This is a genomic window from Aestuariibacter salexigens DSM 15300 (genome assembly GCF_000429145.1).
Lineage (GTDB): Bacteria > Pseudomonadota > Gammaproteobacteria > Enterobacterales > Alteromonadaceae > Aestuariibacter > Aestuariibacter salexigens.
On sequence record NZ_AUBH01000005.1, the window covers coordinates 173,014 to 230,684 of the forward strand.

Genomic DNA, 57,671 nt, shown 5'->3' on the forward strand with positions numbered 1-57,671 from the left:
AAAATTCTGACTGATTTTGGTGATAACCTAGTCGGGAAGCTATTGGTGTTCGACGGCAAACGGGGCGACTGGCAACGCTTTCTGTTACCCAAGCGGCCCGACTGCCAGACCTGCGGCAATAAACTCTGATTTCCCTGCTGGTAAACCTTAATTTACAGAAGCAATGATGGATTATGGCGTAAAACTCTCCGTCATTTATTGTCTTCCCCGTCGAGCCCATTAGACTCTGCGTCAAATTACTGACCTAACGCTCGATGAGGAGAGTCAGAGTGCGCACCCAGCAGCAAGTGATAGACAGTCTTCCCCAGCATCTTCGCCCTTTTGTTGCGAAGCAGGACTACGACAGCTACACCCCACGTGATCAGGCTATCTGGCGATTCCTGATGCATCAGTTGGTAGAAAATCTAACCAACACCGCTCATCCACTGTATTTGCAAGGTTTGAAAGGCACAGGGATCAGTGTCGAATATATCCCCAAAATCGAAGAAATGAACGCTAATTTGGAGAAAATCGGCTGGCGCGCAGCGGTGGTGGATGGGTTTATTCCTCCCGCTATTTTTATCGAATTTTTAGCACATAGAGTGCTTGTCGTTGCCGTAGATATCCGCTCTATCGACCATATGCTGTACACACCCGCACCGGATATCATTCATGAATCAGCGGGTCATGCACCGTTCATTATCGATGTCGATTACGCTGAATATCTGGAAAGAGTGGGTGATTTTGGTCGTCGCGTTATTTCGGATCGCGGTGACATCGAAACGTATGAAGCCATTCGTGCCTTGTCGATAGTCAAGGAGTCGCCAAAAGCAACCCAGGAAGACATCGATAAGGCGGAAAAAGTCCTCAGCGACTGCATCGAAAAATACAAAGATACCAAGCCCTCAGAATCGACCTTGCTATCACGTTTGCAGTGGTGGACGACTGAGTATGGATTAGTTGGCGAACCGAACGATTATAAAATATATGGTGCAGGCCTTCTATCGTCGCTCGGTGAGAGTGTGAACTGTCTTGATGACGATAAAGTGAAAAAGATACCGCTGACCATCGATGCTATTGCGACTACCTACGATATTACCCGCGAGCAACCGCAACTGTTTGTCGCTAAAAATTGTCGCCACCTGTCACAAATTGCCGAAGAGTTTGCCAAAAGCACCTGCTTTTATAAGGGTGGAACCGAATCCATCCAAACGGCTATCGACGCCCAAACGGTTAATACTGCGGTATACAATTCCGGGCTTGAGGTTAGCGGCCAGTTCACCGCCATGCGCACTGACGCGACCGGCACTGCTACCTATATCAACACCACTGGCCCTACACAGCTAAGCTACAAAGAAAAGCAAATGCGCGGCCATGGCACCGACAGACATCCACATGGATTCGGCAGCCCTGTGGGCAAGGTACAGGCCATGGACAAATGCCTGTCATCCTACAGCATTGATGATTTAAAGCTGTTTGATATTGAAGTCGGCAAGCGCGCGACGCTGGAATTTTTATCCGGTATCAGGGTTGAAGGTCTATTGATGAGCATCTACCGGCGGGACGGTAAAAACCTGTTATTTACTTTCGATGAATGCACAGTAACTGCACTTAATGGCGACGTTTTGTTTGATCCTGAGTGGGGCGAATACGATATGGCCGTTGGCCAGGAGATCGTGTCTGTTTATGGCGGCTCTGCAGATCAGTCAGCATTCCCGCTTTATAAGCAGCCTTCCAATACGGCTACCGTCTCAATTGATTACGATGAGCAAACCAAAACGCTGTTCAGCCTGTATAAGCGGGTGCGCGATCTCAGACAGTCCGAGCAGACTGATGTCAAAATGGTTGAACAGCTCTGTCAGGACATTCAGCAAAGCGGACACGATGAATGGTTGTTGCTGTTTGAACTGGCTGAACTGTGTCATCACACCGGCGTTGAACATCAATCGATCAAGCAACAGCTTATTGCAAAGCGTGAGACAGCCAGCGGCCAGACCGTACAGCTACTCGATTATGCCTTAAACAGAATGAATACATGGGAGCACTAACAAGAATGAATAACGTTACCATCGTCACCGGCAGTCATCGCCGGGACTCAGAGAGCGTAAAAATCGGCCGCATGATTGCAGAGAAATTGCAGCATCACGACAACTGTCAAAGCGCCGAACTGATTGACCTATCTGATTTTGCTCTGCCTTACTGGAAGGAAAGCTACAGTGAATCTGAGCAGGCGGAGATTGAGCGTGTTCGCAGTCAACTGCAACGCTCCGATGCGTTTGTATTTGTCATACCAGAATGGAACGGCATGGTACCCGCGGCAATGAAGAACTTGTTTTTATTGTACTCAACGGCGGAGTTTGGACATAAACCTGCGCTGATCGCATCCGTGTCTGCCAGTATCGGCGGCACGTATCCAATTAACGAAATGCGTGCCACGTATAAAAATTCGCGCATTTGTTACTTACCAGAGCACCTGATTTATCGCGACGTCGGGACGATTTTCAACGGTAAAAAAAATGACAATAAGGATGCTGAAGCGTACATGTCTGAGCGCACCGATTTTGCCCTCAACTATCTGATGCTATACAGCGATGCGCTGAAAAAGGTCAGAGACAACGCGCCAGAATATGGTGATTTTGGCAACGGCATGTAGTCTCAGACCACGAAATTTCACGCTTTACTTGCGGCTCTGTAGTGAGCCGTTGTTTGTCGAGGTATTGGTCAGATAAGTCCATGCGCCAGCATGAATGATTGTAGAACTTCCCTGTCTTGCACATTTAATGGTTTTAGCGGGGCGGGCAGGTTCTGCTCTTCGCTAATACCGAGAATCGATGCGGCGGTTGCCATCACCCGCAAACCACCTTTACTTTTTACAAATAAATCCCACATTGGCGAAAAGCGTTCGGATTCTGCCTCGGCAGTTTGCGCGTGGCCGTCACGAATCATGGTTATCCATGTTTTCACGGTATGTGGAAACAAACCACCGAGCACAGACAACCATAAATCGCATCCAGCAGCCAACCCCGCCACACCGAATTTATCTCCACTTACACCAATCGCCATATTTTGTGGAAGTAACGCTCTAAGCGTCTTTATGCGCTGATGTCCCTTTTCATCCGCAAAGGGAGAGCCGGGAATTTTTATTGCCGCAATGTTGGGTAACGCGCTCAGTGATTTGTACAATTCATCACTAAACTCAAAGCCTGTTACGCCGGGATTTTCATAAATGCAGAGCGGAACAGATAGTTGTCTACAGACTGTTTCATAGAGCGAATACACTTCTTCATCATGCAACCGGTGATATGACACCGGAGCCAGTAACAACGCATCGACACCTGCTTTTTGAGCCGTTTCAGCCTTGACCAGTACATCCCGTGTGGTCAATGCACCAATGCCCACCATTACCGGTGTGTCACCCGACAGCTCAACAGTTTTGCGAGTGATGTGGCGATATTCATGCTCGTTGAGGTACGGATACAAGCCGGTTGAACCAAGCGCACATATTGAATCAACACCGCTATCCAGTAAGCGAACAATAATTTTTTCAAACGCAACCAAGTCCAGAACGCCTTCGTTAAAAGGCGTGAATGGAAAAGCCGCGAGGCCTGAGAAGTTCAACACTGCAACCTTAAGTTAGTGAGCGCTTACTCTACTGTCACTGATTTGGCCAAATTACGAGGCTGGTCAACGTCGGTACCCTTGATCAGCGCCACGTAATAGCTAAGCAGCTGCAAAGGGACTGTGTAAATGATGGGCGCAATAGGCGCTTCACAGTGTGGCACGTTAATAACGCGCATGGTCTCATCACTCTGGAAGTTAGCCTGCTTATCGGCGAATACATACATGATGCCACCACGGGCACGGACTTCCTCAACGTTGGACTTAAGCTTCTCCAAAAGTTCATTGTTAGGTGCCACTACGATTACTGGCATCTCATCATCGATCAGCGCCAGCGGCCCGTGCTTCAGTTCGCCTGATGCATAAGCCTCAGCGTGAATGTATGAGATCTCCTTTAATTTCAACGCCCCTTCCATGGCAATCGGATACTGGTCACCACGTCCGAGGAACAGGCTGTGATGCTTGTCGGCGAATTCTTCAGCCAGATCTTCAATACCTTCGCTCAACAATAAGGTTTCTTCCAGCTTCGCCGGCAGACTTTGCAGAGCAGAGATAATGGACTTACCGTCTTCTTCACTAAGACCGTTGTGTTGACCCAGTGCTAGCGTCAGCATTAAGAATGCTGTCAGCTGAGTCGTAAAGGCTTTAGTCGATGCAACACCGATTTCAGCGCCGGCTTTGGTCATGAAGGCTAAGTCAGACTCGCGAACCAGTGACGAGCCAGGCACGTTACACACGGTTAGACTGCCCATATAGCCGAGTTCTTTTGCCAGACGCAGCGCCGCCAGGGTATCCGCGGTTTCACCTGATTGTGAGATGGTGACCAACAGGCTGTTGGGCTGAACAAACGATTTTCGGTAGCGGAATTCAGAGGCAATTTCCACGTTGCAGGACACGTTAGCGTACTGTTCAAGCCAGTAGCGCGCTGTCATACCTGCATGGTAGCTGGTACCACAGGCGATAATCTGTACATGTTGCACTTTTGCCAACAGCTCATCGGCGCCCTGTCCAAAAATGCCTTCAGCCAGCCCATTGTCCAGTAAACGTCCTTTTAATGCATTACGCACCACCGTAGGTTGCTCATGGATTTCCTTGAGCATGTAGTGGCGATAACCACCTTTGTCGCCGGCGTCATGTTCAACAACGGAGTCAACAATGTCGCGCTCTACAGGGTTACCATCAATATCGACAATTTTGACAGTGCGTCGGGTGATTTCCGCTACATCGCCTTCTTCCAGGAAAATAAAGCGGCGCGTCACTGGCAACAAAGCAAGCTGATCAGAGGCAATAAAGTTCTCACCCAGACCCAGTCCAATCACAAGCGGCGAGCCCGAGCGAGCAACGACAACCCGGCTCGGGTCTTCTCTATCCATCACCACCGTGCCATAGGCACCATGAAATTTCTTCACTGCTTTTTGCACAGCGCTGAGAAGATCATCGCTGCTTTTCAGTTCTTCATGTACCTGATGCGCAATCGTTTCAGTATCTGTATCGGAGGTGAAGGTATAGCCCGCATTATCAAGCTGCTTGCGTAATTCCAGATAGTTTTCAATGATGCCATTATGCACCACCGCAATACGGTCACTGGAAAAATGTGGGTGGGCATTGGCTTCCGTCACGCCACCGTGGGTGGCCCAGCGAGTATGTGCAATGCCGGTTGCGCCAAGTGCGCTCTCGTTAGCCACGGCGTCCGCCAGTTCCTGCACTTTACCGGTGCGACGTAAACGGGTCAGATTGCCATCACTATCAAGCAGCGCTACGCCAGCCGAGTCATAGCCGCGATATTCAAGACGTTTGAGTCCTTCAAGTAAAATTTCTACAACGTTACGCTCGGCAACGGCACCCACAATACCACACATGGTTTAGTCTCCATTTAACGTGGCACATAGCACGGTTACACCATGTGCCTCTATCATTTGTTTAGCTTCAACGCTAATTCGTTCATCAGTGACCAGTGTTGTCACGTCAGACCATGGCAATTCAACATTCGGAATACGATGCTGCAACTTAGTCGATTCGGCAAGCACAATAACCTGATCTGATACTTGTGCCATCGTTTGTGACAGGCTGGTCAATTCATTGTAAGTTTTCGTGCCCAACTGCAAATCCAGTCCGGCGGCACCAACAAACGCTTGATCAAAACTGTAGGCCTTTAACATCTGTTGCGCCAGATTGCCCTGCAACGAAGAGGATTGCGCGTCCCAGGTTCCCCCCGTCATCAATAACTTATGACCCGATTCCTGAGCGAGAAGTGTTTGCGCAACCTGAAGGGAGTTGGTCATCACCACAAGATTAGATTTATCAGCAAGATGCGGAATCAGGCTAGACGTCGTGCTACCACTGTCGATCACGATCCTGCTGCTGTCTTTGACCAATCCAGCAGCCAATCGGCTGAGCGCCAATTTAAAGGGGTTGTCTTGTGTATTTGTTTCATCAGGCTTGGCTGGAGAGGCTTTTACCGCGCCGCCAAAACGCCTGACCAACAGCGATTGAGATTCCAATTCGCTGAGATCTTTTCTTATCGTGACTGCAGAGGTGCCGAATTTTGCCACCAGCTCATCGACATCCACCTGCCCCTGTACTTCCAGGAGGTCAACTATGGCTTGTCGACGAGATTGGGTGTCACGTTTATACATTAAAAGTCAGGCTGTCTTTTCAAAAAGAAACGAGATAATACCCTTTATTATTCGAAACGCAACTTCTTAGTTTCACAACGAAATTAAAGTCGTAAAATAAAAGCCGCGGTATGCGGCTTTTGGACAGTCCTGTTTTCAGCTCTTTTTCTGTGGTCGCTGCCATCCCTGAATATTTCGCTGCTTACCACGGGCAATGGCGAGTTCCTCATCGGCGACATCTTTTGTGACCGTCGATCCGGCTCCAACCGTCGCATTTTTGCCAATTTTCGTAGGTGCAACCAGCGCACTGTTTGAGCCGATAAACGCACCGTCACCTATTTCAGTTTTAAATTTATTCACGCCGTCATAGTTGCAGGTTATTGTACCCGCGCCGATGTTTGCGCCTTCACCCACTATGGTATCGCCCAGGTAGGTCAGGTGGTTAGCTTTGGAGCCTTTGCCCAATACGGTCTTTTTCATTTCAACAAAGTTGCCGACCTTGGCCCCTTCATGCATCACTGCACCGGGACGCAGGCGAGCGTATGGACCGACGGTACAGTGTGGACCGACCTCGGCGTCTTCAATCAACGAGTTAGCCTCGATTTGTGCGCCGTCTGCGATGACACAGTTACGTAAAATACAGTTTGCGCCAATGGTTACATTGCTACCAATCGACACCTTTCCTTCAATAATCACGTTAACATCAAAGACAACATCTTCACCGACGCTGACCTCTCCACGCACATCAACTCGGGCAGGGTCCATCATCGTTACCCCTTGCATCATCAATGCGTCAGCCTGACGGCGTTGAAAAGCGCGTTCAATCGCGGCTAACTGCTTACGATTGTTAATGCCCTCGACTTCAATAGCGGATTCAGGATGCGAGGCTTTGATGACTTTACCTTCGGTAGCAGCCATTGCGATGACGTCGGTCAGATAAAACTCGCCCTGTGCGTTATTATTATCGAGTGCACCCAGCCAGCGTTTCAAATCAGCCCCTGCCATCATCATCATACCGGTGTTGATTTCAGTTATCTGACGCTGCTCATCAGTGGCATCTTTGTGCTCAACAATTGCCACCACATTATCGCCCTGACGCACAATACGTCCCATCCCGGTGGGGTCATCGAGGTGCACCGTCAACAATGCCAAATCAGACTGCTGCTTGACCTGCATGAGCTGCTGTAATGTCTGTGCCTGAATCAGCGGAGCATCACCCACCAGAATCAGCACGTCTTCATTGTCATTTATTTCGGGTACGGCCTGCTGCACAGCATGCCCGGTACCAAGCTGCTGCTCCTGCAGGCACCAGTTGACCGACTCATTTGCCAACGCCTGCTTTAGCTGGTCTGCGCCGTGACCATAAATCAGATGTACATTATCAGCGCCAAGCTCTCGCACCGTATCGATGATGCGCTGAACCATGGGTTTGCCACCAATCGGGTGAAGTACTTTTGGTAGCGATGATTTCATGCGCGTGCCCTTGCCGGCCGCGAGGATAACTACAGAAAAGCTCATATTTCGTCCTGAAAGTCATTATTGGCTGTATTGTATAGAAGCGGTGAATTCAGACAACTGTGAACGAAAATAAACTTATGCAAGACTATTACGAACACAGCATAAGTGTGTAATCATGGTGCAGTAATGAGGGTTTTATCCTACTTCGTCATTAGGGAAATGAAGACGTGAATCTGTTCAAAACGCTGCATCGATCGATTCTTTCATTGTTTATTATCGTAGTGGTGTCGATCGTTACGCTTGTCCATTTCAGCATGTCGAAAATTGTTGCTGAACAGAGCCGGGAGCAGCAGCAATCTCTTTCTCCAGCCTTCTCATTGATCGTTGAGCAGCTATTTGAACCCCTGCATATTGCACAGACGTTAGCCAAATCACGAGAGCTTATCGAATTGATGAGCGAACCTGAGCCAGATGAGACACAGATGTTCACTATGCTCAGCAGGCTCAATCAAGAATTTGATATGAAGTTTTTCATCGCCAGCGACGTGGCACGACGTCAATACAACTCAGACGGTACGACCCATGAACTGGTGCGCGGCGAGATCTCCTGGTATTTCACGTTTCGCGATGTCGATACGGATGCTTTTGCTGATATAGGAAAATGGGAAAATACCCACTTTTATATCGATCTGAAAATTTATGACGATGCCGGTCGCTTTGTTGGTTTTTTCGGTGTTGGCAAAAGTCTGGAAAGCTTTTTGCAAATCTTTGATGACTATAAAAAGCAGTTCGGTTATGACTTTTTCTTCGTCAATCCGGATGGCGACATCATGCTCACATCCGAGCCTGAGCTGGTCGCCAGTCAGGCGCAATTTCGTAACATGCAGGACTTAAGCTGGTATCAGGCGCTCTCTGATGAGCAGAAGCAGCAGTCGTCCTTGAATAATTTGCTAGTCAACTACAGTGGCAGTGAATACCTGATTGCTGAAATGAACATTGATCCATTCAACTGGACGTTATATCTGCTTACCCCTCTGGAACATCGTCAGGCACAAATCAGCCGCGCGTTTATCTTCAGTGTCGTGGTGTTATTGGTCGTCATTTTCGCGTTATTCCTACTTATCTATAATTTATTGTATTACTTCAAGCAACGGGTCCGCGATGAGCAGGAGTTTAACCCGCTGACGTTGTTGGCAAATCGTAACGCCATGCAAATTCGCTACAATGAACTCATGCAGGAGCACAACAGCATCAGTGTTATGTTAGTCGACATCGATCATCTGGCCAGCGTAAACCAAACCTACGACGAAGCCACCGGTGACGAGGTGCTACGCAAAGTTGCTGGATATTTACAGGAAAAGCTGCCAATACAAGCCTATATGGGGCGCTGGAACAGTGAAGAATTTGTTATTTTGCTGCCGGACATTGGGCCTCATGATGCATATGAAATGGCGCAGCGATTGCGAACCGGCATTGCCTCCATGCAGGCCAGTAGCACCCATCCGGCGCTGCGCATTACATGCAGCTTCGGTGTCTCGTTTACGTCTACGTCACGAACGATGCAGGATCTGGTCGCCCGGGCAGACGAGGCGGTATATCGGGCGAAGCGCGATGGCTGTAATCTGGTGCGTACGCAACTGCTGGACAGTCCTTAATGCTCATTGCTGAGCTGTTTTTTGCCGACGTGAAATCATCCCGGTACTGAGCGCCACGCCGATTAGCACAATTGTCGCGCCCAACGCGATGCCCGGAGTAATGACTTCTCCAACAAAAAGTACACTCCAGAACACGCCAAATACCGGCACCAGATACGCCACCGTCATGGCGTTGCCCGCGCCGATATTGGTAATTAAATGGAAGTAGAGAATGTAGGCAAAGCCAGTTCCGAAAACGCCCAGTGCGGCGGCGTTGGACCATGCATGTATCGTAATGTCTGACGCAGGCCAGTATAAAATAGCAGTTGGCAGTAGCGCTATCGCTGCAAAAAGTTGGCTGCCTGAGGCAACCACCATGGATGGAACGCCGGTGAGATGCTTTTTCGTGTAGCTTGCCCCCACCCCATAAAAAAATGTCGCACCCAGCGCACTGGCAATAGGTAGCAACTGCCAGGTGCCGGTCAGGGCATTTTTTTCAAGACTCAGAATGCACACACCAGAAAAGCCCAGCAATAAGCCGATGACCGCTTTCCAAGTCAGCTTTTCATGTAGATATAACCACGCCACTAAGACCCCGAACATGGGTGCAGTGGCGTTCAGGATAGACGTGAAGCCCGCATCTAAAAACCGCATCGCGTAGGCAAACAGGCAAAACGGAATCGCCGTATTCACTAAGCCTACGATAAAGATAGGTTTCCAATGCGCGTAAAACACCTTTGTTAAACGTAACTTTACCAGTAGAGGTATAAGCATCAAGGCTGCGATCAGGGTGCGCACTTCAACCAATACGAACTCCCCCATCTCCATCACCGCACCGCGCATAAACAGGAAGGATGCGCCCCATATGGCCGCCAGTAGGATAAGTTCAGCGGCGAAAATCGGTTTCAAAGTGCTAAGCTCCGTTGATGATGTTCAAGTTCGAGTAGTGCTTTTTTGCGTGCCAACCCACTCGCATATCCGGTCAGACTGCCGTCAGCGCCAATGATGCGATGACAGGGGATCACAATGGCAATAGGATTACGACCATTTGCTGCCCCGACTGCTCGCACGGCGTTGGGGTTTTGCAGTGCAACCGCAATATCCCGATAGCTTGCAGTATGCCCAAACGGAATGTTCTGCAATGCCTGCCATACTCTTTTTTGAAATGCCGTACCCTGCGGTGCAAGAGGCAAATCGAAACATAGCAAGCGCCCGTCAAAGTAGTCTGTCAGCTGCTGACTGGCAAAATTGGTTAATGAATTACCGCCGTCCGAATGAATGGGATCATCCGTAAATTCAATACCTTGAATAAACTCATTCGTCGCCCTGATCGCAATGTTACCCAGTGGTGAATAAATGCATTCGCGATAGGTTTCACATACCGGCCTGGTTGTCATGCCATACTCCAAAGCTGTAAGGTTAGATAGCTTCGCCAGGGCGCGGCGCGCTGTGCAGTTACCCGATGCTTATCTATCTGTTTTTTAATCACCAGATCCGACTCCAGCCATATGTCCGGCGCGGACTCACCCCGTAATTGCATATATGCAACGGTCCAGGGACCTATTCCCTTAAGTTGCAGCCAGTCTTGCGGCGAAGCCGCATCAGCATGAGCGGCCATATGCTGGGCAAAGTGTCGTAAGGTTTGCCTGCGACTGTCAGGCATCTTGAGCTCTTGTAACGGCGCGTCAGCGACCTGCTGTGGCGTTGGAAAGTAGCGTCTGTCATTCTCACGCCTGCCAACATGCATTACCAGTGTATTCAGAAGCTGATGCGCTGCTTTAACAGACACCTGCTGCCCTAGAATGGCCCGACAGCCTGCTTCAAAGGTATCCCAAACACCAGGAATACGAAGCCCATGTAATATATCCTGTGACGCGACTCCGGCAGACAGCAGCGCACTCTGAATAAGTATGGGATCGCACTGCAAATCCAAAATTCGTCGAATTTTCGTTAGCAAGGGCTTAAGCATGCGAATGTCATCCAGCTCAATCTCTACATCGAAGTAGCATCGCTGATCATCAAAAGTAGCCCTGAACCATCCACGCACCTCTCCAAACGTGACATGTCTGGCATAGCTGTTGTCAGTCACCTGCTCTACTTGCTTCACCATGCGCCGTGCGAGGAAGTCTCTGATAAACGGCCACGCGTACGGCGGTCGAAAGGGTAGTGTGACCCTGATATGCTGTCCATTAACGTTACGCTTCCGCTTGCGTATTTGCGACGGCGTAAGACCGGTGATTGACTTCATGTGTGTTTGCAGTCTTCGCGCGCTTGTAAAGCCACTAGCCTGCGCAACCTGCTCTACACTCAGTTGTCCCTGATGCAGCAGCTGTTTGGCAAATAAGAGCTGTTCGAACAGACGATATTGTTTAGGGCTGACACCAATGTGCCGCTGCAGCAACGCGCGAAAGTAGCGGTCGGTAATACCAAGTCTGTCAGCAATCTTCTTAATATTCTGCTCAGGATTGTCTGTCAGCAATCTGAGACCACGTTCAACGGTGGTATCTACGCCCCGCCAGGCCGGCGATTCTGGTGCACTATCCGGGCGACAGCGTAAGCACGGGCGATAGCCAGCCTGCATAGCCTGATGTGCAAGTGCATAATACTCAACATTATTTTCAAGAGGCGGCGCGGCTGGGCAAACTGGACGGCAAAATATACCGGTGGTTTTGACAGCAATAAAAAACTGTCCGTCAAAACGCGGATCGCGACTTAATCTGGCCTGCCGGTATTGCTCGCTCATACATAAATAAAGTCAGTGAAACATGTCAGCCAGTTTACTGTAGTTGATGAAAAAAGTGCGCTGAAATCGGAACTCGCTGTTAACCTCACAGTCTTACCTGCAGTTTGCTATTCAGCACGAATAACCGGACAATAAGCAGCACTCAACGACGACATAGCCAACATCCCCAAAACAAAAACGATAAATTGCATGAAGTTCTTACGATTTACTCTGTTGCTGCTTAGCGTGGCGCTACTTTTTTCCGCCGCACCAAACACCTATGCCGCTGCAGCATCGCGGGCTTGGTTTAATGACTTCGCTGCCGAGTTCACACAGTCTGCTCGCAAATACAATGTGCCTGGCTTCGCTATGTTAATGATTGATGGAGATAACCCTGTACAGATTGTTACCTGGGGAAAAACGCATCAGGGCGGCGCGAATATCGACGAGCTTACCCTGTTTCGTCTGGCATCCGTATCTAAAACATTTACGGCTATCCTGATGGCTAAAATGGTGGAAAATAAGCAAGTAGACTGGGAAACATCGCTCACACAGCTCGTGCCTGATTATCGCTTTGGCCCCGTTGACAAACCAATGCGCTTACGTCACGTGATAGGGCAGTCCAGCGGCTACATGCCGAATGCCTATGACAATCTTATTGAAGCAAATTACTCCGTCAAACGCGTATTAAATCAGCTTGCTGACCTACAGCCTTTATGTCAGCCCGGACAGTGTTACACCTATCAGAATGCTTTGTTTGGCGTGCTGGAACAGTATTTTTCAGCACAGAATACGTCGTATCACAGGCAGCTTACCGAACAATTACTGCAACCACTCAATATGCCAACAGCCAGCGTCGGCAAAGGGGCGTTACTGGCATCTGAAAACTGGGCACGGCCTCACATTGCCATTGCTCGCAATAAGTGGCGCGAGGGAATGGTTGAGAGTGACTACTATCGCTTTTCGCCGGCTGCCGGGGTAAACGCCAGTATCACAGACATGGCTATCTGGATTGACGCCTTGTTAGGCCGCTACCCTCAGGTGGTTAGTCCTGACGTTATCCAGCAGGTCACCACGCCACAGGTCAAGACCAAACGTGAATTAAACAGAAGAGGCTGGAAAGCCTATCTGAAAGATGCACACTATGGCCTTGGTTGGCGCTTGTATGATTTCGATGGCAAGCCCCTGTATTACCATGGCGGCTGGGTCAAAGGATATCGTGCTGATGTTGCTGTCGCGCCTGAGCATGATGCTGGTTTCGCGCTACTGATGAATGCCGAATCCAACCTTATCAACACCATTACGGCGCAATTCTGGCACCGTTATTTTCGTCAGGTTGAACGTCGGCAACTGGCCAACGCTGCGACAAGTACCAGTAACTAGCCTTACATTATACGGGCGTATGCGCAGTTATACGTGTAAATAAAATCTGATTAGCTGCGTTATGACTACAATAAGAAGTCGCCTCATACTTTGGTATACAACGCATCTATGCAGCGGATCCCGATTAAAAATCTCAACCTAGACCACGATCAGCCGTCATTTTTTAAAAAGCTGGTGATGGAACTAGGCTCTACGCTTGAAGACGTGGTTGGCGTGGAGGAAGCCTCTGGCTTTATTAGCATCGTTGGAACAACTATCGGTCAGGACATAAACGCGCAGTATCATCATGCTTTGCACAACGAAGACCATTTGAGTATTGAGCAAGTCGCCGACATCCTGGTTGATCTTAAGGCTCGTATAGGCGGCGCCTTTGAGGTCACACACCTGTCTGCAGACCGACTTGAGTTGACCAACAGCGCCTGTCCTTTTGGCGAAAGCGTGGTTGGCAAAAGCTCATTATGCATGATGACCTCCAACGTGTTTGGTCGGATTGTCGCTGATAATCTCGGTTATGCACGGATCAGCCTGCCGGAAACCATTGCTAAAGGTGATGGCGGCTGTAAGATCATTGTTCACTTGCAACATACAAAGGAAGTACCTGCTGACTCACGAGAATATTTTGAACATGTCAGCGACACAGAGTGATCTCGCCGTTCCTGGCTTCACGGATATTGTTGAGGCACTGTCTGAACCTGCATTGTTATGCCGCAGAGGCGGCGAAGTCTTAACTGTCAATCGAGCGGCCAGACGATACCTGCAACTCGGCTATAGCGCACTGCAGCACATAGGCGACCTCCCGTGGCAAAAGAAACATAAGCTCTATAACTGGCTGCAACTGGCACTTATTCAGGATAGCACGGTAAAAGGCAAAGCCATCCTGGACATTTCCGGTAATCAACAATGGTTACACATATCCTGTACTGGCGTGAAACATTCCACTACCGGGGTACCTGAATGGATTATGTTGCGCATATCCAGTAATCAGAACAGTGCGGTATTCCGGTTTAAAGAGCTGACGATGAAATTTGCGTCACTGAATAAGCAGTTGAAAGTGGAAAAGCATCACTCTTCCACTGATCCACTGACTGGATTACGTAATCGTCGCTTTTTCTACCACATCATGAAATCCCGCTATCAGGCCCATAACAACGCGCGCTTTATTGGCAGTATTTGTTTAATTGACATCGATCACTTCAAAAAAGTGAATGACAGACTCGGCCATACAGTTGGCGATCGTGTGTTGATAGAAGTGGCGGATGAACTGCGCAGGCAGTGTCGGCGCGAAGATATTGTCTGTCGCTGGGGTGGTGAAGAATTTTTGCTTTTTTTAGCCTATTCGCCACTATCTGAATCGGCCAATGTATTGCAACGGATACAGCAAGCCATCAAAGAGCGGGTTCATTGTGAGGCCGAGCAACCATTCAAGATCACCGTCAGTGCAGGTTTGGTAGAACTTGACCGCAGCCTGGATGACGCGATTAATCTGTGTGACGATGCTTTGTATGCTGCAAAACAAAATGGCCGCGACAGAATCGAAGTGAAAACTTACTGAGCTAACCCTCTGCGTGATCAGACTGCTTTAACTTTCGCTTTTCTTTTATGTGTGCCAGCGTAGAAACCAAATAGTATTTAGCATCGTCAATACTGTTGAATGCCAGTTTTTCTATTGGTGAGGTTACTCCACACGCGCGACGGGCTTTATCAACCTGTGCAAGTCCGACTTTTGAGGGCATGCAATACGCTTCTATCAAGCAGCCGTAATGAGTGCACAGACGATAGGTGTCTGCATAAATCTGCTCAACTTCCGGTAGTGCGGCCACATAATCCTGTGAGGAACTTAAGTATGCCCAGCCATCATTCGGCAAATGAGGCTGAGCATCAGTGACAGACTGATGAAAGGCTTTAGCGATACGCAGCGTACAGGCCCCAGAAAACTCTGCAATAAAAATGGCATCCTGCACGGTCACCTTAAGAGAACCGTTGCGCTCGCGAATGTGTGTAATAACGACTGCTTCAGACATACGCTGCGATCGTTACATATTTAACCAGTTTGCTCAAATAACGTTTTTTGTACAAAAACGCAGCATTACCCTTAGATTTTTAAATAGGTATAGCCGCGCAGGCAATCTTCGTAAAAATCAGTCCACTTAACTGCTTCTCGAGGGCGCATGGTGCCTTTTGAGATTTGCGCGTCGATCATGCGCTTCATATCCCGGGCCATCGCGGCGGGGTTGTACTGCATAATATCCAGCACACTTTCGACCGATGAGCCGTGCACCACCTCTTCGATATAGAAATCCTGGGGATCATCATCATAACTGAATACGTGCACTTCATTTAAGCGCCCGAACAGGTTATGCATGTCCCCCATTACATCCTGATACGCACCGGTCAGGAACATACCGATGTAGTAGGGTTCTCCCGCTTTAATTTCGTGAAGCGGCAGCACGTCAGATACGCCCTGACCACAGACGAAGCTGTCAATCTTGCCATCACTGTCACAGGTAATATCAACCAAAGAACAGTTAACCGTGGGTTTTTCATCCATTCTTGTTAATGGCACCACGGGTAGTACCTGATCGATTGCCCAGGTATCCGCCGCAGACTGAAATACGGAAAAATTGCACAGGTATTGGGATGACAGGTTGTAATCGAGTTCCTGTAATTCTTCCGGTACAAAATCAGCGCCAGCATAGTGCTGCTGCAAAATGGTCATTATCTGCCAGTACAGGGTTTCGATTTTACCCAGTTCATCAAGACTGATGACGCGCAGTTTAAATGCGTCGGTGGCCTGCTCTTTCCATTGCGATGCATCGTTGAAAACTTCCTGTAGATTCGACTCGCCGCCGCTTTGCAAACTGTCATAAAGCGCTCTGATATTGCGTACCAGGACATGCTCACCATCAATCTGCCGAGTATCAACCTGTGATGAATTTGCCTTGATTTCACCGACAATCTCGGTGATTACGCAGCTATGGTGAGCAGTCAGTGCCCTTCCACTCTCACTGACCAGATTGGGATGCGGCACGCCTTCCAGGTCACACATTTCCTTCATACCGTATACAACATCCGCCACGTATTCGGCCATGTTGTAGTTACGCGATGAATCACTGGTTGACTTGGTGCCATCATAATCGATACCCAGACCACCGCCGACATCAACGTACTCCAGTTCAAAGCCCATGCGGTGCAGCTCTGCGTAAATACGTGCACCTTCAGAGACGGCCTCTTTGACAGCACGGATATCGGTAAGCTGGCTGCCTATATGAAAATGCAACAGTTTCAGGCAATGGTCCATGTCATGCTCACGCAGATAGCGGGCAGCATTGATGATTTCACTGATGGTCAAACCAAATTTTGCTCTGTCGCCGCCTGAACTTTCCCATTTGCCACGACCTTTGACTGTCATCTTAGAACGTAAGCCAATTAAAGGTTCGACTTGTAGCTGCTTGGCCTGCTTGACGACAGCGAGCAGTTCAGAGAATTTTTCTACTACAACAATAATTTTGCGACCCAGCTTGCGACCCAATAGCGCCAGCTGCATAAACTCAGTATCTTTGTATCCATTAAGGATAGTCAGCGATTCTTCATTGGTGTTATGTGCAAGTACTGTCAGCAGCTCTGCTTTGGAGCCCGCTTCCAGCCCAAAGTTATAATCAGTGCCAGCGTCGACGATCTCTTCGACTACCTCTCTCATCTGGTTAACTTTGACGGGGTACACGCCCATGTATGAAGCCTGGTAATCCGCTTCTTTAATGGTCGACTGGAATAACTCGTTCAGGTTGGCTACCTGAGAGCGCAGAATATCGTGGAACCGCACCACGACAGGCAGCTGAATACCTTCGTGAATGATTTCATCCAATACCGCTTTAAAGTCAATGCGAACGTCAGGGTTCTTAAAATCTGGCATAACGTGCAGATTGCCATTCTCGCCAATTTCAAAATAGCCAGCGCCCCAGCGCGATACGCCATACAATTTTTCAGCGTCTTGAATTGTCCAGTCAGAGGTATCTTTCAACGGTGCAGCCTCCACAGTTGATTACAGCAGTGATTAATAACGGCGATAGTATAGTGATGTGAGAAAGTTTCGCAGCAAATAAATGCTAATGTTTGGCAATGTAAAGACTACCCAAGAGCAGCTCTGCAGTGACAGGCAAGGAATGCTTTGTAAGCCACTCATCAACCCCTTCAACCGTCGTAGTGCGAATCAATGGGACACGCGCCTTTTCAAAAAATGGCGCAATATGCTCACCTTGAGCGGGTTCAGCAACTAACCAGCATTCCGACATTTGATTGGAACGAGTGAGTACCACATCGCTTTTAAAGGGTGACTGGCTGATTGCATCAGGCACCACCCATTCGCGCATGTCAACGAATACGTACCAGGGATTTCCTCTCATCAGATTCATGGTTTCTGCCAGTGCGGACAGGTACTCATAGTCGGTCGGAATATCCCAAATACCATACGTTTCCACCACAATGATGTTACGTATGCGGTCAATCACAAATCCGGGCTTACGGTGCGCCAATTAGACCTCTCTGCGTTTTTGCTGACTGAATGCCCTTTGCTATTACAGCACAGCTGCTAATATTTGGCCTGGCGAGCTAAATATGCCACATTGCATTGTGTCACAGAAAAATAATCACAAAAGGAAAGCATCTATGCTTCAGATAACCCGCCGGCTTATATTGCTAGTGAGCCTTGCTATACCGTCTGTTCATGCGGCGGTATTGATGTCTCCGGTTCAGTCTCCGGATCTTGAATATCAGGGCACATTACTCCTCGACAATTACGACAGCGCCATCACGCATCCGGATAACATCCTCGGTTTCCCGGTTGGCGCACGTGTCGCGACGCCCGACCAAATTCATGCTGCGCTGGCAACCTGGGCAGAACAATCAAACCGCCTGCAGGTTGTCGAGTACGCGCGCAGCCATGAGGGTCGCCCCTTGCATGCGGTATTTATATCCACACCAGACAACCTTGGCCGTTTAGAGCAGATCAAAAGTGACATCGGCCGTCTTGCTGACCCACGCAATACCTCAGATAGCCAAGCTAATCAGCTCATCGAGAGCCTGCCTGCCGTAGCATGGATGGCTTACTCAATACATGGCAACGAAACGTCGGGTGCAGACGCAGCCCTGACCGCCATTTATCATTTGATAGCAAGCCAGGACGACGAGGTCGCAAAGCTCATTGACGATATGGTTATCGTCATCGACCCGATGATGAACCCAGATGGGCGAGCGCGTTTTGCCAAGTCGTTAGAACAATATCGTGGTACTGCTCCAAATGTAGACGATCAGTCTCTGTTACATCGGGGCGATTGGCCCTATGGCAGAACCAATCATTACTTCTTTGATTTGAATCGCGACTTTTTCTACCTCACCCAGCCAGAGACGGTGGGGCGGGTAGCTCTGATCAATCAATGGCGCCCACAGCTGATGATTGATGGGCATGAAATGGGCGCCCAGGATACCTATCTGATGGGACCACCCCGTCAACCATTAAATGACAACATTGACCCCGACTTGCAGAAATGGGCCAAAGTCTTTGCTCGCGAACAAGCAGCTGCATTTGATGCGCGCGGATGGCGATACTACACCGGTGAATGGTTCGAGAACTGGTATCCCGGGTATTCGAACTATGCCGAGTACCGCGGCACCATGCATATCCTGTATGAACAATCACGCATGGCAGAAGACGGTGTCCGCCGCCCGGAAGGCACGGTACAAACTTACATGGAATCGGTGCACCATCAGTTTGTTTCTACCCTGGCAAACCTGCAATCGTTGGCTACACATAGCAAAGAGATGTATCGCGATTTTTGGCAGGGCCGCAAACAAAACATCGCTTCAAGAGGCAAATTTGCCAATCGTACCTTTGTTATTTTGGCCAATGATAATCATGGTCGTACGCAGGCATTAGTAGAACGCTTGCTGGCACAGGATATTGAGGTGTTTGTTGCAGAAAAGGACATTAAGGTAGACGAAGCCGTTGATCATTTGGGGCAGACTCGTGAGGACATCGTCATTCCTGCCGGCAGTATAGTCGTGCCCAATCGTCAGCCTGAAGCACCATTGATCGCAGCGATTCTGGAGTTTGATGCTGGCGTGCTGGATGACGTACTGCTTGAGGAAAGACAGAAAACCCTGCGTGACGGCTCGTCGATTATGTACGATACGACCGCGTGGAACCTGACCATGATGTACGGTTTACCGAGCGTGACTGTCAATCAGCATATGACTAAAGACCTGACCGCCTATACACCTCCGGTCGCCAGCCATCAGCTAATGGATAATGCTATTGCCTGGGCGGTCGACGGACACGACGATCGCTCATTGGCGTTTGCCGCCCGAATGATGGAGCGCGGCGTTGAAGTGCGCCTGATTGACAAGCAATCTGTACTGAACGGTAACACCTTTAACCGGGGCTCGATCATGGTCACGGTTACTGATAATCCTGGCAAGAGTGCGCTGGCTGATACGGCAAAGATGACGGCTGACGAATTGAATATCTCGCTTTACGCGGTGGCAAGCGGTTTTGGTGAAGGCGAATTGCCAGACTGGGGTGGTCGTCATTTCCGTATTCTGGAGAGACCCCAGGTTGCCATCATCAGTCACGGTCGGTTCTCCAGCTACGACGTAGGAGCAACCTGGTGGAGTCTGGATGCTCACCTTGGTATTCGTCACAGTCAGCTTGATGTCAGTCGCCTGAACTGGGCCGATTTGCGTCGCTATAATGTGCTAATCCTTCCTCATGGCTGGGAGAGTCTCGATAAACCACAGCAGACTAACCTGCGCAAATGGGTCGAAGCAGGAGGCACGTTGATCGCACATGGGCGAAGTGCTGCCGGGCTGGCACAAAAAGAGGGAATAAGTAAAGTCAGAACCATTGAAAACAGTTTTGACGACGCGCTGGATTACGATATCGCGCTGCGACGTGAGTGGCTGGCCATGTCTGACCAATTGAACAGACAACAGGTGATGTCACATACTCTGGCAAGCGATTTCAGCTTTCCATGGGATGGCTTACCGAAAGCCCCCAGCAAAGACGAGCTGGAGCGTCGCGACAAATGGCTGCGTTTATTTATGCCCAGCGGTGCAATGGTGTCCGGACGAACTGACCAGGAGCACTGGCTAACCATTGGCACACCAAAAGTCTTGCCTCTTTTATACAGTAATCAACCACTGTTGATGTCTGGCTCAGAGAGTGAAGCAGTGGTGCGTGCCGGTGTCTATCAGCCACTGCCAAAGCAGTCAGACAATGATGACAAAAAGCAGGCAACCAGCTGGTTCTCTTTACCAGAAGGGCAGACGCTGAATGTGCGCATGAGTGGATTAATATGGCCGGAAAGCGCCCAGCGCATTGCCAATACGGCCTACCTTACTCGTGAAGCGATAGGCCAGGGACAAATTATCCTGTTTTCAGGTCAGCCAAACTTTAGAGGATCCGCGCGCGGTACCAATCGTCTGATGCTCAACGCCATTGTGTATGGTCCTGGACTTGGTGCTGAGCCTCACATCGAACTGTAGACTTACCTAACTGTTCCTCGTCGGGCGGCGCAGCTCAAGTAGCTGTCCTGCCCCGCGAGGGTTTTCCTGCCACTTTCTTGGCAGCGCAATACGGGCCAGCGCTGCTGTGGTCATCAGTTTGCCATCCGAGCGATAGGGCAAGCTGTCAGCAATCAGATAGTCCAGCAGTTCGTCTAAGGCAGGATTATGTCCCACCATCATTACTGGCCAATGACTAACGGTTACCTGCGCCAGCGCAGACAAATGCTGTGCCACGCTCCCCATATACAAGCTTTCATTGATGTCAGGCTCAGACTCAGACATCTTGATTGCAATCATGCAGAGGCGAGCGGTTTCAATAGCACGGGTGGCTGGCGAGCTGATAACAGTGGTTGGCGTATGTTCCGACTGCAGCAAATAGTGACCCGCTTCGCTCGCTGCCAGCTTGCCTCGCCTTTTTAAAGGTCGAAGTCGATCCGGCAGAGGTTCGCGCCAGTCAGATTTGCCATGTCGAAGCAGAATCAATTGCAGCATAAAAATAAAAAAGCCTATGTCAAACAGCTGAAAGTGTAGTTTTTATCAAAAAAAATAGACAAACCGTTTTTGCCATCAACCTGTTCAAGGTCACTGGACATCACCCATTTCATCCTTTTAATGCGAGATAAAGCTAATATTTTTCAATTGGTTACAAATAAACCCGAAAGGTTGCGTATAAAATTCAAACTTGGTCAACTTTTAATCGATTTGTTTTTGGTATTAAAAAATATACCTCTGTATAACCATTTTTATATCCCACTTTTCAGTTTTGCTATTTAATCCGCGGCGTTGACACATTGTCCCTATTTTTTTGGAGTTGAGATTATGAAAACCATGTTGAAAATTGCCCAAGCTACTTTACTGACTGTTGCTGCATCTGCGTCTTTCGTAGGCACTGCACAGGCAGACGTCAATGACGCACTGCAGAACATCTGCACTATCGTTCAGGCAAATGACAAAGGCGAGCTACGCAAAAAGATGCGTACTGTTGAAAATGACTTCAAATTGAAGCTACAGGACTACTACAACGGTATTACCTGTTCAGGTGAGAGCTTGATCCGCACTGCGTTTAAAGCAAATGCGCTGGAGACTGGTGAGCTGCTGGTTAAGAAAATGCCGAAGAGCCAGCTGAATTCCCCGGAAGCAGACGGCCTGACCATCCGCGCCTGGGTATCTGAGAACGGCTTTATGGATACGCCGCTGGCAAACATCCTGAACGAGCGTATCTAATCTTTTTATTGATGAATGAGCCCCGCTAGTCGGGGCTTTTTTGTGCCTGCGGTATTTTTTCTTTATCGTCCTGTGCCTGATTCTCGTCTTCAACGACGGGCATCAACACCTGTACGTTTTCAATCGGCAAAATGCTTGATGTTTTATCATCCTGCGCATAAAGAAACACATAATTAGCGGTAGAGCCTAACAGCATGAAGTTTTGGTTCACCTCGGCATCGTTGCTTTGAGCGATGATCATGTTGCCATTACCCTCTTTTACCTGGTTTGCTTGCCAGTCGGCGTACAGCGTGACGAAGACAAACACATACAGGATGTAGGTGATTAACACACCGATAATTACGGTTTCTTTGTGTTTTGGTGTGTACATCAGAAATAACATGATGCTTCTTTTTAGCGATTTAGGTTTATCCAGCCAGCGCTGTCTGATGCGATAAGACCAAACGGTTGCATAATCAAATATCAGCGCCAGTCCAAGTGCACCGCCAAGCATCAGCAATGCCGCTGGCTCACCAATGCCAATGATAAGCAGATCGCTGGTTTCAGCCAGCTTAAGATAGGGAATTGAGAACTCTGCATAAAACTCGTCACTGTAAAATACACCGCAGAGTGTCAGCAGCATATATGACACGGATAATGTAAAACCGGGGTTGCGCTTAAAAAAGTCGATGACTGTTCCGGTCTGACTTTTGGGCTCATATAGCTGCATGCATTGCACCGAGAATAGGAAAAAGAAATTACCATACACGGGTTACAGGCAATAAAAAACCCGGCAACAAGGCCGGGTTTTTTAGAACGTTTTGATGGATGGCTTACATCATGCCGCCCATGCCGCCCATGCCGCCCATGTCTGGGGCTGCAGGTGCGTCATCTTTTGGTACTTCAGCAACCATGGCTTCAGTCGTGATCATCAGACTTGCTACTGATGCAGCAAACTGAAGCGCGCTACGGGTTACTTTAGTTGGGTCAAGGATACCCATTTCCAGCATGTCGCCGTAGGTATCGTTGCCTGCGTTGTAACCGAAGTTACCTTCACCATTCTTGACCGCATTAGTCACAACAGATGCTTCGGCACCTGCGTTAGACGCGATTTGACGCAGAGGCGCTTCCATCGCACGCAGCGCCAGCTTAATGCCGTGCGTCTGGTCTTCGTTGTCGCCAGTCAGCTCACCAATCTTCGCGGCAGCGCGAACCAGAGCAACACCACCACCAGCAACAACGCCTTCTTCTACTGCGGCGCGAGTTGCATGCAATGCGTCTTCAACGCGCGCTTTCTTCTCTTTCATTTCAACTTCAGTCGCTGCGCCAACTTTGATGACCGCAACACCACCAGCTAGTTTAGCCAGACGTTCTTGCAGCTTTTCTTTGTCGTAATCTGAAGTGGATTCTTCGATTTGCGCACGGATTTGACCGCAACGACCCTGAATCGCTTCTTCTTCACCCGCACCGTCAACAACGGTTGTGTTGTCTTTGTTGATGACGACACGCTTAGCGGTACCCAGATCTTCAAGCGTTGCTTTTTCCAGCTCCAGACCGATTTCTTCAGAAATCACCGTGCCGCCAGTCAGGATTGCGATGTCCTGCAGCATAGCCTTACGACGGTCACCAAAGCCAGGTGCTTTAACCGCAGCCACTTTCACAATACCGCGCATGTTGTTAACAACCAATGTTGCCAACGCTTCGCCTTCTACATCTTCAGCAATGATTAGCAGAGGCTTAGACGCTTTTGCGACCGCTTCCAGAGTAGGCAGAAGCTCACGGATGTTAGAAATTTTCTTGTCAACCAGCAGGATAAACGGGCTATCCAGTTCTACTGTGCCATTTTCCTGATTGTTGATGAAGTATGGTGACAGATAGCCACGGTCGAACTGCATACCTTCAACAACGTCCAGTTCGTTTTGCAGCGCCTGACCTTCTTCAACCGTGATGACGCCTTCGGTACCGACACGATCCATTGCTTCGGCGATGATGTCACCCACTTCTGAATCTGAGTTCGCAGAGATCGTACCGACCTGAGCAATCGCTTTGTTGTCAGCGCAAGGTACAGACAGCGCTTTAAGCTGTTCAACAGCCGCAATAACGGCTTTGTCGATACCACGCTTAAGGTCCATTGGGTTCATACCCGCTGCTACAGACTTCAGACCTTCAGTTACGATGCTTTGCGCCAATACGGTTGCAGTTGTTGTGCCGTCACCCGCTTCATCGTTGGCCTTAGACGCGACTTCTTTCACCATCTGCGCGCCCATGTTCTCGAACTTGTCTTCCAGCTCGATTTCTTTGGCTACTGACACACCGTCTTTAGTGATGGTAGGTGCACCGAACGACTTGTCCAGTACCACGTTACGGCCTTTTGGACCCAGTGTGACTTTCACTGCATTTGCAAGAATGTTTACGCCAGCCAGCATTTTATTGCGGGCGTCATCAGAAAAACGTACTTCTTTTGCTGCCATTATTTAAATTCCTCTAAATCGTTGCCTAAGTGGTGGGTGATTACTCGACGATTGCAAGAATGTCGCTTTCGCTCATGATGAGTACTTCTTCACCATCCAGCTTTTCTGTTTTCACGCCGTAGCCATCGTTGAAAATAACGGTGTCGCCAACTTTCACATCAAGGGCTTTCACTTCGCCGTTGTCCAGCACGCGGCCGTTACCCACTGCGATGACTTCGCCGCGAGTTGACTTTTCTGCTGCTGAGCCAGTCAAAACGATCCCGCCAGCGGATTTGCTTTCTTGATCTTCGCGCTTGACGATCACGCGATCGTGTAGAGGACGAATTGCCATTTTCAAATCTCCTGAAAATACAAGTAAGTAAGTTAAATACACGCGCTTTGGACTGTCTTGTAGCCGCGGCGCATATTGAGACCACGAGGGCCTAAAGCTTTGTCTGGAAGGCAAGATGGGGATAGCCCTGATGATCTCAAGGCTTTTTTATAAAAAAAGTACAAAAAAATTTCATAATGCGATGTCAGAACGCATGAAAAGCGAACAATTTAGTGACAATATAAATGACATGCAGTACGTCATAATGTTTATCACTTTACTCTCTGTGACCTTACCCGGTATCGCCGCAGAACGGGTGCAATGGCTCACCGATGATAAAGACGATCTGAAGTATTTTCGCGAGGCATCATCGCATTCAATTGGTATGGATACCGCCAATATTGTCTATCGTCAGCTCACTCAGTTCGACCTGCAACTGGATGTCGTCTCCGTTTCACGCATCGATAAAGAACTCAGACAAACCGATAACACCTGCGTATCGAGTCGCCTGAAAAACCCGCAGCGTGAGACAGATAATCTGTTTAGCCTACCGATGAACATTCACCCACTGCCGCAGCTGTTCTTTCATCCTGAACGACTGAACATTCCAGACGGCGCACTTAACGCAAAAGGGGAGCTCAGTAGCCTGGCCAAGCTGCTGAAGGCAAATCCTGACGCTAAACTGGCTGTGTTGGACAATATTTCATACGGACCAGGCATCGATAAGATGCTCTCCAATGTCCCATCACAACAAATCGTCAGGTTATCGCTGGATAACCGCTACAGTGCAACACCCAAGTTGCTTACCGAAGGCATGGTCGATTTGTCAATTGAGTACCCGTCGCATTTTTTCGTACAGCGCACCCGGTTCCCTGGTATTAGCGAATTACATTCGATACCACTGCAGCAATCGGCGCAGTTTTTAGTGAGTTATATTGCCTGCAGTCGCTCTGAACTGGGCAAGCAAGTGATTGCGGAAGTTAATCGCATCCTGACAACGGCTTATGGCAGCGATGAGCACATACATGCGCACTTAAGTCATCTTCCTGAAAGCAGTCGTGACGGATTCCTGAAGTACTATCACCAATTTTTTGTCGAACGCTACTCTACAGAATTAAAGGTTGCGGTAGACCACTTTCCACCGTGGATGATAGCTGAAGAAAATCGTGCGCCTTATGGCATTGATATTGACGTTGCGTATTTGCTGGCCGATGAGCTTAATGCAAAACTGGAATTTTTATTGTGCCCCTTCGCGCGCTGCATTCGAATGATGGAAACGGGTGAAGCAGATCTGTATATCAGTATGTTCAAATCCGCTGAGCGAGATGCGTTCATTCATTTTATTGAACCGCCTACATTTACTACCTCGCCTCAGGCTTTCTATCTCAACGCCGCAACACAAGAGGATATTGCAGCCTATGATGACTTGTCCGGACTTATCGTAGGTTTACTCAGAGAAAGTCAATATTTTGAACGTTTTGACAATGACACGAATTTAAAAAAAGTGCCGGTTGTGAATTACGAAAGGCTGATCGATATGCTACTTAAAAATCGCATTGATACCTTTATCGGCACTGAGGTTGTTGTCGATTATTTGATCTCGCGACGCGGTGATAACACCTTATTGAAAAAAGCGACGTTTACCTGGAATACCGAAAGAGATGTGTACCTTGGGTTATCCAAAGCCTCTGCATACAGCCATCTCGTTCCGGCATTAGGTGCTGCGGTGAAACGGTTACATAACCAGGAAGCCTTTCAACGTACCTATGAAGACTGGCTAGACTGCTGTGCTAGTATCAATTGAACAGCATTAAAAAATCAAAGCATCGCTTATGTTTGTCAAAATAACCAAGCATTGATACGTCATCTGCCGCATGAATATATCTGTTCCTCGCAACCTATGGTCGAGAATATGGACGAGATTAATAGAGGATTGTGTTTTGCGTCAGACGACTCTGTTGAACACGCCATGAATGCAAGCTAATATTTTATACTTAAGGAACGTCCAAGCCTAATTGAGTATTAAATACTGACCTGTATCAAATGCTTAAGCATAGACAGTGCGCTTTTGGCTGTACTTTTTGTACCCTGACTTTTTGTTAACCTTAAAGACACAGACAGTGAAGCACGGTGATGCAGATGATGTCCAAAAGCGCTCGGCTAGTGGCAAGGCCGCTGCTGGATTGCCCGAAGGTAAAGCGGTACACCATAATGTACTGCGTAAAGCGGGTATTGATCCTGACCGCTTGTCCATCCTGCACCTGGGCCGCCCGCCCCAGCTACTAAAATACGCTACGCCGCCCTGGGCCAGACGTATATCTCTGGCGTTTATCTTATGGCTTACTCTTTATGCTATGCAGCATACGGGATTTGCTGTGTCAGTGCCGGTATCTGCGTGGCTGTCACTGCTGGTGGGGCTGCTTATGTTACAAGCCGCCTGCCAGATCCTGGTTACCACCACAGAACGTTTCGCAGCACGCATGGGCTGGAGTCACTATGTTGCGGGCACGGTAGCTGAAATGCTGGCAACCTTGCCAGAGTGTATTGTCATTGCCTTTTTAGTGCCGGTTAGCCCGACAACGGCATTTATTCTGGTCATGGTGACCATCTACAATAACGCCCTGGTGTTCAGCGTTTATTCCTACTTTCTGCCCCGTGACACACACGGTAAGTTTCTGATGCCAAAACCGATTACCGATGCTGGCATGCAGGTATTGATTGCTGGTGGGGCAATGGGACTGGCTATGGGCCTGGTAATGATTGTTTTTAACACCAACGCCCATCCCAAGCAGTCATTTTCACCCACAGATTTACTGGTTATCGGCGGCTTGATGCTGGTGATTTTTGTGGCATATCTGTACAAAATGCTAAAGGACTTAAGTCAGGAAGAAGAAGATGTGCAAAGCGCACTTTCACTCACCGAAGAACAAAAAGAAAAGCGCCTGGATTTAGTCTACAAAAACGTCCAAAACAGCTCGTTTTCTCAGATATTCCTGCTTTTGGTGGTGGGCATCGGTGGCGCGTTTCTTGGTGGTGAGAGAGTCGCGTATTTTGCCGAAGTGGCGATTGATGTCATGCATTTAAGTGAGGTACTGGCTGCATTTATTCTGGCTGCATTTGCCGGTATGAGTGAGTACGTTATCCTATGGACCTCGCATCGGAAAAAAGAATATGGCATCGCGTTGGCGAATGCATTCGGCGGTATAACGCAACTGCTGTTTCTTATCGTTCCATTTACGCTGGCGACGATTGCAATCTATCAGCTATTTTTTAATCCATCTCACCCGGACTTGCCGATTGCATTCTCTATCCCGCATATACTGCTGGTCATTTTTTTATTCCCTACGCTCAACACATTAGCCTCCTTGTTGGAGAACGATCACACCATGGGAATACTGGATACGGTCATTATGATCACTTTGGTGGCTTCGTTAATTATGCTGCTGGTTGCATTTGGATAATTGCTGCCCTAACGAAGCTTGTTCTGGTCGTCGTCAGGCTTGCGCTCATACTCGCCCTCAAACACATCGCCATCAGGGTGATTGTGGGAGCGCCGCTGAAAAGGATCTTGAGACTGCTGGTGATAAAAACCTTGCGCACTGCCCTGCTGATGCACGTTGACCACTCGCACTGCCATATGTTGCATAAGCTGCCTGGCCAGCAGCGGACGAGTTACCGGCATGGCCAATAAAAAGCCAATAATGTCGGTAATAAAACCTGGGGTAACGAGCAGAACACCTGCGACTAGCAAAAGCAATCCTTCGGCCATTTGTTGACCTGGCATTTCGCCCGTGGCCATTTTCTGTTGAGCTTTGCTGAACGTCGCGATCCCTTCATTGCGCACCAGCCACGCGCCCACGAATGCGGTCACAATAACGATGGCTACAGTATTCCACCCGCCGATGATACCACCTACGTTAATTAACAACGCGATCTCCACGATCGGCATGATCGCGAATAATAAAAATAGCTTACTAAACAATTTAGCCTTCACATTCGTTTAAGGTCATTCAATCTATTATGATGGGGTAGTTTGCCCAACATGCAAGCACTGTTAAGGTGATTGAAAGAAACTGAAACAATTACGGGTCTTGGAATACACATGAAAGCATCGGCGTGTTTGGCGTTAACAACCTGTCCGTCCGAAGACGTTGCGCAAAAACTGGCTAGCGAACTCGTCAAGCGGCGCTTGGCCGCTTGTGTGAATATCATTCCGGGTATCACATCGGTATACAGCTGGCAGGGACAAGTCAATCAGGACGCAGAATGCAAGTTGCTGATAAAAACCCGTCAGGATGTTGTTCAGGCAGCTTACAACTGCGTGATAGAATTGCATCCTTATGATGTTCCCGAGTGGATGATCATTATTGTCGCTGGTGGCAGCGAAGACTACCTTTCATGGCTGGATAACAGTATTAAAACATAATCAACAAAGTGGCTATTCATGAAGTTTAAGAATATCGTTCTGTTTGTATTGGCGCTGGCCATGAGCTTTCCATGGACGTGTGAAGCTCAGAGTAATGATCCGCTCGCAGATTTGTTTTCTGAAGAGCCGGAGTTCCTTCCCGTCGACCAAGCTTTTCAGTTTGAATTTGATCAGCAGGGCGAACGTTTAATCGTCAGTTGGGACATCGCCGACGGGTATTATCTGTATAAAAAACAGTTCAAGACAGTACTGAAAAACGCCGAATTGGGCGAGCCACAATATCCTGACACCGCGGTACAGATTGAGGATGAATTCTTTGGCATATCTGACGTCTTTTACGATCAGGTCGCCATTACTTTTCCGATCATCAGTTCAGTGCAGGATGGCGTTGTTAAAGTGCGCTATCAGGGCTGTGCAGATGCTGGCCTGTGCTATCCGCCTACTACCCAGGTGGTGTATCTTGATGAGATGAGCACCAGCAGCGGCGATGGCACTGCTGATGTGTCTGGCAACACTAACGCGCCGATATCACAGCAGTTTGAACTAGCTGAGTTACTCTCCAGTGACCAGGGGCTACTCGTCACCCTGGCACTATTCGTACTATTGGGTATTGGCTTGGCCTTCACCCCATGCGTGTTCCCTATGTACCCGATTTTATCCGGTATCGTGATCGGTCAGGGCAAACAGGTGAAGACGTCCAGAGCGTTCAGCTTTAGTTTTGTCTACGTACAGGGCATGGCGATTACCTATTCGTTGCTTGGATTGGTGGTGGCGTCTGCCGGCGTGCAGTTTCAGGCAGCGCTGCAGCATCCGGTCATTCTGGGTGTATTAATCGTATTATTTATTGCTCTTGCGCTGGTCATGTTCGGCGCTTACGAGCTTCAACTACCAAGCGCTTGGCAGGAGAAGCTTAATAATTTAAGCGACCAGCAGACACGCGGTAACTACTTTGGCGTATTCGTCATGGGCGCACTTTCCGGTCTGATCGCGTCGCCCTGCACCACTGCACCTTTGACCGGTATTTTACTGTTTATCGCACAAAGCGGCGATTTAGTACTTGGCTTCTGGGCATTGTACGCACTCAGCATCGGCATGGGGATCCCGCTCATATTGTTTGGCATTACCGGCGGTAAGCTGTTACCGAAAGCGGGTAACTGGATGAACGTGGTGAAAGTGACGTTCGGCTTTATGATGCTTGCGGTCGCACTGATATTCGTTGAGAGACTATGGATTTCCAGCTGGACTGATGTGATGTGGGGGGCGCTAGGACTCATTACCTTCACTTATTTCTTTGTCATGAATCAGGACACACAGGTGAGCTTTGGCAAAGGTTTACGTGCGCTGCTGATATTCATCGGTTTATTCGGTTCAGCGTTCTACAGCTATCAGGCAGTGTTTCCACAACCTCTGAACGCACTTCACTCATCCACACAATCTCAGCTCGGGGATAATAGCCACCCTGAGTTTCTGGTGGTCAAAGATCTGGATGATTTTGAAGCAAAATTAGCAAACGCCGTTGCACAGGGCAAAACCGTTATGGTCGATTTGTATGCAGACTGGTGTGTGGCTTGTAAAGAATTCGAGAAATACACCTTTCCCGATCCTGCGGTAGTAAATGCGTTAAGTAATACGGTATGGATGCAAATAGATTTAACTGATAACACGCCAACGAATCTGGCGTTCCAGGAGCACTTCTCCATTCTCGGTTTGCCTACCATACTGTTTTTTGACCAACAGGGTAGAGAGCTGAGCAATGCCCGTGTGACCGGATTTATGCAAGCGGAGCCTTTCGCCCGGCATGTTGAGAGAATATTTGCTGAATAGACAGTGCATAGTCCGCCGCTTTAGGCAATAATCAGTGATACTCCGCTAACTTGTTGTATAACAAGTTGTATTAACTATGATTGTGGAATGGGCGCACAACAGTCACTGACGATCCAGCAAAACCTCGCCATTCGCCTGCTCAGGGTATTGCGATATAACAAGGCCAGAATCGAACGCGCTCTGGCCTTGTTGCCTGATGATCAAAAACCGCTGTTCCACGTTTTACCCTTCCTTTTACACGTTAATCATCCTGATTTACCGGGTTACTCGGAAGGTGTTGACGTTCCGTTCGGGCTGAATAACTACGCTCTCAGGCCAGAAGTAACGCAAGCACTAAAACATATGTTCCCTCATTTGAGCGAGCAGTTCGATGATATGAAGGCCATCTGGCCAAGGCAACGCTACATCGACGCGCTGGTGCTGATGGGCAGCATAGGCACGATTGCACAGTCTTATCGTTCTGATTTCGATTATTGGGTGTGTATCGACAGCAGCCGTTTCGATGATAAACAGCTCCAAGCACTTGAACAGAAACTTCTGTATATCGAGCAGTGGGCGCTGGACAATTACGACATTGAGGCGCACTTCTTTTTATCCGACATTGAAAAGGTTAGAAACAATGACTTTGGTGTTGCCGAGGGAGACAGCGCCGGGTCGGCACAGGCCCTGTTTTTAAAAGCCGAGTTCTATACCACTAATATTGTGGTAGCAGGTAAAGCACCGTTCTGGTGGCTAATGCCAGACAATACCAATGCTGAGCAATATCAATCGATCATCAGTACGTTGAAGGAAGGAGAGTCTCCGGATCCGAAATGGTTTATGGATCTCGGCAATCTGGAGCAGCTTGACCCGGGTGAGCTGTTTGGCGCAGCCATTTGGCAGCTCAGTAAAGCTATGGATTCGCCATTTAAATCAGTGCTCAAAATGGCCAAGCTAGAAGTGTTTCTGGAAAATCTGGATACCGAGCAGCCGCTGTGTAATTTGCTTAAGAAAAAGGTGCATAACGGGGTTGATGCACCCGGCAACGTCAGTTTTGTTGACCCCTATGCACTCATGTTTGACCAGCTTATTGAGCACTACAGCAAAACAGAACAATTCGATGTGGTCGCACTTTTACAGGAATGTCTGTATATCAAATGTGGGTGCCAGTTAAGTCTGCCGGCAGGAGATGACAACAACTTCAAGCGCCAAATCATGGCCGGTTACGTGAAACAGTGGGGCTGGACCCGCAGCGAAATTCGCGACCTCGATAATATCAAGGAGTGGAGCTTTGCAAAGCTGGTAGCACTGAGCCGGCGTATCCACAGTTTTCTGATCCGGTGTTACCGTCGTATGTCTGCTAAATTACGCCTGGAGAGTGCCACGGTCAGTCAGGAAGACATGACGGTGCTGGGCCGACGGTTAGATACGTTTTACTCGAAAAAACCAAATAAAATTGAATATTTACGCAGTGGTTTTGATGAAGCGTTGTACTGCCCGGTTGTGACGCTCAAGTCCAAGAAGCTCCGAAATGGCAAGCGCCAGTGGAGTCTTTATGAAGGCGATAAACTGAATAACCATGGAGACAGCCTCAAGCACAGCCGCTTGCGCAGCGACGACACCCCAGTACATGTCGTACTGTGGTGTGTGAGTAATCGGATTATCGATAGTCGTTCAAGAATTTTGCTGGATTACGATACCGACCCGGTAACTGAAAATGATTTGTATCAATTAACCGTTACAGCTGAGAAATTATTTCCGCCAATCAAAGTCAGTACGATCCCACGACAGGATCTTCTTACCCCGCAACGCATTGTGCATTGTCTGGCAATCGTCAATTTTGAGGCACTGCGCCTCAAGGCGACGCTGGACGATCTCTTATTGGTATATGCAACGTCCTGGGGGGAGACCTTTATCATTCAGGGGTTGGATGCGTTAGACGGACTGTGGTTTGAGTTGCAGGAGGTACAGCCGCGCCCCGCCTGTTATGCCATGGTGCCTGAAAGCAGTCATCGTCAGCGTATCTATGAAGATTTTATCGTCAAAGTTGATATGTCGTTCACCTTGATTGACTAAAATATTTAGTCACTCGGCCAGTTAAAATCATAGCGTTATCCCAGAATCTGAACCACTCGTCGAATTAGGCTAATACGATTGCACTGTTTTGCGGTCTGTTGTCGTACCTATTGATAACCCTAAAGCCAATTAACTTTATGCACTGGTCTAAACGAATACTCTGTTTCGTCATGCTTATGGTGAGTGCCTGTGCGCACGCCGATTACTGTATTGAGCAGTGGGCATGCGTGGAAGTCGACACCCATCATGAAGGGCGTTATGTGTTCTGGCTGGTTAATGCCAAACCCTACCCTTTTACCGCTACGCTGGTGGTTAAAGGCAACAATCTGACCGATGGTAAAAGGAACAATGGTCGCTATGAGGTGACCCGCGTGGTAGATGGAAATGAGCGCATTCGGGTACTGGAATTGACAACAATGCACTCGCATAAGCCGTCGAGCTACAGCGATGATTTCTTCTGGTCACCTGGTGATATGCATGCGCGCCACGATGATAACGCGATTTACTACAAGCCTTTTGCGCCTGGGCAGCATTACCCTATTGTGCAGGGTTTTGGTGGACGTTATAGCCACACGGGCAGCTCTCGCTATGCAGTAGATTTTGCCATGCCAGTTGGTACGCCAGTGCATGCAGCAAGAGCCGGTATGGTGATTGATATCGAGAGCCGTCATAGCCGCGGCGGCCCGTCACGACGATACGCACGTTTTGCCAATTATGTGGTGATCATGCACGACGATGGCACCACCGGTGAGTATTACCACCTTAAGCAGCATGGAGTTACGGTTAGTGAGGGACAGCGCGTGTCAGCAGGAGATTTACTTGGCTATTCGGGCAATACCGGCTTCTCTTCGTTGCCCCATTTGCATTTCGCTGTATACCGCGCCAGACCATTCGGAAATTTTGAATCCCTGCCGTTCAGGCTTAGCAGATAACCACACCTTTGAGTTCTTTAATAAGTTCAGGAATGTCCTCGCCAGGTACGGGCTTAGAGAAGTAATATCCTTGCAGGTAATGACATTGGTGACGGCAGAAGAACTGCACCTGTTCCTGTGTTTCGATGCCCTCGGCAACACATTTCATTTTTAGGCTTTCGGCCATGCGCAATGTGGCGAGAATGATCCCTTCATTACTTTCATTAACGCCAATATCCTGCACAAAACTTTTATCAATCTTGATCACATCAATAGGGAAGTCTTTAAGATACTTCAACGATGAATAACCTGTGCCGAAGTCATCAAGGGCAATAACAAACCCGCGTGCTTTCATATCCGCCATCGCCGTCATCGCCCGTTCATAATCAGACATAAGCGCGCTTTCCGTTATTTCAAAGCGAATATTGGAAGGCGAGATATTTTCTTCATTGAGCTTGTTGACCACCTCATCAAGGTGCTGTGTAGAGCTGAAATGGCGTGCAGACAGGTTGATCGACAGATACAGATTACGGTTAATCTGCTGCCACTGTTTAAGCAGCCGCAGTGCGTCGTCAATGGCGTTCCAGGTCATATCGACGATGAGACCAAGATCTTCAGCAACCGGAATAAATTCATCTGGCGAGATCATGCCAGCATCGGTCGGCCAGCGCATGAGCAATTCGAATCCCTCAACAACATTAGACTGTGCGTCCACAATTGGCTGATAGTAATTGACGAATTGTTTATTGGTATGGGCAAGTTTGACCTGGTTTTCCAGCTTGAGCTTGGCTTGTACAAGCTGATTCATCTGCGCTGTGAAATACTGGAATCCGGTACTGTCGATGTCTTTGGCATGGTACATCGCAATGTCGGCACTCTTGAGCAGCTCATCCGGGGAGGTCGCATCCTCCGGATACAACGCGATACCGATACTGGCAGATACACTGACAGTCTGTTGACGAAGCTCGACGGGCTCTTCAATTGCCTTAATCATATTGGCAGCGAGGTGGCTAAGGGTTTCAATATGTTCAACATGCTCTACCATCACCACAAATTCATCACCGCCCAATCGCGCGACGGTATCTGATTCACGCAGTACGCCACTGATCCTTTCGGTCACAAGCTTCAATAAATCATCACCGGCATCATGGCCGAGACTGTCATTGACCTGTTTGAACCTGTCCAGGTCGATAAAGAACAAGCCAACACTAAATTTATCTCGCTTGGCCTGATCGCAGGCGTGTTTAATACGATCCAGCAGTAAGGTTCTGTTCGGAAGCCCCGTCAGGTTATCGTAGTTGGCCAATTTCCTGAGCGCCGCTTCCGCCTCTTTTTGTTCGCTAATATCTGACAGGATAGCCAGATAGCGGTCGATTTCCTGCTCATTGTGCAGGCTGGTTACGGTTGAAATACCAATAGCCACGTCGTACACGCGGCCATCTACCGATGTTACCTGTGCTTCACCGTTCCAATGCTCACCCGCTTTGAGCTCACGCATTTTTTTCAGGTATTCTGGCTGCGCTGACTGCTGCGCCTGAAACACCCGTTGAATCTCGTTTTGCATATTGCGAGAGGGGTCTACACCCAGTGCGTCATTGAAGGCCTGATTGGTCACGATTGGCTGGAAATTACGGTTAAAAATGACCACCCAGTCGCGGGTATGCTGAAAGGCTTCGCCAAATAGCTGCACCTTTTCCATGTTGTCCATGGATTCGGTCATGTTGGTATAGGTACCGACCATTTTAAGCTGCGCATTGTCCGCACTTTTGACCATCGAGCCAACGTCGCGATACCACAGGTAGTCGCCATTGGCTGCCTGAAGGCGATATGTCACATCGAATCCTGCATCGCTGTTCTTTATAGCATGAGACCATTTTGACAGGTAAGAATCTCTGTCTTCACGATGGATCATGCTGACATGATCGTGCAGGGACTGTTCATCATGAGAGGTCAGGTAACCCAGTTCGGCGCTCAGGCGGGGCTCTAATATCCGATTCGAGTCGGCATCCCACTCCCACACATTACTGTTGCTGGCCATCAATGCCATGGATAAACGGCTCTCACTTCTGAGCGTTTCGCGATGCGCCGCGCGGATCGCTTCGTTCTGTAATTGGCGACGATACTGAATGACGATAATGACTATCACAGCCAAAATCGTGTAGATGGTGTAGGCCAGTGGTGACGCAAAGGGGGGATACTTGACGTTTATCCGCAGCTCGCTGGCCGGGCCTTTCTCACCGGTAGTTAAATCAAACGTACTGACACTGAAGGTATACTCGCCAGGTTCAAGTGCGGGAAAGGTTACCTGAGGTTGTTTTGTAATCGGGTATTCAACCAGAGATTCACCATTTAGCGAATAGGCATATTCAGCATTCTGAGACTGGTCATAATGCATATTGGAAAATTGTATGGTGAGTCCTAGATCGTCATGTTCCAGGGTCAGGCGCTGACCGCTAAAATCCACCAGCGCATCACTTAAAGGTTTAGAAACCAGTCCAACATTGGTGATCACCACTTTGCTGAATGCATCGACACTCGATGTCAGGTCAGATGGGTTAAATAAAGTAAATCCTGACTGTGAACCGTAAACGATGCGACCATCGGGAAGCTGTATATCTGCGCCCCAGTTAAATTCATTGGTCGCCAAACCGTCTTTTGCGTCAAATCGTACTATTTGCAGCGAGTCCGGGAAAAGTTTCAGCACGCCTTTGTGAGAAGACATCCAGATATTACCATCGGCATCTTTTTTGAGGCCAAACACCATGTTGGTTGGCAGACCGTTGTTGACGTTGAAAAAGTGCTTCTGCTCAAAGGTGTCTGGATCCAGTCCATACAGTCCGTTGCCGGGATAGGTCACCCACAAGATGCCGTTATCATCCATCACAAAATTTGACGGTGCGACCGCATATTCGGAATGCACCTGCTGTGCTTCGTGCAGCTTAACCAACTCTTTGGTCCTGGTATTGTAACGCCACAGTTCGCCCATCATGGTAATAAGCGTAGAGTCACTATCACCGTTTACGTCCGGAAAGAAACCGTAAAAGTTATCGGCATTCAGAGTCGTAGAGAGAATTTCACTGTTAACCAGTTCTCCAGTGCTGAAATCGACACGCCAGAAGCGTCTTTCGGAGACGAGCAGCGCACCGTTTTGATTATCAGGCATCAATCCATAGGCCTCTTCCGTATCAAACAGTGCACCGCCCTCTCTGGTAAGATTAAGCGGCACTACTTTACCTTTATTAAGGTCAAATTTGCGAATACCGATACCTGTGATCAGCCAAACGAAACCCGGCTCAGCCTGTTTCATTGCGATAATAGAGGCTGCTGAATACACCGCTTTCTTATCATCTGTAACAAGAAAGCGTTGTACATCGCCAGTCTGTAGATCATATCGATTCAAACCATTCTGCGTGCCGACCCACAGTTCGAGGTCATTTTCCTGATAGAAGCTGTACACCAGATTGCTGCTCAAAGTTCGAGGGTCTTGTGCATCGCTAAGGACATTTTCAAACAACGTTGAACGTGGAGACCATAACAAAGCACCATCGTTGGGCGTTGCCAGCCAGAGCTGCTGGCTGTCGGTCTCCAGTATCTGTGTAATATCATCATCAGATAATAACAATCTCGAGTCAGTAGGCCGGAAAACAAACTCCAGTTGTTCTGTGTCCAGATTGAAGGTGTATAAACCCTGATCGGTGGCCAGATAAAACAGCTTGTTATCGTGACGGGCCATATCCCAGATGTTGAGGAGGGATACTTTACGCTGCGCTGCAGGCTGCTGCGGGTTGCCTTTAACAAACTCGATCAATGGCTGTAGTGGCAGCATGTAAAGACCTTCAACTGACCCTATCCAAAGCTGATGATCATCCTCAATATGCAGATATTTAACGTTAACATTGTCTCGGTTGGCCGTTACGTCCCCCAGGTGATCGATTTTTACGACGTTGCCAGTTTGTTGGTCTATCGCCATTAGTCCTGCTGAGGTAGCCAAAAATAAGATGTCGTCGGTCCTCGCCACGAAACGAATAATGTCAACGTCTTCTAACCCGTATTCCAGCAGGTCGAATATCAGTGACTGCTTGCCCGTTGACAGGGTAATCTCGACAATACTCTGGAGCAGCACAACCAGCAGTGTGTCATCTCCTACCTGAATAAACTGTTCGGCAGTTTGGTACCAGTTGTCATAGCCTTTATATTCTACTTTTATCGGGTTAGAGACCGCGCCGGTATCCCGGTCAATTCGGAATACGCCGCGACTTAACGTGCTGGTCCAGATATCACCATTGGTATCTTCAAACAGCGCATAAATACTATCGTCGGCAAATTCATTATTAGGTCCACGTATCTGCTGCAAGTGGTAACCATCATAGCGGTTAAGACCACTTTCAGTAGCCAGCCACAGAAAGCCATCGCTATCGATCAGCATGGCATTAATGGTGTCTTGCGACAGACCTATGTCGCTGGAAAGTTGACTGAATCTCGGTTCAGTGAGAAGTGGTGAGGACGTTTGAGAGTGTGCAGTTGAAGTGAGAAGTAGACAACCAAACAGCACTGCCCAGAATGCATGTAAACAGGCCAAATCAATATAGAATGATGGTCGTGAAGCGTTTTGCGACACTAAAACCTCGCTTGCGAACATTAACCGCATGTTCGAATTACACTACTACTTCTGCTATTTAGTACCAAAAAGCTTGTCGCCGGCATCGCCTAGACCGGGAAGAATATACCCTTGTTCGTTCAGCTTTTCATCTATCGATGCAACATAGATATCAATGTCCGGGTGTTTTTCCTGTACAGCTGCAATACCCTCTGGTGCCGCAACCAAAAACAGGCCGAAAATATGTTGACATCCTTTCGCTTTGAGTAAGTCAATGGTGGCAATCAGCGTGCCGCCCGTTGCCAGCATAGGGTCGACAATCATGGCGGTTCGCATGTCCACATCTTTCACCACTTTGTCAAAGTAGGCAACGGGTTGCAAAGTCGACTCGTCCCGGTATAGGCCCACCACGCTGATTTTGGCGTTAGGTATCAGTTGCATTACGCCGTCCAGCATGCCTAGACCCGCCCGGAGAATGGGTACTACAGTGATTTTTTTACCTTTCACCCGTTTTACGGCCAGATCGCCCCCGTTCCAGTCTTTTATCGTCACCGTTTCCATAGGCAGGTTACGGGACGCCTCATAGGTCAGCAAGTTACCGACTTCACTTGCTAATTCCCGAAACTGCTTAGTATTGATCGATTGCTTCCGCATCAAGCCAAGTTTATGTTGTACCAATGGATGGGTAATTTCATAAATCATGCAAGCGTCTCCTGGCATTTGAAGCTTTCATTGACATACTTCTGAGCGCTGAATAACAGCTGCGGATAGAATTCCGTGAAATGTTGCACGAAGGTCCCATGGTGTGTCCTTAGCACGTGATAACACGTCTCAGCAAAGTCCAACGTAAAACGTGAACGATGCTCAATCGCGCGCATCGCCTTAAGACAGGTAACCTGATTACCGTAGTGGGCGAGCCACCTGCGTTCCAACAGGCCACGACGAACCCGATAAAAGTGTGCATTGACGGGCAACATCTTGGGACTATTCTCAAGTTGTTGATAAAACCTTGAGTATAAGTCATCAGCCGGATATTCACAGTAATCAGACCAGGACGTTACGAGCAAATGGTCGAAGTAGATATCGATGGCAATGCCTGCATAGCGCTGCACACCTTGAGGAAAAATCCTGGTCAATTGCTGGACTATCGGAGAACGGTCAGTGTAACTGTCAATCCATCGGTGTAACTGCACACCTTTTTGCAACTCGATAGGTAACTGTTGCCATTGTTTACCTTTCACAAAATCACCAAGGAAGTTGCCGAGCAGATGAGTGCTGGTATGCTGCGCCAGATGCAAATGTGCAATGTAGTTCAGGCTACCTCCTAGACGCTGTGACTGTAGCGTTTGATACCCGCCACAATTGGATGACGAATCAGTCTACGTAGCATCACGCCCCATCCAGGAATAGCGGTTCGTGGTTCGAAGCTGATATGGTATAATACTGTCGTTCCCTCTTCTTCCTTACGAAACTCAATTTGCCCAAGATGATTCTTTACAGGACTGCCTTTGCTTACGGTGTATTCAATTCTGTGGTTCGGCTTGAAAACGGTTATCGTCTCTTCGAATGACGGCACGGCGAAACTGGAGATCCGTCGTACAGAGCCAATACCGTTGACATAAGTGGTATGACTGTCGCGTATACGCACAATATTTGCGCCGACGATAGTGCCAAATTTGCCATGGTCACTGAAGTCTGCGAATACCGTCTCGAGGGGTTTAGGGATATGGGCGGTGATATTAATTTCGTAGCTCATAGATGTTCACCCACACAGTTTTCTACACAATTTTGTCGTTATTTACTGCGACAAACCATTTTTACGAGGCCTTTAACAGTAGTACAAAACTGAGAATTCTAAAAACTTCGTCAATAAAGCAATGAACTTCCCTGATTAGACCAGTATTTTGCTGAGAAACTCGCACGAGTGTCTATAATACGTCATATTGATGAATAAAACGCCAGTGATTGTGTCCAGTAGTGCGTTGCATACTGGATTTTTATTTAAATTTGGCGGAAGCTGAAGTTTTTAGAGAAGATAGCGTCAATTTCGTGGAAATTTTACTGCTCAACGGCCCAAACCTTAATATGCTTGGTACCCGTGAACCTGATGTTTACGGTTCGCAAACACTGAATGATATTGTCGATTCGCTGCGCAATACCGCACAGCAAAAGGGACACCGCTTGACTCACGTCCAGTCTAACGCTGAACATGAATTGATCGATTGTATCCAGCAGGCAAAAGACAGTGTCGATATCATCATTATAAATCCCGCGGCACTGACCCACACCAGCATCGCACTGCGAGACGCGCTGCTCAGCGTGTCAATTCCGTTTATTGAAGTACACCTTTCAAATGTGCATGCACGCGAGACATTCCGGCATCAATCTTACCTATCTGACGTCGCCATCGGCGTGATCTGTGGATTTGGTGCGCATGGCTATCATATGGCCCTGGATGCAGCGTTTATGCATGTTAACAGCAAATAATAACGAGTTAGAGACAACACTATGGATATTCGCAAGATAAAGAAACTGATTGAACTAGTTGAAGAATCCGGCATTGCTGAGCTGGAAATCACTGAGGGTGAAGAGTCAGTACGTATTCAGCGTAACGCACCTGTTGCATCCGCTCCGATGCACTACTCAATTCCAACCGCAATGCCTGCACCTCAGGCGCCTGCTGCAGCACCTGCTCCGGCAGCAGCACCTGCAGAAGCAGCAGCGCCGGAAATTACCGGTCATACTGTGCGCTCACCGATGGTTGGCACCTTCTATCGCGCTTCTTCACCCAGTGCCAAACCTTTTGTAGAAGAAGGTGATCGCGTGAATGTTGGCGACACGCTGTGCATTGTTGAAGCCATGAAGATGATGAACCAGATCGAAGCAGACAAAGCCGGCGTGGTTAAGCAGATTCTTGTCGACAATCAGGATGCAGTCGAGTTTGACCAGCCGCTGTTCATCATCGAATAAGCGGAGTCAATCATGCTTGATAAAGTCTTAATCGCCAATCGTGGTGAAATAGCCTTGCGGATTTTGCGTGCCTGCAAAGAGTTGGGCATCAAAACCGTGGCGGTGCACTCAACGGCAGACCGCACGCTTAAGCACGTGTTACTCGCGGATGAGTCAATCTGTATCGGTAACGCAGCGGCATCAGAAAGTTATCTAAATATTCCGCGCATTATCGCAGCCGCCGAAGTGACCAATTCTATTGCCATTCATCCAGGCTATGGATTCCTGGCTGAAAATGCTGACTTTGCGGATGCGGTCGAACGCAGTGGCTTCGTCTTTATTGGACCCAAGGCTGAAACTATTAATCTGATGGGTGATAAGGTCTCCGCCATCAATGCCATGAAAAAGGCTGGTGTTCCTTGTGTGCCGGGTTCAGATGGGCCGCTGACTGACGATGCCGAGCGTAATAAGGCTATCGCCAAACGTATTGGTTACCCAATAATCGTCAAAGCTGCCGGTGGCGGTGGTGGTCGAGGTATGCGCGTGGTGCGTACTGAAAGCGAACTGGTTAAAGCCATTGAAACCACCAAAGCCGAAGCAGGTGCCGCGTTCGGCAATGATATGGTGTATATGGAGAAATTCCTGGAAAACCCACGTCATGTCGAGATCCAGATTTTGGCCGACGGTCAGGGCAGTGCTATACACCTTGGTGAACGAGACTGTTCAATGCAGCGTCGTCATCAAAAGGTGGTTGAGGAAGCACCAGCGCCCGGCATTACCGAAGAAATGCGCAATAAGATCGGCGAGCGTTGTTGCCGGGCCTGTGTGGAAATCGGTTACCGCGGAGCGGGGACCTTTGAGTTCCTGTATGAAAAAGGCGAGTTTTATTTCATCGAAATGAACACCAGAATCCAGGTAGAGCATCCAGTATCTGAAATGATCACTGGCGTTGACCTGATTAAGGAACAACTGCGCATTGCAGCGGGCCAGCCGCTTTCTATCGATCAATCACAGATTCAGATTCGTGGTCACGCCATCGAATGCCGCATTAATGCCGAAGATCCGGATACGTTTATCCCCAGTCCTGGCCAGATAAGTATGTTTCACTCGCCAGGTGGCTTAGGTGTGCGTTGGGAGTCGCATGTGTACGCTGGGTATACCGTGCCGCCCAATTACGACTCCATGATAGGTAAACTCATTACCTATGGCGAGAGTCGAGACGTCGCTATCGCAAGAATGCGTCATGCGCTGGATGAGCTGGTCGTTGAAGGAATAAAAACCAATATCCCGCTACAACGCAGGATAATGGCTGACGAAAACTTTTTTGCTGGTGGCACGAATATCCATTATCTGGAGAAGAAACTCGGCTTGGCCTGAGGCCAATGTCGGCAAACAGAAAAAGGGGCGCAACGCCCCTTTTTTCATATCGTATGGCGTCTTTAAACGGTAAAAAAATCCACCAGTTTCTTGATCGCACGGGTCTCCTGAGCTTGCTGCTCAGCCTGTTGACGGATGCGCTTAAGGTTGTCTGTATTGCCGTCGGCAAGATGTTTAATGCGCATGACGTTGTGGCTGACTTCATCACTCACTTGTGATTGCTCGCTTGCACCAACTGCCACCTGGGTGTTGATATCTGACACCTGATTCACCGCTTTAGTAATGCTGGCATATGCCGCTGATGCTTCATCATTGAGCTCGACAACCTGATTAGACTGGGCATTAGAGCTGTCAATAACTCTGACCACGTCGGCGGCGCCTTTCTGTATCAACTCCACGATCTGGGTGATTTCAGATGTTGAGTCCTGGGTACGTTTCGCCAGTTGTCTTACCTCATCAGCCACCACCGCAAAACCACGCCCCTGCTCACCCGCGCGGGCAGCTTCGATAGCGGCGTTCAGAGCAAGCAGGTTGGTTTGTTCGGCGATTTCCATGATCACCTGCACAATATTCGCAATACTCTTTGAGTCCGTATCCAGCTTCGTCACCACATTACTGGCCCGCTCCATCGCTTCAGAGAGTTCAAGCATAGCCATACGAGACCGAGTGATGACATCATCACCTAATTTAGCCTGCTGCTCCGCTTCACTACTGGTGCTGGACGCCGATTCTGCGCTGTTGGCGATTTCTGTGGTCGACGCGGCCATTTCTTCCAATGCGGTAGCCAGTTGATCGGTTTCGGTTTGCTGTTCGCTCATTGACTGTGTTGACTGACTTACCGCACCTTCCACTTCCTGACTGATGTTCGTCAGCTTATCCAGTGCTCTGGTGATTTCTGAGACCGTTTTATGTAAGGTTTTAATGGACTGCAACAGCGCCTTATTCAGTTGAGAAAATTCACAATCTCCATCAACGGCCATTGAGAAGGTAAGGTTGCCTTTGGCTATTTCGTCGGCAATCTGACTGGACTGCGACAGTGGTGTAAGGATCGCTTTGACCAACCATAAAGCCAGTCCAATGCTGGCCCCAAGAGCGAGTATTATGGCTACAATAATCGTGGTGCTGACGTTAGAGCGCACGCTTTGTGCGGCTTCGGTTTCTACTTCTATTAATGCGTCTGTAGTTTTCGATGCCTGCTCAGCGGTATCCAATAAGACCGTGGTCACCTCTGCCTGACGGGCAAATCCTTCCATGTCTTCGTACACTTGTACCAGTTCTTCAAACGCTTCCGAAAACTGTCTGATCGAGGCCTGAATACTGTCAACTTGCCTAATGCTTTCATCGCGACTTAACAAAGACTTGGCCTTTTCTAAGCGTTTTCTCACCACAGACAGATCATTTCGTACCGTATCCGCAAATTTCGGATCTTCAGTCAACATATAGTCGGCCTGTGCCAAACGAGCCTTGTAAAGATTCAAATCGGCGCTGGCAAGAGAAGTAGAAATCTCGTTCTGTGCGTCAAGCCTGGACAGACCATTTACGGCGAAAATCCCTACCACCAGAATGATCAGAGACAACGCCCCCAAAGAGATGGCGAGTTTAGTTTTTATTTTCATGTTGTGGGCCCTTTACATCAGCGGTTGCAACACCAACTACGCAAGTTGGCTACGCCGTTAATTTGTGCTGTGTGCCACAGTTGTACTACAACTGCACAGCGATAATCAATGTACTGCTAGACTATAGTTTAATTAATGACGCATTATGGGACGCAGGATAGGCTGATAACAGCCGCGACGAATAAAGGGTCAAACATGGAATTACACGTCCTCGATATTGCCATTTTTATTGCTTATGTGGCACTACTGATCAGCATTGCCTGGTGGATATCCAGACGTGGACATCAGGGGCCAAGAGATACCCAAGATTATTTTCTCGCTAACAAAGCGCTGCCATGGTGGGCAATTGGTGCATCGCTGATTGCATCCAACATTTCTGCCGAACAGATTATTGGTATGTCGGGCTCGGGCTATGCCCTCGGTTTAGCCATTGCCTCTTATGAATGGATGGCCGCACTCACCTTATTACTGGTTGGCAAGTTTCTATTGCCGATATTTCTGAAAAACCAGATTTACACCATGCCTCAATACCTGCAACAGCGATATGACAACCGCGTCAAGACTATAATGGCGGTGTTTTGGCTTGCTGTTTACGTTTTCGTTAACCTTACCGCGGTATTATGGTTAGGTGGTCTGGCGATAAATACCGTCACGGGGATTGACTGGCTTATCGGCATGGTATTCCTGGCCACTTTTTCTGTGGCATATTCGCTGTATGGCGGCCTAAAGGCAGTCGCCTATACCGATATTATCCAGGTGGTGTTGCTCGTGTTTGGCGGGCTATTGCTGAGTTATCTGGCGTTGGACGCCGTGTCTGGCGGAAACGGGGCCTTAAAAGGGTTTATCACGCTGTCTGCTGAACTTCCAGGCCATTTCGACATGATTCTGTCCAAAGATAATCCCCAATATATAAACCTGCCCGGTATATCTGTACTTGTAGGCGGCATGTGGATAATGAATATTTCGTACTGGGGCTTTAATCAGTACATCATACAACGTGCATTGGCTGCAAAGAGCCTTGCGGAAGCGCAAAAAGGCATTGCGTTTGCAGCCTATCTGAAACTGTTAATGCCACTTATCGTCGTGCTGCCAGGCATTGCCGCCGTCATGCTCTTTCCCAATCTGGATGCACCTGATCAGGCCTATCCGTCGATGATTAGTCTAATGCCAGTAGGACTGAAAGGGTTAGTCTTTGCTGCGTTGGTGGCGGCGATTGTGTCATCACTGGCATCCATGACCAACAGTGTATCGACAATATTCACTATGGATATTTATAAGCATTTGCGTCCGCATCAGACTCAGACGCACTATGTCCGTACCGGCCGTTTAGTCTCTCTCAGTGCATTGCTAACCGCGTTACTGGTAGCGCAGCCATTGTTAGGGCAGTTTGATCAGGCGTTCCAGTATATTCAGGAATTCACAGGCTTTTTTACGCCCGGCATTGTGGTGATATTTTTAATAGGCATGTTCTGGAAAAACGCCAGCTCCAACGGTGCATTGTCTGCAGCCTTAGGCTCTGCGGCGTTTTCCATCGCGTTACGCGTGTGGTGGCCAGAGCTGCCCTTTGTTGATCGCGTTGGACTGGTGTTTCTGTTATGCCTGGGCCTCGCCGTTGGTGTTTCACTGCTGTTTAAAGGTGCAACACAGGATGAAAGCATCGACATATCCCATGTCAGCTTTAGCACCGGACGCAGTTTTAATGTCGCTACTGTAGGTTGCATCATTATTCTGATTGCACTCTATGCGACCTGGTGGTGATCGTATGAGTCTTTTCCTAGCAGCATTGTGGCTTTTATTTCTGATGGGCTGCTCTCCTGCACCACCACCTGTTATAAATACGCCGCAGTCGGTCAACATTCAGATCCCATTTCAGGACGTGAGATTCATTGTACTGGGTGACTGGGGCAATTACGGCGGCACACAACAGCGTGATGTGGCCAGTGCGATGAATAGTCTGGCCGGCAATCAGCGAGTTGATTTTATTTTGACCACCGGTGATAACTTTTACGATCAGGGAGTTCGTGATATCCACGATCCGCTATGGCTGCAATCCTATGAAAATATTTACAACTTAACTCACTTACGTGACCTTGACTGGTATGTAACAGTAGGCAATCACGACCATAAAGGCAGTGTAGCAGCCCAGCAGCAGTATCATCAGAGCAATCCGCGCTGGCATCTGCCGTCTTTATACTATCCACTTTACGTCGACTTCATGTCCGGACACATCACCATTGCCATGTTAGATACCAATCAATGGATAACTGCCTACGTAACACGTCCGGACCGTTATGCAAATCTGCACACCGTCTCTGACGGAAAACAGCAGGTCTGGCTGCGAGACGTATTGTCCAGAGCTGACAGCCAAAATGACTGGTCGATTGTGGTGGGTCATCACCCTTTGTATGGCGCGGGTAAATATGGCGACAACGCTGAACTTCAGACCGTGCTCGAACCGCTGTTTCAACGCTACCAGGTAACGGCATACTTCGCTGGGCATGAACACAGCCTTCAGCATCACAAGTCGCGATCATTTACCCATCATTTCGTATCAGGTGCCGGCGGAAAGTTAAGAGATATTGAATCCACCGACCGGCAAACTCGTTTTGCCAGTGCAACGGCGGGATTTGCCTATGTGACAGTGTCAGAAGCGAGGTTGCAGGTCGAGTTTATCAACGCCGATAATCAGCGTCTGTATCATACCGACATAAAAAAAGGCCCATCAGAGGATGGGCCAAACAGCAAGAACGCGTACACACTTTCAACAGTGCATGGTAGTTACGCGGCGATTCTCTAAATGGATCTTTGCATTAATAAAATTTTCCGCTGATCAAATTTGACCGCCTCTATGTATTCATTGTGGTGAGAAAATATAGGGTGCAACATGTTTGGTTTATTCAAACCCAATCCAACAAAGAAACTGAGAAGAACCTACGACAAAAAGCTTGAACAGGCGATGCTGGCACAGCGAAAAGGTGATATCAAAACCTACTCAATGCTCACCGCCGAAGCTGAGACGTTATGGAAGCAAATTGAACATCTGGAGCGACAAGCTGGCTAGGGTATTTCGGTTCATTGCCTATCGATGTTTATATTGAGTGGGACAGTAACCACGTATCACGCCCTCTGGCCTCAGCTTTTCATGCTTGGTTTTTCTTGCTGTGACTCTGGCCCGCCAGTTTTTGAATGCTTTAGGTTTTAACTCTCTGCGCATAATAGCGATTACCTGAGATTCACTCACGCCAAACAGTGCCTCAATTGCCTCGAACGGCGTCCGGTCTTCCCACGCCATTTCAATAATGCGAGATAAGTTTGCGTCACGTTCACTCATTGTCTGCTATTAACCACCAGCCATTTCGCTCTTGACGATAATTACGTGTTCTTCATGATTTAGATTACTCGGGGCCAATACTTTACTTATGTTGTCTGACAGCGCTTTTGGTTGATGATGTTCAGCAACCCTGCCGCAGCCAGGGCGTCTGACATGGCCCGGTGGTGACGCTGCATATCAATCGCAAAGTGCTCGGTAAGGTTGGCCAGAGAGTAAGAAGATAATCCTGGCACGGCTTTGCGCATCTCTCTAACAGTACACAACTTTGGCATGCTGAAGTGTTGTTCAAGCCGAGCGAATTCCTGCTTGATAAAGCCGTAGTCAAAATTAACGTTGTGCGCTACGAAAATACAGCCATCCAAAATGTGTCGCAGCTCATCACAAATATCAGCAAACACGGGCGCGTCAGCAACCATGGCGTTATCAATGCCAGTCAGTCTGGTGATATTGGCGGGGATGTGACGCTGTGGATTAAGCAGCGTTTGCCAGGTATCGACCACCTCGCCGGACACCACTTTGGCAATACCAATCTCGGTGATGCGATGATTCGCTGCCCGCCCTCCTGTTGTCTCGATATCGACAACCGCATAGGGCTGGTCTGGCTCAATGCACCAATCCACCTGAGTGATGCGTACATCAAAACCATTGGCTTTAAGCTTTTTAATCGTGATGAGCTGGTTGCGACGCAGCTGGTCTCCTACCGCTTTTACTTCTTCGAAGTGTCCCTTGCCATGCTCAATAATCAACAAGTCAGGATAACCATCGCTAAAGCTTGCGTAGTCCTCACACATACATCGCAACTGCTGTTTAACGGAGGATAAAGGCAACACGGTGACAAAGCGACGAAGCTGTTCAAGTAAGCCACTGTGCCAGTGAAATAAAGGTGTCACCCGGCCAAAATATTGCGTTGCATTGCGGCTCAGCTGCTGCATCAACGTGTTAAGGTCGGTAATGCTCTCTAGCTTTTTATCTATCCAGGGCTGCATCTGGGCATAAAACTGGTTAGTCACCAGCAGTCGTGGACGGCGATCAAACTCGTTACTCAACGCACTGTCATCACGTTCATACAGTTCAGGCCAGAACAGCAGTCCGAATAATGCTCGCCAGGGGGTATTTTCCGTATGATATGCTGCTTTTCCCAGCGTTTTATAGTGATCAATTACGCCACGCTCGACCTGATGCCGATAGCGCTCATCAATCTGGATCTGCTGGCTATCTTTACGTAACCAGTCTGTCAGCACGCTGGTTCTTTTCTTTTTGTATTTACGGGCTAAGAAATCTTCGGCAAAGGCCAGCAAGGACTCGGATTCCGGCTCGTCTATGATCTTAGTCAGTGAGGCTTCAACGAAGTCTTTGTCACCGTCTTTGTAGCGTTCACGTAGCCACTTCTCTGTTGCGTCCGGATGGTTCGACAGAGCCAGTGCTGACATTGCGTGCTGCCTGGATTCTGTCAGCAACAGTCTGCCAAGTTGATAGAAATAGCGGTCTTTAAGCTGCTCGGCGCGCTCTCCCTGAGCATCAGGAGGCGTCGCGATATTATCCAAATCCTGTTGAGTTACGCCTTTATCTGATAACGCACTATCCAGCGTGGCATAGTGAAACGCGGTTTTTGCTTCGTTACGGGTATGAAACCGTGCATTTTGCTGGCCTGCATCATCGCGTGTTTTCATCACACCAAGATCGCGCATTGAGAAGCGATTTAATGCTCCGCGCAAATTGCCAAAAAACAGAAATAAAAAATAATCCACGATATGACCAAATGTGCGCACGCTGTATTCATCCTGAAAACGCGTAATGACGTCTGTTTCGCGCACGCAATGTAGTGCATGGGCCAGCAGCTGTGGCTTTTTTAGCTGTGACACGCCTCGTTGCTGACCACAATCCTTTAACAGACTGGTTAGCTGGGGGCGGGTCAAGGTGTGCAGAAAAGCGTTTACATGATTCACCTGAAGCTCGCTCAACAGAGACGCCTGGCGTAGAGAAGCTACTTGGGTCAGTGGCGAATCAATTTCGTCATAAAACATGGAGCTGTGCGCAATAAACGCAGATTTGCGGTTAGCAATGCGAACCAGGGCACACTGACTATCGGTCGCGAGGCGATCAAAGGTATGAATGAAAGCCTCATCCTGCTCATCGAGCAGCGGCGCACAAGGACCTCGTATGTAGTCCAGAAATTCCTCAAAATGAGTCAGATAGTAGCGGTCAGGTAACCTGATCATGAAGGGCTGTATAAATAAACAGTTGTATCGATAATCTACCGCACTGTATGCGAGCAGGCAAGTGCGTATCAAAAACGATGCCGGACCTTTTGTTTACTTATCCAGTGATAATGCTGACGCAGCGTATCATCAACCAACAGCCTCTGAGCGTTGTAGTAATGTTTGGCGAGCGTCATTTCATCATAATGTGAATGGATCCCATCATGACACGCCCGGCACACAGACATGCCATTATTGAGCTTATCCCGACTAAAATGTTTTCGAAAATACTGCCGCCGATGCATTTTTTTCGGAATAAAGTGATGAAATGTCAGGGCGACCTGTCGGCTGCAGCAAGGACAGAAACCGTATTTTGGTTTTGTATGTGACATACAGACAGTTACGAACGCAAAGCCATTAAAGATTAAATCCGCATCATCAAAAAGTACGTAATGACCATATCAAAAACACAAGGAGACAATATGAGCTTAACCAGCGCAGCGCGCTTTGAATGCCCTTATTGTATGACCATCAATGATATCGATGTTGATGAGACCAATGATATTAACCAGCAGCAGATTACTGATTGTCAGATTTGCTGCCAGCCGATTGAAATCACTATTTTTGAGCAGATGGGTGAACTGGTGATACAGGCGGAACGAGAAAATGACTAAACCACAACAGGTTTTCTATGCTGACGGCGATACCATTGCCAATATGGAGCAGCGCTACCGTGCAGCATTCATCAACAGTCTGAGCGGATTCAAAAGCGCCAATCTGATTGGCACATCAAGCTCTGATGGAGTGAATAACCTGGCTATTGTGAATTCGGTGTTTCACGTCGGTGCTAATCCGCCATTATTGGGTATGATCATACGTCCGCATACGGTGCGCCGCGATACCTTGGAAAATCTTGAGGCAACCGGACAGTACACGATAAACCATATCAACCAGGATATTCTGCGGCAGGCCCATCAAACGTCAGCGCGTTATGAAGCAGAGGTCAGCGAGTTCGACGCTGTTGGATTAACGCCTGAATATGGCAAGCGCTGTAACGCGCCCTATGTAGCACAAGCGATCATCAAAATTGGCTTACAAAAAAAACAGGTCACAGAGCTGGAAATAAATGGCACAGTCTTGGTTATCGGACAGATAACGGAGGTTATGTTGCCCGACAATATCATTGCCGGCGATGGCTATGTGGACATAGAAAAGGCAGGGACGGTGGCGATAAGCAGTCTGGACAGTTATCACAACACCCAGCGCATTGAACGTCTGACCTACGCAAAACCCGATTTACCCGTATCTGCCATAGGAGTTGAATAATGATACCCAATTTAGGCCAGCTGCTACTCGTGTGCGGCGCCGTTAGCATTATCGTCATTGCTATCGTGTTGTTTATGATAAAAATAATGAAGCAAGATGTTCAGGATGATGATTATTAGCGAATAAGTAACACATCGCAGCAATTTGTAGATGCTGATGTAATTTGGTAAAACGGTGATGACAGTGACGTGTGCATCCATAGCGCTCGTCAGAACAATAACAACGAAAAAACGTCATTTCCCAGGAACGCAACATGACACTAAAAAAATACAATGTGCAGCCGCTTTTCGCTATCCCTTATATGCGTGCTGACCTATCCCATGCGATTACGCCGGAACAGGTTGAATTTATCCAGAACCTGAAAATGGTGCCAAATCAAACCAACCTGATTTCCGAAAATTTATATATCTTTGAAGAGCCAGAGCTTAAGTCGATTAAAGAAGCCGTTCAGCACGCGCTGGACACGTATGCATCAGAAGTGATGGGGATCCCTCAAAAACTGTACGTCACGCAGAGTTGGTCATTGATCAATGAACCCGGTCAGGGCATGCATGGTCATGCACATTCAAATTCGATTGTATCCGGCTCTCTTTATTATGCACCTCTGCCTAACCCGCCTTCCAAGATGGTGTTCGATAAACACACTGCATACAGACAGTTAGTGCTTAACCCACTTAAAGAGAAACAAAATATCTACAATACGCCACTAAACGTGGTAGAGCCCAAAGATCACGAAATCCTAATGTTTCCCTCTGAGCTGACCCATCAGGTCGAACCAAACATGAGTAAAGAAAGACGCTATTCGATCGCATTTAATGCGTTTGTGAAAGGCACACTGGGCGACTTCAGGGATGTATCGCAACTGACGCTTTAATGACTGACCCGGTGACGCTCTACCAGCGTCGCCATTTCTTCAAGTTTATATTTCTCTGCCAGCCTTCTGTAAAGGCCATCGTCGTGAGCCCTGGACAGTTCTACGTTAAACCGTTTGAGGATTTTTGGTTCTTTAAATCCGGCCTGATAATAATTAGTAGGAAACAGCTGAAAAATATCGACTTTATCAGTCTGGTCTATCCCTGTGATATCTTCGCTGAGATGCATAAAAATGAAGCGGTCCATTATGGCCAGATCAATGCTGCCCATCAGTAACATCTCCACCTGACGACGCTGCTCCGGCAATTCTATATAAAGCTCCGCATTGTGCACAGCCGTTCTATAAATATCACCCAACACCTTGTGCGCATTTTGAAACGCCGCCACTGAATAGTGACTAATCTCAGGTAACGCGCGAATTTCCCGCGATGCGCTGGCGAGGGAGATAACAGCATTTTGGTAAGCGACGTACGCGTCAGATAGCATCTCCTCAGGGATGCCATGCGTAGTGGTAAGGGTAAGGCCCATGTCGACGCTGCCATCCTGAATCATCTTGACACTGCGTCCGTAAGGGACATACAGAATATAGACATCCTTGTACCCCATACGAGTAAGTATTTCGGTGATCAATTCAATTTCGAAACCTGTATCGTCAGCGGCGATAACATAAGGTGGTTTGGTCCATCCCACAGCCACCTCAAACGGCTCTGCACGTGCGACAAATGCGCTCGCTACTGCAAGCAATACGGCTAGGAGGAGACTGGTCCAAGGCTTCATAATAATCTGGTCGTGTGGAGTAAAAAGCGTATGAATTAATACTGAGACTAGCCGTGAGTAGGTCATTTAATCAAGCTTCTTTGCTGAATAAAAAGTGTCCTGCGCTGTGACGCTGAGGTAAGTCGAAGTGTTACACTGTGCGAATGCTCAGTGGTGAGAACAAGAGATGCCCTGGATTCAACTAAAAATAAACGTAAAAGCTGCGCACGCAGAGTCACTTGGCGACGCGCTCAATCAGTGCGGTGCTCAGGCTGTAACCTTTGTCGATGCGAAAGACACGCCAATGTACGAACCGAAACCCGGTGAAATCATGCTATGGCCTGATACCACCGTGATTGGACTGTTCGACGCCAATGATGATATGCAATTGGTTGTCGAGCAACTTGTCTCGGATGGCACTATTAACCAAGGCGCCGTATATGCCCTTGACCAGCTTGAAGATAAAGATTGGGAGCGGGAGTGGATGGACAATTTCCACCCTATGCAGTTTGGTGAAAAGTTATGGATATGCCCAAGTTGGCGGGATATCCCTGACCCTGATGCGGTCAATGTAATGCTTGACCCTGGCCTGGCGTTTGGCACGGGCACCCATCCTACTACATCGCTGTGTCTGAAATGGTTAGACAGCGTGCCACTGCACAACAAGCAGGTGGTAGATTTCGGCTGCGGCTCAGGCATTTTAGGTATTGCCGCGCTCAAACTTGGCGCTGAACACGTGGTTGCTATTGATATTGATCCCCAGGCACTGCTCGCTACCAGGCAGAATGCGCAACACAATCATGTAAGTGAAAAAATAAGCGTATTTTTGCCAAACGCCCAACCTGATATGAAGGCTGATGTTGTTGTCGCCAATATATTAGCAAGCCCCCTTCGCGAACTTCGCAGCGTGATCACCAACTATTGTAAGCCCGGAGGCCAGTTGATTTTATCTGGCATACTGGTTGAGCAGGCAGAGGAGATAGCTGCCCTGTATGCCAGTGACTTTACTATTGATGACATTTCACATCAGGGAGAATGGGCTAGTGTGGCTGGCACGCGACGGACAGCGTCATCCACATAGGTCAGACCAGAGCAGTACAGTATTGTCAAGGGCTGCGCAGTAAAAATTGTGCAAAAAACAGCCTTTCATATTGAGATAAAACACAGTATCATTCACGCCCTTTTCGCTGATTGAACATTTTTTGTGCGTTTTCACGGTGTTAAAAAGGCATGCAGATTGGTCCCTACACGTTAGAAAATAACTTGATGCTTGCGCCTATGGCGGGCGTTACTGACAGACCATTCAGGCAGCTTTGTAAGCGCATGGGTGCAGGCTTGGTCGTATCAGAGATGATCTCTAGCAATCCCAAAACCTGGAACACCGAAAAATCGCGTCAGCGAATGAATCACCGAGGCGAATCTGGTATTCGATCGGTGCAAATTGCTGGATGTGAACCAGAACTCATGGCTCAGGCCGCCCAGTTCAATGTTGATAACGGTGCCCAAATCATTGATATCAACATGGGATGTCCAGCAAAGAAAGTAAATAAAAAGATGGCAGGTTCAGCATTGCTGCAGTACCCAGAGCTGGTGGAACAAATCGTTTCAACGGTGGTTGACGCAGTCGATGTGCCGGTCACGCTAAAAATACGGACAGGGTGGGATACAGATAATCGAAACGGTGTGCGCATTGCGCGTATCGCTGAAGACAATGGTATTCAATCCCTCGCGGTTCATGGTCGAACCCGTGCATGTATGTACAAAGGTAACGCAGAATACGACACCATACGCGCCATCAAACAGGCGGTGTCTATTCCGGTCGTTGCCAATGGTGATATCACCAGCCCGCAGAAGGCTAAAGCGGTGCTGGATTACACCGGTGCAGATGCGTTGATGATTGGACGAGGCGCTCAGGGTAATCCCTGGATTTTCCGCGACATTCATCATTATTTACAAACCGGCGAGCTACATGCCCCGCCAAGCTTGGCTGAACAACACCAGATGCTTATCGAGCACGTGACCAATGTTCACCAGTTTTATGGGGAGTTCATGGGTGCAAGAATCGCTCGGAAACACGTTGGATGGTATCTCGCTGAGCATGATAAAGAGCGCGTGTTCAGAAAAGAGTTTAATGCCATAGATGATGCTAACCAACAACTTGACGCACTGACGCGTTATTTTAATGACCTGGCAAGCGCTGATTCGTTACAAACGGTCACGTCTGCTGCATAGTTTTCACTAACCAAAGAGCAAGATTGTATTATGTTCGATCAAAATGTGACTTCTCCTTTTACTACGACTGTGACCACTCCTTCACAACAGCAGGCACAAAAGCCGCTGCGTGACTCGGTAAAGCAAGCAGTAAATAAATATCTTAAGCAGTTAGACAATACCGACATCGATAATCTGTATGAATTGGTGTTGGCAGAAGTAGAAGCGCCTTTGTTGGAAGAAATCATGACTTTCACTCGCGGCAACCAAACCCGCGCCGCTATCATGATGGGCATCAACCGCGGAACGCTTCGTAAAAAACTGAAGCAGTACGGCATGAACTAAGATTGCCCGGGCGCATGCCCAACGACAAGAGCACCCCAGGGTGCTCTTTTTGTTTACCCGTATCACGTTGCAGTAATTGAACCTAAGAAGACCCGAAAACATGCAAACAGCAAGACCTATTCGCCGCGCGCTATTGAGCGTTTCTGATAAAGCAGGCATCGTCGACTTCGCCAAGCAATTGGTCATCATGAATGTAGACATTCTGTCCACCGGTGGCACCGCGAAAATACTCGCCGAGAACGGCATTCCTGTCACAGAGGTGTCTGACTATACCGGTCACCCTGAGATCATGGACGGCCGAGTAAAAACCTTACACCCAAGAGTGCATGGCGGTATTTTAGGCCGTCGTGGCACCGATGAAGCGGTGATGGCAGATAACCAGATTGAGGCCATTGATTTAGTGGCTGTCAATCTGTACCCATTCGCGGCAACGGTTGCAGACCCTGAATGTAGTCTTGAAGACGCGATCGAAAATATCGACATTGGTGGTCCGACTATGGTGCGCGCAGCAGCTAAAAATCATGCTGATGTGACTATTGTGGTCAATCCTGCGGACTATGAAAGAGTGATTGCTGAGATGCAGGAAAACCAAAACAGCGTCACGGCACAGACCCGCTTTGATCTGGCGATTGCGGCGTTTGAACACACTGCTGAATACGACGGCATGATTGCAAATTACTTCGGCACAATGGTGCAGGAGAGCACAGATGATGAACCTGCCAGTGAATTTCCTCGCACGTTCAATATGCAACTGACCAAAAAGCAGGACTTGCGTTACGGCGAGAATAGTCACCAGAATGCAGCGTTTTACGTAGAGAATAATATTCAGGAGAGTTCCGTCGCCACAGCTCGTCAGTGGCAAGGTAAAGCGTTGAGCTTTAATAACATTGCCGATACAGATGCTGCGTTGGAATGTGTCAAAGAATTTGATCAGCCTGCCTGCGTGATCGTCAAACATGCCAATCCCTGTGGCGTTGCACTCGGTAACAACATTATCGATGCATACAATCGTGCCTATAAAACTGACCCTACATCGGCATTCGGGGGCATTATCGCCTTCAACCGAGAGCTGGATGCGCAAACCGCGACAGCCATTATTGAGCGTCAGTTTGTTGAAGTGATCATTGCCCCAACGGTGAGCGAGGGTGCCAAGCAGGCCATCGAACATAAGAAAAATGTGCGTCTGCTGGAATGTGGCGAATGGCAGGGTCAACTGACGGAAGGTTATGACCTGAAGCGCGTAAACGGCGGCTTGCTGGTACAGGAACGTGATTTCGGCATGGTGGATATGGACGATTTAACGGTCGTGACCAAACGTCAGCCTACAGAACAGGAGCTTAGCGACTTGATGTTCTGTTGGAAAGTCGCAAAATACGTGAAGTCCAATGCCATCGTATATTGTAAAGATGGCATGACCATTGGCGTCGGTGCGGGGCAAATGAGTCGCGTATATTCAGCCAAAATCGCTGGCATCAAAGCCGCGGATGAGGATCTTGAAGTGGCGGGTTCGGTAATGGCTTCGGACGCATTTTTTCCATTCCGAGATGGCATTGATGCAGCAGCTCAAGCGGGTATCAAAGCGGTTATACAGCCTGGCGGTTCGATGCGCGATGAGGAAGTCATTCAAGCGGCAGATGAGCATGGTATCGCCATGGTGTTCACTGGCATGCGTCACTTCCGTCATTAATTGCATAGGCGAAGCGGACAGCCCTCCGCTTCGCCAGTCATATACCAATGAGTGAAACGGTTTTATGAACATACTGGTAATTGGCGGCGGTGGCCGCGAACATGCGCTGGCCTGGAAAGCCTCGCAAAGTGCAAACGTTGACACAGTTTATGTTGCACCTGGAAACGCAGGGACGGCGTTAGAAGCCAAGCTTAAGAACGTTGCCATCGGTGCTGAAGATATCGACGGCCTGCTTGCAT

Annotated in this window: 53 protein-coding genes (2 of these 53 only partly in view); 29 read left to right on the forward strand and 24 right to left on the reverse strand. The window is 48.5% G+C overall.

Going from position 1 to position 57,671, the window contains the following annotated elements; translation table 11 throughout:
• The 3 genes from G441_RS0109600 to G441_RS0109610 form a co-directional block, all read left to right on the forward strand.
• A protein-coding gene (locus G441_RS0109600) for a HesA/MoeB/ThiF family protein (RefSeq protein WP_026376160.1) crosses the window boundary here: on the forward strand, positions 1-129 show its 3' end. It extends 630 nt beyond the left edge of the window; 129 of the gene's 759 nt are visible here — the last part of the coding sequence; its start codon lies off the left edge, out of view; it ends in the stop codon at positions 127-129.
• Between the two features lie 140 nt (positions 130-269).
• Entirely contained in the window at positions 270-2,027 is a 1,758-nt protein-coding gene (locus tag G441_RS18365; protein WP_205622173.1) for an aromatic amino acid hydroxylase, read from the forward strand.
• A 5-nt stretch (positions 2,028-2,032) separates the two neighbouring features.
• Positions 2,033-2,632 carry an NADPH-dependent FMN reductase gene (locus G441_RS0109610; protein WP_026376161.1) on the forward strand — a complete coding sequence of 200 codons (600 nt, stop codon included), beginning with the start codon at positions 2,033-2,035 and terminating at the stop codon, positions 2,630-2,632.
• Positions 2,633-2,700: 68 nt separating this feature from the next.
• Here the strand turns inward: G441_RS0109610 and G441_RS0109615 are convergent, their stop codons facing one another.
• The 4 genes from G441_RS0109615 to glmU form a co-directional block, all read right to left on the reverse strand.
• Positions 2,701-3,597, reverse strand: coding sequence for a dihydrodipicolinate synthase family protein (locus tag G441_RS0109615; RefSeq protein ID WP_026376162.1), 897 nt, complete (start codon positions 3,595-3,597; stop codon positions 2,701-2,703).
• A gap of 26 nt (positions 3,598-3,623) precedes the next feature.
• Positions 3,624-5,456, reverse strand: a complete 1,833-nt coding sequence (gene glmS, locus G441_RS0109620; RefSeq protein ID WP_026376163.1) for a glutamine--fructose-6-phosphate transaminase (isomerizing) — start codon at positions 5,454-5,456, stop codon at positions 3,624-3,626.
• A 3-nt stretch (positions 5,457-5,459) separates the two neighbouring features.
• Entirely contained in the window at positions 5,460-6,233 is a 774-nt protein-coding gene (locus G441_RS0109625) for a DeoR/GlpR family DNA-binding transcription regulator (protein ID WP_026376164.1), read from the reverse strand.
• 135 nt (positions 6,234-6,368) lie between these two features.
• Complete coding sequence (glmU, locus tag G441_RS0109630; RefSeq protein ID WP_026376165.1) at positions 6,369-7,730, reverse strand: bifunctional UDP-N-acetylglucosamine diphosphorylase/glucosamine-1-phosphate N-acetyltransferase GlmU; 1,362 nt, start codon at positions 7,728-7,730, stop codon at positions 6,369-6,371.
• 167 nt (positions 7,731-7,897) lie between these two features.
• Between glmU and G441_RS0109635 the strand changes: the two genes are divergently transcribed.
• On the forward strand, positions 7,898-9,325 hold the full coding sequence (locus G441_RS0109635) for a sensor domain-containing diguanylate cyclase (protein ID WP_026376166.1): 1,428 nt from the start codon (positions 7,898-7,900) through the stop codon (positions 9,323-9,325).
• A 3-nt stretch (positions 9,326-9,328) separates the two neighbouring features.
• On the opposite strand, the gene G441_RS0109640 is transcribed toward G441_RS0109635, so the two are convergent.
• The 3 genes from G441_RS0109640 to G441_RS0109650 are packed head-to-tail and all read right to left on the reverse strand — an operon-like array spanning position 9,329 to position 12,047.
• Positions 9,329-10,213, reverse strand: a complete 885-nt coding sequence (locus G441_RS0109640) for a DMT family transporter (protein ID WP_026376167.1) — start codon at positions 10,211-10,213, stop codon at positions 9,329-9,331.
• Positions 10,210-10,701, reverse strand: a complete 492-nt coding sequence (locus tag G441_RS0109645; RefSeq protein ID WP_026376168.1) for a methylated-DNA--[protein]-cysteine S-methyltransferase — start codon at positions 10,699-10,701, stop codon at positions 10,210-10,212. The genes G441_RS0109640 and G441_RS0109645 overlap by 4 nt, the downstream gene beginning before the upstream one ends.
• On the reverse strand, positions 10,698-12,047 hold the full coding sequence (locus G441_RS0109650) for an AlkA N-terminal domain-containing protein (protein ID WP_026376169.1): 1,350 nt from the start codon (positions 12,045-12,047) through the stop codon (positions 10,698-10,700). The genes G441_RS0109645 and G441_RS0109650 overlap by 4 nt, the downstream gene beginning before the upstream one ends.
• A gap of 189 nt (positions 12,048-12,236) precedes the next feature.
• Here G441_RS0109650 and G441_RS0109655 point away from each other — a divergent pair, with 189 nt between their 5' ends.
• The 3 genes from G441_RS0109655 to G441_RS19290 all read left to right on the forward strand — a co-directional run bounded on the left by G441_RS0109655 (position 12,237) and on the right by G441_RS19290 (position 14,961).
• Entirely contained in the window at positions 12,237-13,409 is a 1,173-nt protein-coding gene (locus G441_RS0109655; RefSeq protein ID WP_026376170.1) for a serine hydrolase domain-containing protein, read from the forward strand.
• Positions 13,410-13,517: 108 nt separating this feature from the next.
• On the forward strand, positions 13,518-14,054 hold the full coding sequence (locus G441_RS0109660) for a methanogen output domain 1-containing protein (protein WP_034474785.1): 537 nt from the start codon (positions 13,518-13,520) through the stop codon (positions 14,052-14,054).
• Positions 14,035-14,961: a GGDEF domain-containing protein gene (locus tag G441_RS19290; protein WP_051275463.1), complete on the forward strand. Its 927-nt coding sequence runs from the start codon at positions 14,035-14,037 to the stop codon at positions 14,959-14,961. Before G441_RS0109660 ends, G441_RS19290 begins: the two co-directional genes overlap by 20 nt.
• A 1-nt stretch (position 14,962) precedes the next feature.
• On the opposite strand, the gene G441_RS0109670 is transcribed toward G441_RS19290, so the two are convergent.
• The 3 genes from G441_RS0109670 to G441_RS18375 form a co-directional block, all read right to left on the reverse strand.
• Complete coding sequence (locus G441_RS0109670) at positions 14,963-15,430, reverse strand: hypothetical protein (protein WP_026376172.1); 468 nt, start codon at positions 15,428-15,430, stop codon at positions 14,963-14,965.
• Positions 15,431-15,501: 71 nt separating this feature from the next.
• On the reverse strand, positions 15,502-17,427 hold the full coding sequence (speA, locus tag G441_RS0109675; RefSeq protein ID WP_026376173.1) for a biosynthetic arginine decarboxylase: 1,926 nt from the start codon (positions 17,425-17,427) through the stop codon (positions 15,502-15,504).
• 85 nt (positions 17,428-17,512) lie between these two features.
• Positions 17,513-17,938 carry a hypothetical protein gene (locus tag G441_RS18375; protein WP_051275464.1) on the reverse strand — a complete coding sequence of 142 codons (426 nt, stop codon included), beginning with the start codon at positions 17,936-17,938 and terminating at the stop codon, positions 17,513-17,515.
• 133 nt (positions 17,939-18,071) lie between these two features.
• Between G441_RS18375 and G441_RS0109685 the strand changes: the two genes are divergently transcribed.
• On the forward strand, positions 18,072-20,945 hold the full coding sequence (locus tag G441_RS0109685; RefSeq protein ID WP_026376174.1) for a M14 family metallopeptidase: 2,874 nt from the start codon (positions 18,072-18,074) through the stop codon (positions 20,943-20,945).
• A 6-nt stretch (positions 20,946-20,951) separates the two neighbouring features.
• Here G441_RS0109685 and G441_RS0109690 read toward each other — a convergent pair whose 3' ends face one another.
• Entirely contained in the window at positions 20,952-21,458 is a 507-nt protein-coding gene (locus G441_RS0109690) for a SixA phosphatase family protein (RefSeq protein ID WP_026376175.1), read from the reverse strand.
• Between the two features lie 336 nt (positions 21,459-21,794).
• On the opposite strand from G441_RS0109690, the gene G441_RS0109705 reads away from it, so the two are divergent.
• Positions 21,795-22,190 carry a DUF3718 domain-containing protein gene (locus G441_RS0109705; RefSeq protein WP_026376176.1) on the forward strand — a complete coding sequence of 132 codons (396 nt, stop codon included), beginning with the start codon at positions 21,795-21,797 and terminating at the stop codon, positions 22,188-22,190.
• 25 nt (positions 22,191-22,215) lie between these two features.
• Here the strand turns inward: G441_RS0109705 and G441_RS0109710 are convergent, their stop codons facing one another.
• The 3 genes from G441_RS0109710 to G441_RS0109720 form a co-directional block, all read right to left on the reverse strand.
• Positions 22,216-22,899: a hypothetical protein gene (locus tag G441_RS0109710; protein ID WP_026376177.1), complete on the reverse strand. Its 684-nt coding sequence runs from the start codon at positions 22,897-22,899 to the stop codon at positions 22,216-22,218.
• A gap of 103 nt (positions 22,900-23,002) precedes the next feature.
• Complete coding sequence (groL, locus tag G441_RS0109715) at positions 23,003-24,640, reverse strand: chaperonin GroEL (protein WP_026376178.1); 1,638 nt, start codon at positions 24,638-24,640, stop codon at positions 23,003-23,005.
• Between the two features lie 40 nt (positions 24,641-24,680).
• Positions 24,681-24,971: a co-chaperone GroES gene (locus tag G441_RS0109720; RefSeq protein ID WP_026376179.1), complete on the reverse strand. Its 291-nt coding sequence runs from the start codon at positions 24,969-24,971 to the stop codon at positions 24,681-24,683.
• A gap of 193 nt (positions 24,972-25,164) precedes the next feature.
• Here G441_RS0109720 and G441_RS0109725 point away from each other — a divergent pair, with 193 nt between their 5' ends.
• Together G441_RS0109725 and G441_RS19295 are read left to right on the forward strand one after the other, a co-directional pair.
• Positions 25,165-26,754 carry a transporter substrate-binding domain-containing protein gene (locus G441_RS0109725; RefSeq protein WP_169726067.1) on the forward strand — a complete coding sequence of 530 codons (1,590 nt, stop codon included), beginning with the start codon at positions 25,165-25,167 and terminating at the stop codon, positions 26,752-26,754.
• Between the two features lie 316 nt (positions 26,755-27,070).
• Entirely contained in the window at positions 27,071-28,411 is a 1,341-nt protein-coding gene (locus G441_RS19295; protein ID WP_156896334.1) for a hypothetical protein, read from the forward strand.
• A gap of 8 nt (positions 28,412-28,419) precedes the next feature.
• Here the strand turns inward: G441_RS19295 and G441_RS0109735 are convergent, their stop codons facing one another.
• Positions 28,420-28,899 (reverse strand): FxsA family protein, encoded by a 480-nt coding sequence (locus tag G441_RS0109735; RefSeq protein WP_034474841.1) that lies wholly within the window; start codon positions 28,897-28,899, stop codon positions 28,420-28,422.
• A 153-nt stretch (positions 28,900-29,052) separates the two neighbouring features.
• Between G441_RS0109735 and cutA the strand changes: the two genes are divergently transcribed.
• The 4 genes from cutA to G441_RS0109755 all read left to right on the forward strand — a co-directional run bounded on the left by cutA (position 29,053) and on the right by G441_RS0109755 (position 34,187).
• Positions 29,053-29,376 (forward strand): divalent-cation tolerance protein CutA, encoded by a 324-nt coding sequence (cutA, locus tag G441_RS0109740; RefSeq protein ID WP_026376182.1) that lies wholly within the window; start codon positions 29,053-29,055, stop codon positions 29,374-29,376.
• Positions 29,377-29,394: 18 nt separating this feature from the next.
• Positions 29,395-31,200 carry a protein-disulfide reductase DsbD gene (locus tag G441_RS0109745; RefSeq protein WP_026376183.1) on the forward strand — a complete coding sequence of 602 codons (1,806 nt, stop codon included), beginning with the start codon at positions 29,395-29,397 and terminating at the stop codon, positions 31,198-31,200.
• Between the two features lie 87 nt (positions 31,201-31,287).
• On the forward strand, positions 31,288-33,255 hold the full coding sequence (locus tag G441_RS0109750; protein WP_026376184.1) for a class I adenylate cyclase: 1,968 nt from the start codon (positions 31,288-31,290) through the stop codon (positions 33,253-33,255).
• Between the two features lie 137 nt (positions 33,256-33,392).
• Positions 33,393-34,187 carry a M23 family metallopeptidase gene (locus G441_RS0109755; RefSeq protein WP_240485116.1) on the forward strand — a complete coding sequence of 265 codons (795 nt, stop codon included), beginning with the start codon at positions 33,393-33,395 and terminating at the stop codon, positions 34,185-34,187.
• On the opposite strand, the gene G441_RS18385 is transcribed toward G441_RS0109755, so the two are convergent.
• The 4 genes from G441_RS18385 to G441_RS0109775 are packed head-to-tail and all read right to left on the reverse strand — an operon-like array spanning position 34,177 to position 40,519.
• Entirely contained in the window at positions 34,177-38,814 is a 4,638-nt protein-coding gene (locus G441_RS18385) for an EAL domain-containing protein (RefSeq protein ID WP_156896335.1), read from the reverse strand. The two genes, G441_RS0109755 and G441_RS18385, sit on opposite strands and share 11 nt — an antisense overlap.
• A 24-nt stretch (positions 38,815-38,838) precedes the next feature.
• On the reverse strand, positions 38,839-39,465 hold the full coding sequence (gene upp / locus G441_RS0109765; protein WP_034474789.1) for a uracil phosphoribosyltransferase: 627 nt from the start codon (positions 39,463-39,465) through the stop codon (positions 38,839-38,841).
• Positions 39,462-40,079 carry an acyl carrier protein phosphodiesterase gene (locus G441_RS0109770; protein ID WP_026376187.1) on the reverse strand — a complete coding sequence of 206 codons (618 nt, stop codon included), beginning with the start codon at positions 40,077-40,079 and terminating at the stop codon, positions 39,462-39,464. Before G441_RS0109770 ends, upp begins: the two co-directional genes overlap by 4 nt.
• Before the next feature lie 8 nt (positions 40,080-40,087).
• Positions 40,088-40,519, reverse strand: coding sequence for an SRPBCC family protein (locus G441_RS0109775; RefSeq protein WP_051275467.1), 432 nt, complete (start codon positions 40,517-40,519; stop codon positions 40,088-40,090).
• 293 nt (positions 40,520-40,812) lie between these two features.
• Between G441_RS0109775 and aroQ the strand changes: the two genes are divergently transcribed.
• The 3 genes from aroQ to accC are packed head-to-tail and all read left to right on the forward strand — an operon-like array spanning position 40,813 to position 43,089.
• Entirely contained in the window at positions 40,813-41,250 is a 438-nt protein-coding gene (aroQ, locus tag G441_RS0109780; protein WP_026376189.1) for a type II 3-dehydroquinate dehydratase, read from the forward strand.
• 21 nt (positions 41,251-41,271) lie between these two features.
• The gene (gene accB, locus G441_RS0109785) at positions 41,272-41,733 is read left to right on the forward strand and encodes an acetyl-CoA carboxylase biotin carboxyl carrier protein (protein ID WP_026376190.1); all 462 of its coding nucleotides are present in this window, start codon (positions 41,272-41,274) and stop codon (positions 41,731-41,733) included.
• Positions 41,734-41,745: 12 nt separating this feature from the next.
• The gene (accC, locus tag G441_RS0109790; protein WP_026376191.1) at positions 41,746-43,089 is read left to right on the forward strand and encodes an acetyl-CoA carboxylase biotin carboxylase subunit; all 1,344 of its coding nucleotides are present in this window, start codon (positions 41,746-41,748) and stop codon (positions 43,087-43,089) included.
• Between the two features lie 62 nt (positions 43,090-43,151).
• Here the strand turns inward: accC and G441_RS0109795 are convergent, their stop codons facing one another.
• Positions 43,152-44,705, reverse strand: coding sequence for a methyl-accepting chemotaxis protein (locus G441_RS0109795; RefSeq protein WP_026376192.1), 1,554 nt, complete (start codon positions 44,703-44,705; stop codon positions 43,152-43,154).
• Positions 44,706-44,900: 195 nt separating this feature from the next.
• On the opposite strand from G441_RS0109795, the gene G441_RS0109800 reads away from it, so the two are divergent.
• From G441_RS0109800 to G441_RS19670, 3 genes are all read left to right on the forward strand, one after another.
• Complete coding sequence (locus tag G441_RS0109800) at positions 44,901-46,463, forward strand: sodium/sugar symporter (RefSeq protein WP_026376193.1); 1,563 nt, start codon at positions 44,901-44,903, stop codon at positions 46,461-46,463.
• Between the two features lie 4 nt (positions 46,464-46,467).
• The gene (locus G441_RS18390) at positions 46,468-47,502 is read left to right on the forward strand and encodes a metallophosphoesterase (RefSeq protein ID WP_169726069.1); all 1,035 of its coding nucleotides are present in this window, start codon (positions 46,468-46,470) and stop codon (positions 47,500-47,502) included.
• An 87-nt stretch (positions 47,503-47,589) separates the two neighbouring features.
• Entirely contained in the window at positions 47,590-47,766 is a 177-nt protein-coding gene (locus G441_RS19670; RefSeq protein ID WP_156896336.1) for a DUF6435 family protein, read from the forward strand.
• 18 nt (positions 47,767-47,784) lie between these two features.
• Here G441_RS19670 and G441_RS0109815 read toward each other — a convergent pair whose 3' ends face one another.
• The 3 genes from G441_RS0109815 to G441_RS19545 form a co-directional block, all read right to left on the reverse strand.
• Positions 47,785-48,036: a TIGR03643 family protein gene (locus tag G441_RS0109815; RefSeq protein WP_026376194.1), complete on the reverse strand. Its 252-nt coding sequence runs from the start codon at positions 48,034-48,036 to the stop codon at positions 47,785-47,787.
• Positions 48,037-48,122: 86 nt separating this feature from the next.
• A complete protein-coding gene (locus G441_RS0109820; protein ID WP_026376195.1) occupies positions 48,123-50,255 on the reverse strand; it encodes an exonuclease domain-containing protein in 2,133 nt (710 codons plus the stop codon).
• Positions 50,256-50,323: 68 nt separating this feature from the next.
• Complete coding sequence (locus G441_RS19545) at positions 50,324-50,626, reverse strand: HNH endonuclease (protein WP_084407334.1); 303 nt, start codon at positions 50,624-50,626, stop codon at positions 50,324-50,326.
• A 90-nt stretch (positions 50,627-50,716) separates the two neighbouring features.
• Here G441_RS19545 and G441_RS0109835 point away from each other — a divergent pair, with 90 nt between their 5' ends.
• From G441_RS0109835 to G441_RS0109850, 3 genes are all read left to right on the forward strand, one after another.
• On the forward strand, positions 50,717-50,908 hold the full coding sequence (locus G441_RS0109835) for a zinc ribbon domain-containing protein (RefSeq protein WP_026376196.1): 192 nt from the start codon (positions 50,717-50,719) through the stop codon (positions 50,906-50,908).
• Positions 50,901-51,560 carry a flavin reductase family protein gene (locus tag G441_RS0109840; RefSeq protein ID WP_051275469.1) on the forward strand — a complete coding sequence of 220 codons (660 nt, stop codon included), beginning with the start codon at positions 50,901-50,903 and terminating at the stop codon, positions 51,558-51,560. The genes G441_RS0109835 and G441_RS0109840 overlap by 8 nt, the downstream gene beginning before the upstream one ends.
• 253 nt (positions 51,561-51,813) lie before the next feature.
• Positions 51,814-52,434, forward strand: coding sequence for a TIGR02466 family protein (locus tag G441_RS0109850; protein WP_026376198.1), 621 nt, complete (start codon positions 51,814-51,816; stop codon positions 52,432-52,434).
• On the opposite strand, the gene G441_RS18395 is transcribed toward G441_RS0109850, so the two are convergent.
• A complete protein-coding gene (locus G441_RS18395; RefSeq protein WP_051275470.1) occupies positions 52,431-53,210 on the reverse strand; it encodes a substrate-binding periplasmic protein in 780 nt (259 codons plus the stop codon). The genes G441_RS0109850 and G441_RS18395 overlap by 4 nt on opposite strands.
• Before the next feature lie 166 nt (positions 53,211-53,376).
• Here G441_RS18395 and prmA point away from each other — a divergent pair, with 166 nt between their 5' ends.
• The 5 genes from prmA to purD all read left to right on the forward strand — a co-directional run.
• Complete coding sequence (gene prmA / locus G441_RS0109860; protein WP_026376199.1) at positions 53,377-54,270, forward strand: 50S ribosomal protein L11 methyltransferase; 894 nt, start codon at positions 53,377-53,379, stop codon at positions 54,268-54,270.
• A 149-nt stretch (positions 54,271-54,419) separates the two neighbouring features.
• Positions 54,420-55,421: a tRNA dihydrouridine synthase DusB gene (gene dusB / locus G441_RS0109865; RefSeq protein ID WP_026376200.1), complete on the forward strand. Its 1,002-nt coding sequence runs from the start codon at positions 54,420-54,422 to the stop codon at positions 55,419-55,421.
• 30 nt (positions 55,422-55,451) lie between these two features.
• The gene (fis, locus tag G441_RS0109870; RefSeq protein ID WP_026376201.1) at positions 55,452-55,745 is read left to right on the forward strand and encodes a DNA-binding transcriptional regulator Fis; all 294 of its coding nucleotides are present in this window, start codon (positions 55,452-55,454) and stop codon (positions 55,743-55,745) included.
• Between the two features lie 100 nt (positions 55,746-55,845).
• A complete protein-coding gene (gene purH, locus G441_RS0109875; RefSeq protein WP_026376202.1) occupies positions 55,846-57,432 on the forward strand; it encodes a bifunctional phosphoribosylaminoimidazolecarboxamide formyltransferase/IMP cyclohydrolase in 1,587 nt (528 codons plus the stop codon).
• 64 nt (positions 57,433-57,496) lie between these two features.
• Positions 57,497-57,671: the 5' end (the start) of a phosphoribosylamine--glycine ligase gene (purD, locus tag G441_RS0109880; protein WP_026376203.1), read on the forward strand. The gene runs 1,112 nt beyond the window's last position; only the first 175 of its 1,287 coding nucleotides appear in the window; the start codon lies at positions 57,497-57,499; its stop codon lies beyond the right edge, outside the window.

Bases quoted from the DNA above. Each gene is read 5' to 3' on its own strand.
- G441_RS0109745 (WP_026376183.1), top strand. From the start codon at position 29,395: ATGAAGTTTAAGAATATCGTTCTGTTTGTATTGGCGCTGGCCATGAGC.
- G441_RS18385 (WP_156896335.1), bottom strand. From the start codon at position 38,814: ATGCGGTTAATGTTCGCAAGCGAGGTTTTAGTGTCGCAAAACGCTTCA.
- accC (WP_026376191.1), top strand. From the start codon at position 41,746: ATGCTTGATAAAGTCTTAATCGCCAATCGTGGTGAAATAGCCTTGCGG.
- G441_RS19290 (WP_051275463.1), top strand. From the start codon at position 14,035: ATGTCAGCGACACAGAGTGATCTCGCCGTTCCTGGCTTCACGGATATT.
- G441_RS0109610 (WP_026376161.1), top strand. From the start codon at position 2,033: ATGAATAACGTTACCATCGTCACCGGCAGTCATCGCCGGGACTCAGAG.
- G441_RS0109650 (WP_026376169.1), bottom strand. From the start codon at position 12,047: ATGAGCGAGCAATACCGGCAGGCCAGATTAAGTCGCGATCCGCGTTTT.
- G441_RS0109670 (WP_026376172.1), bottom strand. From the start codon at position 15,430: ATGTCTGAAGCAGTCGTTATTACACACATTCGCGAGCGCAACGGTTCT.
- G441_RS0109645 (WP_026376168.1), bottom strand. From the start codon at position 10,701: ATGACAACCAGGCCGGTATGTGAAACCTATCGCGAATGCATTTATTCA.
- groL (WP_026376178.1), bottom strand. From the start codon at position 24,640: ATGGCAGCAAAAGAAGTACGTTTTTCTGATGACGCCCGCAATAAAATG.
- glmU (WP_026376165.1), bottom strand. From the start codon at position 7,730: ATGAGCTTTTCTGTAGTTATCCTCGCGGCCGGCAAGGGCACGCGCATG.
- G441_RS0109795 (WP_026376192.1), bottom strand. From the start codon at position 44,705: ATGAAAATAAAAACTAAACTCGCCATCTCTTTGGGGGCGTTGTCTCTG.
- G441_RS0109660 (WP_034474785.1), top strand. From the start codon at position 13,518: ATGCAGCGGATCCCGATTAAAAATCTCAACCTAGACCACGATCAGCCG.
- G441_RS19670 (WP_156896336.1), top strand. From the start codon at position 47,590: ATGTTTGGTTTATTCAAACCCAATCCAACAAAGAAACTGAGAAGAACC.
- glmS (WP_026376163.1), bottom strand. From the start codon at position 5,456: ATGTGTGGTATTGTGGGTGCCGTTGCCGAGCGTAACGTTGTAGAAATT.
- G441_RS0109720 (WP_026376179.1), bottom strand. From the start codon at position 24,971: ATGGCAATTCGTCCTCTACACGATCGCGTGATCGTCAAGCGCGAAGAT.
- G441_RS0109655 (WP_026376170.1), top strand. From the start codon at position 12,237: ATGAAGTTCTTACGATTTACTCTGTTGCTGCTTAGCGTGGCGCTACTT.
- G441_RS0109725 (WP_169726067.1), top strand. From the start codon at position 25,165: ATGAAAAGCGAACAATTTAGTGACAATATAAATGACATGCAGTACGTC.
- G441_RS0109835 (WP_026376196.1), top strand. From the start codon at position 50,717: ATGAGCTTAACCAGCGCAGCGCGCTTTGAATGCCCTTATTGTATGACC.
- prmA (WP_026376199.1), top strand. From the start codon at position 53,377: ATGCCCTGGATTCAACTAAAAATAAACGTAAAAGCTGCGCACGCAGAG.
- G441_RS0109705 (WP_026376176.1), top strand. From the start codon at position 21,795: ATGTTGAAAATTGCCCAAGCTACTTTACTGACTGTTGCTGCATCTGCG.
- G441_RS0109820 (WP_026376195.1), bottom strand. From the start codon at position 50,255: ATGATCAGGTTACCTGACCGCTACTATCTGACTCATTTTGAGGAATTT.
- G441_RS0109710 (WP_026376177.1), bottom strand. From the start codon at position 22,899: ATGCAGCTATATGAGCCCAAAAGTCAGACCGGAACAGTCATCGACTTT.
- G441_RS18395 (WP_051275470.1), bottom strand. From the start codon at position 53,210: ATGAAGCCTTGGACCAGTCTCCTCCTAGCCGTATTGCTTGCAGTAGCG.
- cutA (WP_026376182.1), top strand. From the start codon at position 29,053: ATGAAAGCATCGGCGTGTTTGGCGTTAACAACCTGTCCGTCCGAAGAC.
- purH (WP_026376202.1), top strand. From the start codon at position 55,846: ATGCAAACAGCAAGACCTATTCGCCGCGCGCTATTGAGCGTTTCTGAT.
- G441_RS0109840 (WP_051275469.1), top strand. From the start codon at position 50,901: ATGACTAAACCACAACAGGTTTTCTATGCTGACGGCGATACCATTGCC.
- G441_RS0109850 (WP_026376198.1), top strand. From the start codon at position 51,814: ATGACACTAAAAAAATACAATGTGCAGCCGCTTTTCGCTATCCCTTAT.
- upp (WP_034474789.1), bottom strand. From the start codon at position 39,465: ATGATTTATGAAATTACCCATCCATTGGTACAACATAAACTTGGCTTG.
- G441_RS18390 (WP_169726069.1), top strand. From the start codon at position 46,468: ATGAGTCTTTTCCTAGCAGCATTGTGGCTTTTATTTCTGATGGGCTGC.
- G441_RS0109625 (WP_026376164.1), bottom strand. From the start codon at position 6,233: ATGTATAAACGTGACACCCAATCTCGTCGACAAGCCATAGTTGACCTC.
- G441_RS0109750 (WP_026376184.1), top strand. From the start codon at position 31,288: ATGGGCGCACAACAGTCACTGACGATCCAGCAAAACCTCGCCATTCGC.
- G441_RS0109775 (WP_051275467.1), bottom strand. From the start codon at position 40,519: ATGAGCTACGAAATTAATATCACCGCCCATATCCCTAAACCCCTCGAG.
- G441_RS0109735 (WP_034474841.1), bottom strand. From the start codon at position 28,899: ATGCCGATCGTGGAGATCGCGTTGTTAATTAACGTAGGTGGTATCATC.
- accB (WP_026376190.1), top strand. From the start codon at position 41,272: ATGGATATTCGCAAGATAAAGAAACTGATTGAACTAGTTGAAGAATCC.
- G441_RS0109685 (WP_026376174.1), top strand. From the start codon at position 18,072: ATGCTTCAGATAACCCGCCGGCTTATATTGCTAGTGAGCCTTGCTATA.
- G441_RS0109800 (WP_026376193.1), top strand. From the start codon at position 44,901: ATGGAATTACACGTCCTCGATATTGCCATTTTTATTGCTTATGTGGCA.
- dusB (WP_026376200.1), top strand. From the start codon at position 54,420: ATGCAGATTGGTCCCTACACGTTAGAAAATAACTTGATGCTTGCGCCT.
- fis (WP_026376201.1), top strand. From the start codon at position 55,452: ATGTTCGATCAAAATGTGACTTCTCCTTTTACTACGACTGTGACCACT.
- G441_RS19545 (WP_084407334.1), bottom strand. From the start codon at position 50,626: ATGTCACATACAAAACCAAAATACGGTTTCTGTCCTTGCTGCAGCCGA.
- G441_RS0109690 (WP_026376175.1), bottom strand. From the start codon at position 21,458: ATGCTGCAATTGATTCTGCTTCGACATGGCAAATCTGACTGGCGCGAA.
- G441_RS0109815 (WP_026376194.1), bottom strand. From the start codon at position 48,036: ATGAGTGAACGTGACGCAAACTTATCTCGCATTATTGAAATGGCGTGG.
- G441_RS0109755 (WP_240485116.1), top strand. From the start codon at position 33,393: ATGCACTGGTCTAAACGAATACTCTGTTTCGTCATGCTTATGGTGAGT.